The sequence below is a fragment of the Yinghuangia seranimata genome, from assembly GCF_029953285.1.
GTDB lineage: Bacteria > Actinomycetota > Actinomycetes > Streptomycetales > Streptomycetaceae > Yinghuangia > Yinghuangia seranimata.
Map to the genome: position 1 here is coordinate 1 of NZ_JASAOI010000056.1, position 56620 is coordinate 56620.

Below are 56620 nucleotides of genomic sequence, written 5' to 3' on the forward strand. Positions count from 1 at the left end.
CTCTCCTCTCTATCTCTCTCCTCTCTATCTCTCTCCTCTCTATCTCTCTCCTCTCTATCTCTCGTCGGGTCTGTTGCTCGTCGGGTTTGGGTGGGAACGCCGAAGGGGGCCCGCACGGTTGGTGCGGGCCCCCTTTGGTGGGGTGGTGCTTTGGGTCAGACGCGGCGGAAGATCAGGGCGCGCTTGACTTCCTGGATGGCCTTGGTGACCTCGATGCCGCGGGGGCAGGCGTCGGTGCAGTTGAAGGTGGTGCGGCAGCGCCACACGCCTTCCTTTTCGTTCAGGATCTCCAGCCGCTGCTCGGCGCCCTCGTCGCGGGAGTCGAAGATGAAGCGGTGGGCGTTGACGATGGCGGCCGGGCCGAAGTACTGGCCGTCGGTCCAGAAGACCGGGCAGGACGTCGTGCAGCAGGCGCACAGGATGCACTTGGTGGTGTCGTCGAACCGCTCGCGGTCCTCCGGCGACTGCAGGCGCTCGCGCGTCGGCTCGTTGCCGGACGTGATGAGGAAGGGCATCACGTCCTTGAAGGACTGGAAGAACGGGTCCATGTCGACGACGAGGTCCTTCTCGACCTCCAGGCCCTTGATCGCTTCGATCGTGATGGGCTTGGTGACGTCGAGGTCCTTGACCAGCGTCTTGCAGGCGAGCCGGTTGCGGCCGTTGATGCGCATGGCGTCCGAGCCGCAGATGCCGTGCGCGCACGAGCGGCGGAACGTCAGGGAGCCGTCCTGCTCGCCCTTGATCTTGTGCATCGCGGTGAGGATGCGCTCGGTCGGGTCCGCCTCGACCTGGAAGTCCTGCCAGAACGGGACGGCCGGCTCGCCGTTCGGGCCGACCAGGTCGGGGAGGTAGCGGCGGATGCGCAGGGTGATCACGACCGGGGTGTGGTCGCGCGCGGGCTTCGCGGCGGGCGCCGAGGGGGTTTCTTCGATAACGGCAGTCATCAGTACTTACGCTCCATCGGCTGGTAGCGGGTGACGACGACCGGCTTCCAGTCCAGCCGGATCGTGTGGTCGCCGTCCGCGTCGACCTCGCGGTACGCCATCGTGTGCTTCATGTAGTTGACGTCGTCGCGCGCCTGGAAGTCCTCGCGCGCGTGGCCGCCGCGCGACTCCTTGCGGTTGGCGGCGCCGACGACCAGGACCTCGGCGAGGTCGAGCAGGAAGCCCAGCTCGACGGCTTCGAGCAGGTCGGTGTTGAACCGCTTGCCCTTGTCCTGGACGGAGACGTTCTTGTAGCGCTTCTGCAGCGCCTTGATGTCCGCGAGGGCCTGCTTGAGGGTCTCCTCGGTGCGGTAGACGCCGGCGTTGGCGTCCATCGTCTCCTGCATCTCGGCGCGGATCTGCGCGACCCGCTCGGTGCCGTCGCTGTTGCGCAGGCGCTCGAGGAGCTCGACGACGCCGCCGGCCGGGTTCTCCGGGAGCTCGACGAACTCGGCGGTGGCGGCGTACTTGGCGGCGGCGATGCCCGCACGGCGGCCGAACACGTTGATGTCGAGCAGCGAGTTGGTGCCCAGGCGGTTGGAGCCGTGCACGGACACGCACGCGACCTCGCCCGCGGCGTACAGGCCGGGGACCACGGTCGTGTTGTCGGCCAGGACCTCGGCCTCGACGTTGGTCGGGATGCCGCCCATCGCGTAGTGCGCGGTCGGGTACACCGGGACGAGCTCGGTGGTCGGCTCGACGCCCAGGTAGGTGCGCGCGAACTCGGTGATGTCCGGCAGCTTCTCCTCGATCTGCTCCGCCGGGAGGTGGGTCAGGTCGAGGTAGACGTAGTCCTTGTTGGGGCCCGCGCCGCGGCCTTCCAGCACCTCGAGCACCATCGAGCGGGCGACGATGTCGCGCGGCGCGAGGTCCTTGATGGTGGGGGCGTAGCGCTCCATGAAGCGCTCGCCGTCGGCGTTGCGCAGGATGCCGCCCTCGCCGCGGGCGCCCTCGGTGAGGAGGATGCCGAGGCCCGCGAGGCCGGTCGGGTGGAACTGGTAGAACTCCATGTCCTCCAGCGGCAGTCCGCGGCGCCACGCGATGCCCATGCCGTCGCCGGTGAGGGTGTGCGCGTTGGAGGTGGTCTTGAAGACCTTGCCGAAGCCGCCGGTGGCGAAGATGACGGCCTTCGCCTGGAAGACGTGCACCTCGCCGCTCGCGAGCTCGTACGCGACGACGCCGGAGGTGGTCTTGTTGCCGTTCTCGTCGTCGACCAGCAGCAGGTCGAGGACGTAGAACTCGTTGTAGAACTCGACGTTCTGCTTGACGCAGTTCTGGAACAGCGTCTGGAGGATCATGTGGCCGGTGCGGTCCGCCGCGTAGCAGGACCGGCGCACGGCGGCCTTGCCGTGGTCGCGCGTGTGGCCGCCGAAGCGGCGCTGGTCGATGCGGCCCTCGGGGGTGCGGGAGAAGGGCAGGCCCATCTTCTCCAGGTCGAGGACGGCGTCGATCGCCTCCTTGCACATGATCTCGGCGGCGTCCTGGTCGGTGAGGTAGTCACCGCCCTTGACCGTGTCGAAGGTGTGCCACTCCCAGTTGTCCTCCTCGACGTTCGCGAGGGCGGCGCACATGCCGCCCTGGGCGGCGCCGGTGTGGGAGCGGGTCGGGTAGAGCTTCGTGAGAACAGCGGTGCGGCTGTTCTTGCTCGCCTCGAGGGCGGCGCGCATGCCGGCGCCGCCGGCACCGACGATGACCGTGTCGTACTTGTGGATCTGCATGACCTGTTCGTGTCCTCTTAACCGCAGCGACCGCGTCAGCGACCGCGTCGCGCGCCGACTACTGGCCGATGTTCGGGTCGAAGGTGAAGATCACCAGGGTGCCCGTGAAGAGCACGATCAGGGCCGACGCGTAGAGCAGCGTCTTGAGCCAGAACCGGCTCTGGTCGCGCTCCGCGTAGTCGTTGATGATCGTGCGCAGGCCGTTGACGCCGTGCAGCTCGGCGAGCCACAGCATGATCAGGTCCCAGGTCTGCCAGAACGGCGACGCCCAGCGGCCCGCGACGAACGCGAAGCCGATGCGGGACACACCGCCGTCGATGACCAGCTGGATGATCAGGTGGCCGAGCACCAGGACGACCAGGAGGATGCCGCTCAGCCGCATGAAGAGCCAGCTGTACAGCTCGAAGTTGGTCTTGGTGGAGCGCGGCGAGCGCTTGGAGCGGGGCGCCTCGATGGACGGCCCGCCGCCGTAGATCTTCGGGGCGTTCTCGATCGTGGACGACATCGTCATCAGCTCCCGAAGATCTGACGGAGCGTGTGCTCAAGGACCCAGTAGAAGCTGCCGAGCATCAGCACGACCCACGTGCCGCACACAGCCCAGAACATCTGCTTCTGGTAGCGGGGGCCCTTCTCCCAGAAGTCGACCGCGATGATGCGGAGACCGTTGAGGGCGTGGAAGAGGATGGCCCCGACGAGGCCGTACTCCATGATGTTGACGACCGGGTTCTTGTAGATGTCGATCGTCTGGTCGTAGGCCTCGGGCGACACGCGGACGAGCGCGGTGTCGAGGACATGGGCGAACAGGAAGAAGAAGATGAGGACGCCGGTGACTCGATGAGCCACCCAGGACCACATGCCTTCCCGGCCGCGGTAGAGCGTTCCAGCCGGCACGGAAACTACCCTCCGGATGCGGTAGACGGGGCTCGGCCGGCAAGCCGTCGGTCGGCCCGGCCGGGACCCTTCCTCCGGCCCCGGCCATGTTAGCCATGGATGCACCCGCCTCCTGCCCGGGGGCACGCGATGTGATCGATTCCGCACGCCTGAGGGGAACCAAACGGGTGACGTATGGCGTGCGGGCGGCCGCCCGTGACGCTCCGTCACGAATTCGCGGCGCGCCCGGCACCGGCGAAAAACTTGGCCGGGTCAAGGGTATTCGCGACTGATCTCACACCGAGGCCGTGTATCGCTCGCGGAGCGCTGTCCCTACGATGCGGAGCATGACGGAGGCTACTGTCGACGGCGGCACGTCTACCGGTTCCACCTTTGCTTCGCAGTTCCCGCAGCCCACGCGTGAACAGTGGCAGGGTCTGGTGGCCGGCGTGCTCCGCAAGTCGAGGGTGATCGGTGAGGACGACGCACCGGACCGCCCTGAGGATCTGCTCGCGACCACCACCTACGACGGCATCACGCTGGCGCCGCTCTACACCGCCGACGACGCCTCGCCCGAGCCCGGCGTCCCCGGACTCCCCTCTTATGTACGCGGCGCCCGTGCCACCGGCGCGACGCTCGACGGCTGGGACGTCCGGCAGCTGCACGACGACCCCGACCCGGCGCGCACCGCCGAGGCCGTGCTCGCCGACCTGGAGAACGGCGTCGCGTCGGTCTTCCTGCGGACCGGCGGGGAGTCCCTCGACCCCGCCGAACTGCCGCGCGTGCTGGCCGGCGTGCTGCTCGACCTCGCGCCGGTCGTGCTCGACCCGGGCACCGACTTCGGCCCGGCCGCCGAAGCGCTCCTCGCGGTCTTCCGCGACCGCGGCGTCCCGGCCTCCGAGGTCCGGGGCAACCTCGGCGCCGACCCGGTCACCGCCCACGCGCGCACCGGACGCGCCCCCGAAGCCGGTGCGGACCTCGCCGCCGCCGCCGACCTCGCGGTGCGCGCCCACGCCGAGTTCCCGAACCTGCGCGCGGTCGTCGCCGACGGCCAGCCGTACCACGAGGCCGGCGCCTCGGAGGGCCAGGAGCTCGGCGCGGCCACCGCCGCCGGTGTCGCCTACCTGCGCGCCCTCACAGACGCCGGGCTGGACGTCGACACCGCGCTCGGCCTGGTCGAGTTCCGCTTCGCCGCCACCGGCGACCAGTTCCTCACCATCGCCAAGCTGCGCGCCGCGCGCCGCCTGTGGGCCCGCGTCGCGCAGGCCTCCGGCGCCGCGAGCGGGGCGCAGAAGCAGCACGCGATCACGTCGTGGTCGATGGCCACCCGCCGCGACCCGTGGGTCAACATGCTCCGCACCACCGTCGCGGCGTTCGCGGCCGGTGTCGGCGGCGCCGACGCGGTCACCGTGCGCCCGTTCGACACCGCGCTGGGCCTGCCCGACGCGTTCGCCCGCCGCATCGCCCGCAACACGCAGTCGCTGCTCCTGGAGGAGTCGCACCTCGCCCAGGTCATCGACCCGGCCGGCGGCTCCTGGTTCGTGGAGAAGCTCACCGACGACCTCGCGCACACCGCGTGGGCGTTCTTCCAGGACATCGAGCGCCAGGGCGGGATCACCGCCGCGCTCGACTCGGGCTGGATCGCCGACCGCGTCGCCGAGGTCCGGGCCGCGCGGGACAAGGCGCTCGCCACCCGCAAGGACCCGCTGACCGGCGTCAGCGAGTTCCCGAACCTCACCGAGGAGCCCGTGGTCCGCGAGGCCGCCCCCGCGGTGCCCGGCGGCGGACTGCCGCGGGTGCGCTACGCCGAGGCGTACGAGGACCTGCGCGACCGCTCGGACGCCGGCCTCGCCGCCACCGGCGCCCGCCCCACGGTCTTCCTGGCCACCCTCGGCCCGGTCGCCCAGCACACCGCGCGCGCCCAGTTCAGCCGCAACCTGTTCGCGGCCGGCGGCGTCGACGCGGTCGAGGCCGGCGCCACCGCGACGGCCGACGACGTGCTCGCGGCGTACGAGGCCGCGGGCCGGCCGAAGGTCGCCGTCCTCGCGTCGTCCGACAAGCTCTACGCCGACCTCGCCGCACCGGCGGCTGCCGCGCTCAAGGCCGCGGGCGCCGAATACGTGTGGCTCGCCGGCGCGGCGAAGAAGTGGGCGGACACTGGAGCCGACGGGTATCTGTTCGCCGGCTGCGACGCACTCGACGTGCTGAGCCGCACCTACGCGATCATCGGAGCCGAACGATGAGCATCCCTGACTTCACGGGCGTCGCCCTCGGCACGCCCGAGGCCGCCGACGCCGAGGCGTGGGTCGCCGCCGTCGCCGAGGCCACCGGCAAGGACGCCGCCGCGCTGACCCGCGACACGCCGGAGAACATCCCGGTCAAGGCGCTGTACACCGACGCGGACAAGGACGGCCTGGACTTCCTGGCCACCTACCCGGGCATCACGCCGTACCTGCGCGGCCCGTACCCGACGATGTACGTCAACCAGCCGTGGACGATCCGCCAGTACGCGGGCTTCTCCACCGCCGCGGCGTCCAACGCCTTCTACCGCCGCAACCTCGCGGCCGGCCAGAAGGGCCTGTCGATCGCCTTCGACCTGGCGACGCACCGCGGCTACGACTCCGACCACCCGCGCGTGTCCGGCGACGTCGGCATGGCCGGCGTCGCGATCGACTCGATCTACGACATGCGCCAGCTGTTCGACGGCATCCCGCTCGACCAGATGTCGGTGTCGATGACGATGAACGGCGCGGTGCTGCCGATCCTCGCGCTCTACATCGTCGCGGCGGAGGAGCAGGGGGTGAAGCCGGAGCAGCTCGCGGGGACGATCCAGAACGACATCCTCAAGGAGTTCATGGTCCGGAACACCTACATCTACCCGCCCAAGCCCTCGATGCGGATCATCTCCGACATCTTCGCGTACACCTCGCAGAAGATGCCGAAGTTCAACTCGATCTCCATCTCGGGCTACCACATCCAGGAGGCCGGAGCGACGGCCGACCTGGAGCTGGCGTACACGCTCGCGGACGGCTTGGAGTACCTCAAGGCCGGCATGGAAGCGGGCATGGACGTCGACGCGTTCGCCCCGCGCCTGTCCTTCTTCTGGGCGATCGGCATGAACTTCTTCATGGAGATCGCCAAGATGCGCGCGGCCCGCCTCATCTGGGCGGACCTCGTGCAGTCCGTCGGCGCGAAGAACCCCAAGTCGCTGTCGCTGCGCACCCACTCGCAGACCTCCGGCTGGTCGCTGACCGCGCAGGACGTCTTCAACAACGTGGTGCGCACCTGCGTCGAGGCGATGGCGTCCACGCAGGGCCACACGCAGTCGCTGCACACCAACGCGCTCGACGAGGCGCTCGCGCTGCCGACCGACTTCTCCGCGCGCATCGCGCGCAACACGCAGCTGCTGCTGCAGCAGGAGTCGGGCACCTGCAACGTGATCGACCCGTGGGGCGGCAGCGCGTACGTCGAACGCCTCACCTACGACCTGGCGATGCGCGCCCGCGAGCACCTCGCCGAGATCGAGAAGGCCGGCGGCATGGCCGCCGCGATCGACGCCGGCATCCCCAAGCTGCGCATCGAGGAGGCCGCGGCCCGCACGCAGGCCCGCATCGACTCGGGCCGCCAGCCGCTGATCGGCGTCAACAAGTACCTGGTCGAGAACGACCAGCCGATCGACGTCCTCAAGGTCGACAACGCGCAGGTGCGCGCCGACCAGATCGCCAAGCTCGAACGGCTGCGCGCCGAGCGGGACTCCGCCGAGGTCGAGCGCGCGCTCGCGGCGCTGTCCGGGGCCGCCGAGGCCGACCTGGCCGGCGAGCGCCCGAACGACCTGGAGCACAACCTGCTCAAGCTCGCCGTCGACGCGGCGCGCGCGATGGCGACGGTCGGGGAGATCTCCGACGCGCTCGAGAAGGCGTACGGTCGGCACCAGGCCACGATCCGCACGCTCACCGGCGTGTACCGCGAGGAGGTGGGTGCCGCGGGCAACGTCGAGAAGGCGCGCGAACTGGTCGAGGCGTTCGAGGAGGCCGAGGGCCGGCGCCCGCGCATCCTCGTCGCGAAGATGGGCCAGGACGGCCACGACCGCGGCCAGAAGGTGGTGGCGACCGCGTTCGCCGACCTCGGCTTCGACGTCGACGTGGGCGCGCTGTTCCAGACGCCGGAGGAGGTCGCGCGGCAGGCCGTCGAGGCCGACGTCCACGTGGTCGGCGTGAACTCCCTGGCGGCCGGGCACCTCACCCTGGTCCCGGCACTCCGCGACGAGCTGGCCAAGCTCGACGCGGAGGACGTGATGATCGTCGTGGGCGGCGTCATCCCGCCCGCGGACGTCCAGCCGCTGCTCGACATGGGCGCCGCCGCGGTGTTCCCCCCGGGCACGGTCATCTCGGACGCCGCGGTCGACCTGCTGCGCCGGCTTTCCGAGCAGCTCGGGCACCAGCCGTCCGCGGAGATTGCTGAGTGACGTGGCACGTCGTGTGATCGATGTCGGCCAGTACGCGGAAGGCGTGCTGGCCGGCAACCGCACCGTCCTGGCCCGCGCCGTCACCCTCGTGGAGTCCACCCGCGCCGACCACCGCGACCTCGCGCAGGAGCTGCTGGTCAAGCTGCTCCCGCACGCGGGCGGCGCGCACCGGGTGGGCATCACCGGGGTGCCCGGCGTGGGCAAGTCGACGTTCATCGAGGCGATGGGCAGCAGGCTGACCGCCGCCGGGCACCGGGTCGCGGTGCTCGCGGTGGACCCGTCCTCGACCCGTACGGGCGGCAGCATCCTGGGCGACAAGACCCGGATGGGGAAGCTCGCGGTCGACCCCGCGGCGTTCGTGCGCCCGTCGCCGACCGCCGGAACGCTCGGCGGCGTCGCGCGCGCGACCCGTGAGTCGATCGTGCTGATGGAGGCGGCCGGCTACGACGTCGTGCTCGTCGAGACGGTCGGCGTCGGGCAGTCCGAGGTGACCGTCGCCAACATGGTCGACTGCTTCCTCTTCCTGACCCTCGCGCGCACCGGCGACCAGCTCCAGGGCATCAAGAAGGGCGTCCTGGAGATGGCCGACATCGTCGCGGTCAACAAGGCCGACGGCGAGTTCGCCGCGGCGGCCCGCGCGGCCGCCCGCGAACTGCAGGGCGCGCTGCGCCTGATGCGCCGTCCGGGTGAACCCTGGTACACGCCGGTGCTGACCTGTTCGGGGCTCAGCGGCGAGGGCCTGGACGAGTTGTGGGACACCGTTCTGAAGCACCGTCAGACGCTGGAGTCGACCGGCCGGCTCGCCGAGCTGCGGCGCCGCCAGCAGGTGGACTGGACGTGGTCCGCGGTGCACGACGCGCTGCTCGCCGACCTGCACCACAACCCGGCGGTCAAGGCGCTCGCTCCGGAGCTCGAAAGGCAGGTACGCGACGGCGAGATCACCGCTACGCTCGCGGCCGTGCGGATCCTCGAGGCGTTCCGGGGCGACGGCGAGGCGTGAAAGCCGCGCCGCGGCGCGGCGCGTGACGGCGTGACAAGTCCTGACAAGCGACGACCGGTGATCACCACAAGCCCTGACAACACGTCAGCCAAGTGGACGTAGTGGCATACCCCCACCGGCCCTGGAGCATGCGCCACGGAGGGCACTTTTTCTCACCCGAACGGGGGTAATTCGCTCTCTACCACGTCCCAGGGTGGCTTGCAACGTACCCTTGCAGGGGTGAGCGCACCCCAGCCCGAAGGTCCTGCAGGCGTGGCCTCGGCCATCGCCGCCCGCGTCGCCGCCTACGCCGACGAACTCGTGGAGATCCGCCGCGACCTCCACATGCACCCGGAGCTGGGGCGGGAGGAGTTCCGCACCACCGGGCTCATCCGCGACCGGCTGGCCAAGGCCGGTCTGACGCCCCGTCTGCTCCCGGGCACGGGACTGGTGTGCGACCTTCTTCCGGCGCGCGGCACGGGCGACGGGCGCGGCATGATCGCGTTCCGCGGCGACATCGACGCGCTGCCGGTCGACGACGTGAAGGACGTGTCCTACCGCTCGACCGTCCCGGGCCGCGCGCACGCCTGCGGGCACGACGTGCACACGACCGTCACCCTGGGCGCCGCGCTCGTGCTCGCCGACCTCGCCGAGCAGGGCCTGCTGCGGCGCCCGGTGCGGTTCGTCTTCCAGCCGGCCGAGGAGAAGCTGCCCGGCGGCGCGCTCGACGTCATCAAGGCCGGCGGGCTCGACGGCGTGGAGGAGATCCACGCCGTGCACTGCGACCCGAAGGTCGAGGTCGGCCGGGTCGCGCTGCGGGTCGGCGCGATCACCTCGGCGTGCGACCGCCTCATCATCACGCTGGGCGGCCCGGGCGGGCACACCGCGCGCCCGCACCAGTCCACCGACCTGGTGACCGCGCTGGCCAAGATGGCCGCCGAACTGCCGGCCGCGCTCGCCCGGCGGATCGACCCGCGCTCGGGCGTCAGCATCGTGTGGGGCCGGATCGCCGCGGGCTCGGCGCCGAACGTCATCCCGCAGCGCGGCGAACTCGACGGCACGCTGCGCTGCCTGGACATCGAGGCGTGGCGGCAGGCCCCCGACCTGTTGCAGGAGCTGGTCGACGCGATCGCTTCGACGTACGGCGCCAAGTGGGAGCTGGAGCACCACCGCGGCGTCCCCCCGGTGGTCAACGACGCCGACGCGGTCGCCGCGGCCCGTGCCGTCGCCGCCGGCATGCTCGGCGCGGCGAACGTGGAGACGACCGAACAGAGTCTGGGCGGCGAGGACTTTTCGTGGTACCTCGAGGACGTCCCCGGGCAGTTGACCCGGCTCGGCGTCCGCCCGGTCGGCGAGCCGGTGTACGACCTGCACCAGGGTCGCTTCGACGTCGACGAGGCGGCGATCGGCATCGGCGTGCGGCTGTTCGCCGGGCTCGCCCTGCGACCGCATCGGTAGCCTTCCGATAACGACCTGGACACGAATGAGGCCCCGCACCGTCTGGTGCGGGGCCTTGCTTTTACATGAGCGCAACAGTGGGAAACCGTGGAGCGGTGAGACGTCCCCTACGGTGCGATCAAGGGCCACCCGGTCGGCTCAGCAGATCGTGTCCAAGTGGTGATCCGACCTGTATGTCAGAGATATTGATTTTGTATGTATGCTCAGCGGCGATTCGCTGTCTACGCGCGTACACGCTGGATTCTACCCGCGTTGAGAGCCATAGGTCAGCACGTCGCCACAGAACGTCGTACCGCCAGATTCGCTGATTTCGCGCCACGTTGGCGCGCATCGGAAGGAGACACCCCGTGCGCCGGGTATCCAAGGTCGCCGTGGTCGCGGTCACCGGGGCTCTCGCCCTGACCGCCACCGCCTGCGGTAGCAAGCCGAAGGACGAAAGCAAGAGCACCCCGAGCGCGTCGCAGGGGGCCGGCGGGGGTGGCGGCACCGCCGCCAAGGTCAAGGCGTGCATGGTCACCGACACCGGCGGCATCGACGACCGCTCCTTCAACGCCTCGGCCTGGAACGGCCTGCAGCAGGCGCAGAAGCAGCTGGGCGCCGAGGTCAAGTACGTGACCTCGAAGTCGGAGAACGACTACGTGCCGAACCTGGACAGCCTCGCCAAGGAGAACTGCACCGTCATCGTGGCGGTCGGCGGTCTGATGGCGGACGCGACGACGCAGGCGGCGAAGGCCAACCCGAACCAGAAGTACGTCATCGTCGACTCGACGAGCGTCGGCGACAACATCAAGGGCCTGCAGTACAACACGGCCCAGGGCGGGTTCCTCGGCGGCTACCTCGCCGCCGCGCAGACCCAGACCGGCAAGGTCGCCACCTTCGGCGGCAAGAAGATCCCGCCGGTGACCATCTACATGGACGGCTTCGTCGAGGGCGTCAAGTACTACAACCAGCAGAAGGGCAAGAACGTCCAGGTCCTCGGCTGGGACGAGGCCAAGCAGGACGGCTCGATGGCCGAGAAGTTCGACTCGCCCGCCGACGGTGAGCGCATCGCCAACGACTTCATCGCCCAGGGCGCGGACGTCATCCACCCGGTCGCCGGCCAGACCGGCCTCGGCGCCGCCTCGGCCGCGTCGAAGAGCAACGGCAAGGCCAGCATCCTCTGGGTCGACGTCGACGGCTACGAGAGCGCGTCGAACTACAAGAGCGTGATGCTCTCCACCGTCACCAAGGCGATCTCCGACTCGGTGTTCCAGTCGGTGAAGGAGACCAGCGAGGGCAAGTACAGCACCACGCCGTACCTGGGCACGCTCCAGAACAACGGCACGGGCCTGGCGCCGTACCACGACTTCGACAGCAAGGTCTCGGCCGAGACGAAGAACGAGATCAACCAGCTGAAGCAGGACATCATCAGCGGCAAGATCCAGATCACCTCGCCGGCCCAGCCGAAGAGCTGACCCACCGGCCGGACGTGGCGGACCCCGGTGGTCCGCGGCGTCCGGCCGCGCCGCTGTCCGGCACCCCTGCGCGGGGTGCCGGCCGGCTCCTGGCCGGGCCCAGCCCGGCCGGCCCCGACTTTCGACCATCCGCGCGTCCCGTCCCCCGGGGCGTCGCGCCGCTGAGGAGGTGACCGCGCTGAAGCTGGAGCTGCGCGGGATCACGAAACGGTTCGGATCGCTGGTGGCGAACGACCACATCGATCTGACCGTCGAACCCGGAGAGATCCATTGCCTCCTCGGTGAGAACGGCGCGGGCAAGTCGACGCTGATGAACGTCCTGTACGGCTTGTACGAGCCGACCTCGGGCGAGATCGTCGTCGACGGGCAGCCGCGGACCTTCCGCACCGCGGGCGACGCCATCGACGCCGGAATCGGCATGGTGCACCAGCACTTCATGCTGGTCCCGGTGTTCACCGTGGCCGAGAACGTCATGCTCGGCGAGGAGGAGACCAAGGCGCTCGGCTGGCTGGACCGCCGCCGGGCCCGCAAGAAGGTGCTCGACCTGGTCGCCGAGTACGGCCTCGCGGTCGACCCGGACGTCATGGTCGAGGACCTGCCGGTCGGCCTCCAGCAGCGCGTGGAGATCCTCAAGGCGCTGGTCCGCGACGCCAAGGTGCTGATCCTCGACGAGCCCACCGCGGTGCTCACCCCGCAGGAGACCCAGGAGCTCTTCCGGGTCATGCGGGCGCTGCGCGCGTCGGGCCACTCGATCGTGTTCATCACCCACAAGCTCAAAGAGGTCAAGGCGGTCGCCGACCGGATCACCGTCATCCGGCGCGGCAAGGTCGTCGGCACCGCCGAGCCCTCGGCGTCCGAGACCGAGCTCGCCTCGCTCATGGTCGGCCGCCCGGTCGACCTGGTGGTGCACAAGGAGCCCGCGCGGCCCGGCGACGTCCGCTTCACGATGGACAAGGTCACCGTGGTCGACGACCTCGGCAACGTCCACGTCGACGGGGTCGACCTGGAGCTGCGCGAGGGCGAGATCCTCGGCATCGCCGGCGTGCAGGGCAACGGCCAGACCGAGCTGACCGAGGCGATCCTCGGGCTGCGCAGGCCGGCCGCGGGCAAGATCACCCTGGACGGCCGCGACCTCAGCACGCTCAGCCCGCGCAAGACGCTGGAGATGGGCGTCGGGTTCGTCCCCGAGGACCGCCAGCACGACGGCATCGTCGGCGAGTTCACGGTGGCCGAGAACCTGGTCCTGGACCTGGTGACCCGACCGCCGTTCGGCGGCGGTGTCGCGATCAACCCCAAGTCGGTGCGCGAGAACGCGTACAAGCGGGTCCGCGAGTTCGACATCCGCACACAGTCCATCGACTCCCCGGCCGGCACGCTGTCCGGCGGCAACCAGCAGAAGGTCGTCGTCGCCCGCGAGATGTCCCGCCCGCTGCGGCTGTTCATCGCGTCGCAGCCGACCCGCGGCGTCGACGTCGGCGCCATGGAGTTCATCCACCAGCGCATCGTCGCGGAGCGCGACCTCGGCACCCCGGTGATCATCGTGTCCACCGAGCTGGACGAGGTCGTCGCGCTCGCCGACCGCATCGCCGTCATGTACCGCGGCCGCATCGTGGGCATCGTCCCGCCGACCGCGAGCCGCGAGCAGCTCGGCCTGCTGATGGCCGGCGTCGACGACCCGGCGCTGCTGGCCGCCGCGGCGGGCAAGCCGGACGCCGAGGCGGACGGGACCACGGACAGCACCGACACGACCGACAGCACGAACGACGGGGAGGAGGGACAGGCATGAGCGACGAGACCCCCGCTCCCGAGACGCCCGCCACCCCGGCGAAGCCCGACGGCGGCGACCGCAAGCAGCCCTCCATGGGCAAGCAGATCGTCGACGCGATCGTCACCGGCAACTCCGTCGTGGTGACGTTCCTCGCGATCGTGCTGGGCCTGGTCGTCGGCGGGATCCTGATGGTCCTGTCCGACCAGGAGGTCCTGGACAAGTACAAGTACTTCTTCGCGGACCCGGGCGACTCGCTCTCCGCGTCGTGGACCCTCGTCAAGAACGCCTACGTCGCGCTGTTCGAGGGCTCGATCGTCGACCCGTCGACGTTCGACAGCAACTACGCGCCCTTCATTCTCGGCCCGATCTCCGAGACGATCTCGCAGGCCACCCCGCTGATCTTCGGCGGCATCGCGATCTCGATCGCCTTCCGCGCCGGCCTGTTCAACATCGGCGCGCAGGGCCAGATCATCGCGGGCGCGATCCTCGCGTCGTGGATGGGCTTCCAGTTCGACCTGCCGGTCGGCATCCACCTGATCCTGGTGATCCTCGCGGGCATCCTCGGCGGCGCCTTCTACGCCGCCATCGCCGGCGTCCTCAAGGGCCGCTTCGGCGCCCACGAGGTGATCATCACGATCATGCTCAACTACATCGCGCTGTACTTCCTGTCGTGGCTGCTCACCACGGACGCCTTCCAGCGTCCCGGCACGCAGCAGCTGATCGGCAAGTCGGCGCACTCGAACGCCACGCTGCCGCGGCTGTTCGGCGACGAGCTGCGGATCAACCTCGGCATCATCCTCGCGCTGGCCGCGCTGGTGCTGTACTGGTGGATCCTCAACCGCTCGGCCATGGGCTTCGAGCTGCGCGCCGTCGGGTCCAACCCGGAGGCTGCGCGCACCGCGGGCATGAGCGTGCCGCGCGCCCAGGTCGTGGCGATGGCGCTGTCCGGCGGTATGGCCGGACTGATCGGCGTCTCGCAGGTGATGGGCCCGTACAACCCGGCGCACAGCCTGACCACCGCGATCGACGCGGGCCTCGGCTTCACCGCGATCACCGTCGCGCTGCTCGGCCGGACCTCCCCGGTCGGCGTGCTGTTCGCGTCGCTGCTGTTCGGCGCGCTGCAGGCGGGCGGTTCGCGCATGCAGGCGTCGGCGGGTGTCTCCATCGACATCGTGATCGTCGTCCAGGCGGTGATCGTGCTCATGGTCGCGGCCCCGCCGCTGGTCCGCACGATCTTCCGGCTCAAGGGCGCGCACAGCGGCGGCGAGGGCGCGCTGGTCGCCACGGAGACCGGGGGCGTGGGGGGCGAGTCATGACGGACGAACGACGGCCCGAACCCGCGGAGAACCCGGACCAGGAAGGCGGTGCACACGTGAGCACGGTCATCGCGCCCGAGCCCGAGGCGCCGCAGGCGGCGACCGGCGCGGCGGCGAAGGCGCTGGAGCGCGCCGCGCTGCGCCGCGCCCTGGTGACCGGCATCGGCTTCATCGTGATCGGCCTCTACGCGCTGTGGGCGTTCGGCCTGGGCACGGAGTCCGGTGTGGACGCGGTGTTCGGCATGAACGTCGCCAACAACCGCGGCTCCGAGGTCTCGCCGCTGCACGTCGCGGCGCGCGGCACGGCCATCGCGATGTCCGTCCTGTGCATGGTCGCGGGCGTGCTCCGCATCGTGCTGGACAAGTCCCGGCTGGCCCGGCGGCTGAGCGTCGCCCTGTTCGTCGTCGCCTTCGTGGTGGCGTTCCTGTGCTGGGCGGTCGCGGGCAAGCAGATGTCCTTCGCGGGCGCGCTGCAGAACACGATGCTCGCCGCCACGCCGCTCATCCTGGGCGCGCTCGCGGGCGTCATCGGCGAGCGCTCCGGCGTGGTCAACATCGCGATCGAAGGCCAGTTCCTGTTCGGCGCGTTCGCCGCGGCGCTGACCGCCTCGGTCACCGGCTCGCTGACCGCGGGCCTGTTCGCCGGCGCGGCCGCGGGCGGCCTCGTCGGCCTGCTGCTCGCCGTGTTCGCGGTGCGCTACCTGGTCGAGCAGGTCGTCCTCGGTGTCGTCATCAACCTGCTGGTGTCCGGCATCACGGGCTTCCTGTACACGCAGCTGCTGCAGCCGCACAGCGACCGGTACAACAACCCGGGCGTCTTCGAGAACCACAAGATCCCGGGCCTCGGCGACATCCCGGTCATCGGCCCGGTGCTGTTCGACGTGAACGTCATCGTGTACCTGATGTACGCGCTGGTGATCGCCACGCACCTCGGCCTCTTCTACACGCGCTGGGGCCTGCGCGCCCGCGCGGTCGGCGAGCACCCGACCGCCGCGGACACCGTCGGCATCAAGGTCAACCGGACGCGCTACATCAACGTCGGCCTCGCGGGCTGCATCGCGGGCGTCGGCGGCGCGTTCCTGACCATCGGCACGGTCGGCACGTTCAGCAAGGACATGGCGTCGGGTGCGGGCTACATCGCGCTCGCCGCGGTCATCTTCGGCCGCTGGCGGCCGTTCGGCGCGGTCGCCGCGGCCCTGCTGTTCGGCTTCTCGAAGGCGCTGGCGACGTCGCTGCAGCCGCTGCACACGGCGATCCCGGCCGAGTTCCTCAACATGATCCCGTACGTCGTGACCGTGTTCGCGGTGGCCGGCCTGGTGGGCAAGGTGAGCCCGCCGGCGGCGGCCAACAAGCCCTACACGAAGGGCTGACCGGATGGCTGCGACAGCTGTGACGGCCGACCGGGTCGACTGGGCGGTGCTGCGCGGTGCCGCGCGGGAGGCGATGACCCACGCGTACGCGCCGTACTCGAACTTCCCGGTCGGCGCCGCCGCCCTGGTCGACGACGGCCGCACCGTGGTGGGCTGCAACGTGGAGAACGCGTCCTACGGCGTGACGCTGTGCGCCGAGTGCAGCCTGGTGGGCGCGCTGCACGCGGGTGGGGGCGGCCGCCTGGTCGCGTTCACCTGCTGCGACGGCGACGGCGCGGTGCTGATGCCGTGCGGGCGCTGCCGCCAACTGCTGTGGGAGCACGGCGGACCGGACCTGCTGGTGGACACCGCGCGCGGCATACGCCCGCTGAGCGAGCTGCTGCCGGACGCGTTCGGTCCGCACAACCTGGGCTGACGGCGGCGCCCACCGGGCGTCCGACGAACCCGCGCCGAACCGAACGGCACCGAGCAGAGCAGACGAGAGCAAGGAGCACGTAGAGCATGGACGTCATCTCCGTCATCCGTACGAAGCGCGACCGCGGCGAGCTGACCAACGGTCAGATCGACTGGGTGGTCGACGCGTACACGCGGGGCGACGTCGCGGACGAACAGATGTCCGCGCTGGCGATGGCGATCCTGCTCAACGGCATGACGGCGGCGGAGATCAACCGCTGGACGGACGCGATGATCGCGTCGGGCGAGCGCATGGACTTCTCGGCGCTGTCCCGCCCGACCGCCGACAAGCACTCCACGGGCGGCGTCGGCGACAAGATCACGCTGCCGCTCGCGCCGCTCGTCGCGGCGTGCGGCGTCGCGGTGCCGCAGCTGTCCGGACGCGGCCTCGGCCACACCGGCGGCACGCTCGACAAGCTGGAGTCGATCCCCGGCTGGCGCGCGCAGCTGTCGAACGACGAGATGCTCGCCGTCCTCGAGTCGGTCGGCGCGGTCATCTGCGCGGCCGGCGACGGGCTCGCGCCCGCCGACAAGAAGCTCTACGCGCTGCGCGACGTGACCGGCACCGTCGAGGCCATCCCGCTGATCGCCAGCTCGATCATGAGCAAGAAGATCGCCGAGGGCACCGGCGCGCTGGTGCTGGACGTGAAGGTCGGCACCGGCGCGTTCATGAAGGACCTCGCCGACGCGCGCGAACTGGCCCGCACCATGGTGCGGTTGGGCGTCGACCACGGGGTGAAGACGGTCGCGCTGCTCACCGACATGTCCACGCCGCTCGGCCTGACCGCCGGCAACGCGCTCGAAGTCCGGGAGTCCGTGGAGGTGTTGGCCGGCGGCGGCCCGGCCGACGTGGTCGAGCTGACGCTCGCGCTCGCGCGCGAGATGCTCGCCGCGGCGGGCGTCGCCGACAAGGACCCGGCCGACGCGCTGCGCGACGGCTCGGCGATGGACGCGTGGCGGCGCATGATCACGGCGCAGGGCGGCGACCCCGACGCGCCGCTGCCGGTCGCCCTCGACCAGCACGTCGTCACGGCGCCGGAGTCCGGTGTGCTGACCCGCCTCGACGCGTACGACGTCGGCGTCGCGGCGTGGCGCCTGGGCGCGGGCCGCGCGCGCAAGGAGGAGGAGGTCCAGGCCGGCGCGGGCGTCGAACTGCATGCCAAGCCGGGCGACCAGGTCGTCGCGGGGCAGCCGCTGATGACGCTGCACACGGACACGCCCGAGCGGTTCGCGTACGCGCTCGAGTCGGTCGAGGGATCGTTCGACATCGCTTCGGCGGACACGAAGTTCGAGGCGACGCCGATCGTGATCGACCGGATTGGCCCGACTTCCTAACAGCGAACGACCATATCTGTACCGGGATTTGGCGTACGTCTTTCAGTGGCAGCGATCACGAGCCGACATACTCGGGACGTCCTGATCCGATGGCGCAGGCCTCGGAGCTGATCGGGGCTGCGCCGAACGTTCCATGAGGTGCGTCCCCAATGTCCTCATCGTTTCGTTTTCGTCGCGCGCTCGTCCCGGTCGCCGCGGTGACCTCCGTGCTACTGCTCGCCTCCGCGTGCAACGGCGACGACAAGAAGACCGACACGAGCCCGACCTCCGCCGCGCCCGCGACGGACACCGTCGGCACCACGAGCTCGGTCCCGCTCCCGACGGCCACGCCCTTCAACTCGACCGGGGGCGGCGCTTCGGCGTCCGCCCCCGCGAGCAAGCCCGCGGGCGGCTCCGGAGGGTCGTACACCAAGGAGCAGCTCGAGAAGGTCATCCTCGGCAAGGCCGACTTCCCGGCCACCAGCAAGGTCATCCCGTACCCGGTCATGGACCCCGCGCCCAAGGCCGCGAACCCGGCCTGCGACAAGATCATCCAGGCGTTCTCGGGCTTCGTCGACCAGGGCCGGGCGAAGGCCAGCACCAGCATCCGCTACATCAACAACGGCGACGAGTCCGACGTACGAACGATCCTGCTCGCCGCGTACGCGCCCGGCGACGCGGCGAAGGTCATCGCCGAGTTGAAGGCGGGCAACGGGGACTGCGGCAACTTCCCCGCGACGCAGGCCGGCGCCACCGTGCACCTGCAGCCCATGTGGGTCACCGCCGAGGGCCAGGCCGACGAGACCTTCGCCCTCGAACTGAAGGGGACTTCGGGAAGTCAGAACCTCTCGACCATGTACGAGTTCGTGCGGGTCGGCGACATGCTCGCCGTCTTCGCCGACAAGAACCGCGCCAAGCCGTACATGTCCCTCACACCGGACGAGAAGACGGTGAACGCGCAGGTCGCCAAGATGCGCGCCGCGAAGTAGCCCGCGGCGAGCCCGTGCTCCGGATCGCCGTGGCGGCCACGGCCGCCGCGGCGCAGACCGCGAGCACGAACAGCACCGCCCCGGCCCAGCCCACGCGGTGGAAGGCCACGCCGCCGACCGGGCCGCCCAGGCTGCTGCCCAGGTAGTAGGCGGCGATGTAGAGCGCCGAGGCCTGGGCGCGGCCGGACTTCGCGCGGAGGCCGACCGCCGAGCTCGCGGTGGCGTGGCCGGCGAAGAAGCCCGCGGTGAGGACGACCAGGCCCAGGACGACCGGCACCAGGTGGTCGGGGAGCGTCAGCAGCGCGCCGGCCGCCGTGACCGCGACGGCGGCCCACAGCGTCGTGCGGTGCCCGAAGCGTCCCACCAGCCGCCCCGCGGCCGCCGAACTGAACGTGCCGGCCAGGTAGATCACGAAGATCGCGCCGACCACCGCCTCCGGCAGGCCGAACGGCGGCGCGAGCAGCCGGTAGCCCAGGTAGTTGTAGACCGTGCCGAACGCGGCCATGAACAGCATGCCGAGCAGGTACAGGCGGCGCAGCGTCGGATCGGCCAGGTGCCCGCGCAGCGTCGCCGTCATCGCGCGCGACGACAGGCCGCCGGGGCGGAAGTTGCGCGACCGCGGCACCAGGACCCGGAACGCGACCGCCGCCGACAGTGCCAGCAGCCCGACCGCGAACAGCGCGACGCGCCAGCCGCCGAGGTCGGCCGCGAAGCCCGTGACGAGTCGGCCGCCCATGCCGCCGATGCTGTTTCCGGCCACGTACAGGCCCATCGCGGCAGGCAGTGCCGGGGCCTCGATCTCCTCGGCCAGGTACGCCATCGCGGTCGCGGGCAGCCCGGCCAGCGCCACCCCCTGGAGGGTGCGCAGCGCGACCAGCGTCCCGAAGTCCGGTGCGAACGCCGCCAGCACGCCCAGCAGCGCGGCCGCGAACACCGACACCGTCATGACCCGCACGCGCCCCCAGCGCTCGGACAGCATGCTCACCGGGATGACCGCGAGCGCGAGCGCGCCGGTGGTGACCGACACCGAGACGCTGGCTTGAGCCGGCGTCAGACCGAACCGGTCGGACAGCTGGGGGAGGAGCGTCTGCGTCGTGTAGAGCATCGCGAACGTGGCGCATCCGGCGAGGAACAGCGCGAGGTTGACCCGGCGGTATCCGGACGAGCCGTGTGCGTGGCGCACCGGTGTGGCGGGGGAGGCGGTCTCGGCTTCGGAGGCGGCTTTCGGTGCGCCGCGGCCTTGGGCAGGCTCTGACGAGGGCATGCGTCGAACGTAGAACCGAACCTGTCATGCGTCCAATGCATGAAGCGGCGATGATTGATGCCATGACGTATGAGAGCAGGTCGTCCCGGGATGCGGAGCCGGAGAACGGTGTCGGCGTTCTCGCACCGAGACTCGTGCAGTTCGCCGCGGTCGCGCGCGCCGAGCACGTCACGCGGGCCGCGGAGGCGCTGGACATCCCGCAGCCGACCCTCAGCCGCACCGTCGCGCGCCTCGAACGCGAGCTCGGCGTGCCGCTCCTGGTGCGCACCGGGCGGGGCGTGCGGTTGACCCGGCAGGGGCGCACGCTGCTGGCCGCCGTCGAGCCGCTGCTCGACCGCCTGGAGGAGGCGTGCGCCGAGATCCAGGGGGAGGTGAGCGCGACGCGCGGCAAGGTCGCGTTCGGGTTCCTGCACACCATGGGCGGCGAGGCGGTGCCCGGGCTGCTGCGCGACTTCCGCGCCGACCACCCCGGCATCCGGTTCGCGCTCGTCCAGGACGCGGGGCCGACGATGCTCGTGCGGATGCGCGCCGGCGACCTGGACCTGTGCATCACGTCGCCGCTGCCCGACGACCCGAACCTGGCGGTGCACGCGCTCGACGAACAGCGGCTGTACCTGGTCGTCCCGGCCGACCACCGGCTGGCCGGGCGGCGGCGGGTCCGGCTCGCGGAGGCGGCCGGCGAGCCGTTCGTGTGCATGGGGCCGGGCTACGGTCTGCGCCGCATCACCGACGCGCTGTGCGCCGAGGCGGGCTTCGTGCCGCAGGTGGCGTTCGAGGGCGAGGAGGCCGACACGTTGCGCGGCCTGGTCGCCGCGGGGCTCGGCGTCGCGCTGCTGCCCGCGCCCGACGAGGGGGGCAGGGCCGGCACGGTGCATCTGGAGGTGACCGAGCCGCGCGCGTACCGCACCCTCGCACTGTCCTGGCCCGCGGACCGGCCGCAGACCGCGCCGGTCCGGCTGTTCCGGGACTTCGTGCTGGGGCGCACGGGGCGGCTGCTCGCGGAGTGACCCGTGCTGTGCCGCAAAGCGACGATTCGGTGAAACCTGTGCGCCATACCCCGGTTCCGGGCGCGTTTCTACGCGCGTAGGTACTAAAGTCTGTGCATGCCTAGCCACACCGCAGCTGCCCCCTCGGCCGAGCACATCCGCCGAGCCCCGAAGGTCCTCCTCCACGACCACCTCGACGGCGGCCTGCGTCCGGCCACCATCGTCGACCTGGCCGCCGAGGTGGGCTACAAGAGCCTGCCCACCACCGACCCCGAGGCCCTCGGCGTGTGGTTTCGCGAGGCCGCCGACTCCGGTTCGCTCGTGCGCTACCTCGAGACGTTCTCGCACACCTGCGCCGTCATGCAGACCCGCGAGGCGCTCGTCCGGGTCGCCGCCGAGTGCGCCGAGGACCTCGCCGCCGACGGCGTCGTCTACGCCGAGATCCGCTACGCCCCCGAGCAGCACCTCGAACGCGGTCTCACGCTCGACCAGGTCGTCGAGGCGGTCAACGAGGGCTTCCGCCTCGGTGAGCACAACGCCGCCGCCGCGGGGCACCGCATCAAGGTCGGCGCCCTGCTCACCGCGATGCGGCACGCCGCCCGCTCGCTGGAGATCGCCGAACTCGCCAACCGCTACCGCGACCACGGCGTCGTCGGCTTCGACATCGCGGGCGCCGAGGCCGGGCACCCGCCCACCCGGCACCTGGACGCGTTCGAGTACCTGCAGCGCGAGAACTTCCACTTCACCATCCACGCCGGCGAGGCGTTCGGCCTGCCGTCCATCTGGGAGGCCGTGCAGTGGTGCGGCGCCGACCGGCTCGGCCACGGCGTGCGCATCATCGACGACATCACGGTCAAGGACGACGGCAGCGTCGAACTCGGCCGCCTGGCGGCGTACGTGCGCGACAAGCGCATCCCGCTGGAGATGTGCCCCACCTCCAACCTGCAGACCGGCGCCGCCGACTCGTACGGCGAGCACCCGATCGGCCTGCTGCGCCGGCTCTACTTCCGCGTCACCGTCAACACCGACAACCGGCTGATGAGCGGGACGTCGATGACCCGCGAGTTCGAGCACCTGGTCGAGGCGTTCGACTACGACCTCGACGACCTTCAGTGGTTCACCGTGAACGCGATGAAGTCCGCGTTCCTGCCGTTCGACGAGCGCCTCGCGATGATCAACGAGGTCATCAAGCCGGGCTACGGCGCGCTGCGTTCGGAGTGGCTCTTCGCGCGCGGCTGAACCGCCGCCCGGCACGCGCACGGGCCCGGCCGACTCCCTGCTGGAGGCGGCCGGGCCCGTCGCGTTTTGCGCTCGCCGTCCCGCGTTCGCTACCTTTCGTGGTCATGTCGTCACGTGGCGTGGCAGTGCCGCGCCCCGGAACCTGAGGATGCTCATGCGATCGGTAACGCGTAAGGCGGCCGTTACGGCCGGACTCGGTGCGGCGATTGTGGCCGCGGCTGCGGGTCCGGCGATGGCCGTGACCGGTGGGAACGCCGGTGTGCTCAACCCGCAGGCCCCCGGCGTCCCCAAGGTGGCCCAGGAGAACGCCGGAACCGTCGGCCCGTTCTCGCTCAACCAGGTCGCCGACAAGCTGCCGACCAACCAGGTCGCCAGCGGCCTGGAGTCGGCGACCCAGCAGGCCAAGGGGGTTCTCCCGGTGGGCTCCCTGCCCGCTCTGCCGGCCGTGCCCGGAGTGCCCGCGCTCTGAGTCACCCGGCGATCCGCCCACCGCGGATGCGGATCCGCACGCCGGGCCGTGCCCTTCCCTCATGGGCGCGGCCCGGCCGCGGGTCAGAAGCGTCTGTACAACTCCTGCGCCACGTCGCCGAGATAGGGCCCGGTCATCGTCTTGGCCGTGGTCATCGATATGCCCAGCGAGACGTTGCTGACGAGGTAGCGCTTGCCCTGCACCTCGGCGAACCAGCCGCCGCCGCTGGAGCCGCCGGTCATCGTGCAGCCCATCCACAGCATGTCCGGCTTGGGCCAGCCGGAGTTGCGGAAGTCGCTGGTCGGCGACGCGCACGTGTACATGGTCTTGCCGTCGAAGGGGTCCTCGCCCGGGTAGCCGTACGACTCGACGTCCAGGTGCCGCGGCGCGTTCCACAGGATCTCGGCGCTCGTCCCCAGCGTCGCCTCGAGCGACCTGCCGCTCGGCGGCTGCACGACGAACGCGCCGAAGTCGAACGGCGAGGCGATGCTGTCCCGCTCCGGGTCGGCGTCCTTCACCCACTGGTCGCTGACCTGCACCCGCTTGGCCGGCCAACGGCCGTACGGCTCACGGTCCTTGCGGCTCTGGGCGGTGCCGTCGTAGCCCGGGATGAACGTCACGTTGCCGTAGAAGTCGCCGCCCTTGCCGCCGTGCAGGCAGTGCGCCGCCGTCCACACCATGTTGCCGGACGCGCTGTGCACCACCGTGCCGCTGCACTCGCCGATGCCCCCCGGCACCTCGAACACGATCTTCCCGCGTATCGCCTTGTCCGGGTCCTTGTACGGGCCGTCCACCAGCTTGGCCTGCTGCGTGCGCGGCGGCTGGTAGTTCGGCGCCTGCTGCTGGTCCGGGGTCATCTGCGGGCCGACGGGCTTGGCGCCGCCGACCTTGCCCTCGTCGTCCCAGAACCGGTTGTTGTCCTGGATCTCCTGGTCGGAGTACCGCTTTTCGGACATCGCCTTGGCCTTGCCGGCCTCGATGGCGAGCGTGCCGCTGACGAACAGCCCCAGCAGTGTCATCACCACGCCGCCGATCACCGACAGCGTGATGATCCGGTTCTTCTGGTGCGTCGGCCCCACCGGGCCTCCCCCCTCGCGTACACCCCGTCCGACCCCTGTTCGGATGATAGGCGTACCGCACCGCCGCCCGTTCGGCGCGGGGTCAGCGCTCCTTCGGGATGATGATCCACATCGCGACGTACAGCAGGAACTGCGGGCCCGGCAGCAGGCACGACAGGACGAACGCGATACGCACGGTCTTCGGGCTCCAGCCGAACCGGTGGGCCAGCGCGGCGCACACGCCCGCGATCATCCGGCCGTACCGGGGTCGGACCAACGCACCGCCGCGCATTGCCGTGGACATGAGTGGCTCCTCCTTCGCGCGGTGCGCCGTTCGCACCGACACCTCGAAGGTATGTCGGCGTGACGGCCGCGAAATCGTCCGCGAGGACCGCCCGACCCTGATGCGCGGAGCCTCAGGGGCCTCCTCCCCGAGACGTAGGGGACGCCTCAGGGTGGCCTCAGGGGCGAGCCCCGGAACCCTCCCCGGAGCCCGTCCGTCGCATCGTCAACGGGTAGGCGGCATCGGGGACTTCCCGACGCCGGGCACCGGCCCGGCCAGGAAGTCCCCGCAGCGCATCGGCTTGCCCAGGCCCAACCGCCCGGCGAGTGGCACCACTTCAGCATGCGAGGCGTGCTGGAGCGTGCACACGACCTGCCCCAGTCCGAGCGGGCTGAGCGACGACGGTTCGACGTCCAGGCGCACCAGGTCCGCCGGATCACCCGGCTGCGGCTCGGCCGGACCCACCCCGCCGGACGGCAGCGCGGTCGTCCAGCCCTGCGCGCGCTCGTCGGCGCTCGGGCCCTTCACCAGCTCGCGGAGCAGCCGGTCGATCTGCGACATGCGCTGCGGATCGTCCGGCACCGGGACCTTCGTCGAACCCGGCTGCGGGATCTGGATGTCGACGGGGTCGCCGCGCAGCACCGGCTGCGGCCGACCGTCGCGCACCAGGTAGATCTGGTGCCGGCCGACGACCCCGCTCGGCGTCGTGCCCTGCGGCGACGGACGCTTCGCGGGCTCGCCCGCGTTCACCGGGCCCTCGGTCGCGCGGATCCCGCAGCCGGCCACCAGCGCGGCCGTGCTGACGGCCAGCAGCAGCGCGCGCGTCACGTGCCGCCTCCCGGTACGCCGCCGTTCGTGCCGAAGCGCGCTCATCGCGGCCCCCCGGCGGACGACGGGGTATCCCGGTCGCTCCCGGCGGACGAGGCGCCCGGCGGGGCGGCACGCTCGTCGGCGGCGCCCGCGCCGCGCGTCTCCGGCGCGTCGTCGGTGCCGTCCTCGGCCTCCGCCGCGTCCTCGGCGCCCGGCGACTCGACGTCAGGCGACTCGGCGTCGCGCGCTTCCGGGGCACGGGTCTCCGCGTCCTCGGCGCCGGCCTCGTCGCCGCTGCCGGCCACCGGCTCGTTCGGCGGGTCGTCGAACGACCGGTCGTCGTACGCCGTCTCGTCCCAGTCGTCGTCCCACACGCCCTCGTCGGGGTCGTGCAGCAGCGGGTCGCTGTCGTCGACCGGCGGCACCAGAGGCAGCCGCAGGCTGAACATCGCGCCGCCGCCCGGGACGTTCGCGGCGGACGCGGTGCCGCCGTGGATACGGGCGTTCTCCATCACGATCGACAGACCCAGACCGCTGCCCTCCGAGCGGGCACGCGAGCTGTCCGCCTTGTAGAACCGGTCGAACACGTGCGGGAGCACGTCCTCGGGGATGCCCGGGCCGGTGTCGGACACGTCGATGACGAGGTCCTCGGCACCCGGTTCGCCCGGGCCGACGCGTGGTTCGCGGCGGATCTCCACGGTCACCGGGGAGCCGCCGTGCCGCAGCGCGTTGCCGACCAGGTTGGACACCATCACGTCGAGCCGCCGCGCGTCGACGCGGGCCAGGATGCCGCGCGGCGCCCGCAGGTCGACCGCGTCCATCCACGCCCGCGCGTCCAGGCACGCGGTGACCAGGTCGGCGATGTCCACGTCGTCGACGACGAGCGACGCGGTGCCCGCGTCGAAGCGGGACACCTCCATCAGGTCCTCGACCAGGGTGGCGAGCCGGTCGATCTCGGCGACCACCAGGCGGGCCGCGGGCGCGCCCTGTTCGCCGAGGCTGTCGGCCTCCTCCTCGAGCAGCTCGCTGACCGCCGTCATCGCGGCGAGCGGCGTGCGCAGCTCGTGGCTGACGTCGGCGACGAACCGGCGCGACGACGCCTCGAGCGCCCGTAGTTCGCTGACGCTGCGTTCCAGTTTCTCCGCCGCGTCGTTGAACGTTCGTGCCAGGTCCGCGAGTTCGTCCGAGCCGCGGACCTCGAGCCGGGTGTCGAGCTTGCCCGCGCCGAGCTGCCGCGCGGCGTCGCCGAGGCGGCGCACCGGGCGCAGCACGTGGCGTGCTCCGACCAGCGCGAGGATCGCGGCGGCGCCGAGCGCCAGCACCGCGCCCGTGGTCAGGTAGCGGGCGAGCGACGTCAGGTCGGTCTGCTCCGCGCGCAGCGACTGGAACATGTAGCCGGTCGGGCCGTCGGGCACCCCGGGTGTCTTGGAGACGACCTTGGTGCCGGCGATCAGGAACGGCTCGCCGTCGATGTTCACGCGCTGGAAGTACATGTGGTAATCGCCCTGCGAGTCCGGCGTGGTGACCGCCTTGCGGAGGTCGGCCGGAACCGCGTTCAGCGTGAACTTGCCGGTGTCCGGCATCGACTTGCCGCCGTCGCCCTCGGCGACCAGCACGACGTTGTACCCGAAGCTGGTGCTGCGCAGCTGCCCGACGCCGACCTCCAGCTCCTCGGGGCCGGCGTCCGCCGGCAGGTTGACCGACACGCGGCCGAGCCCGTCGCGGAACTCCTTGATGACCGAGTCCTGGGCGCGCTGCAGCACCGCGTTGCGGGTCAGCACGTAGGCGATCCCCGATGCGGCGACCGCGGAGATCAGCGCGACGATCGCGAACGCCGCGAGGATGCGCACGCGCAGCGAACTCAGCCGCATCGCGTGCCCGATCCGGGCGAGCACCGGGCGGCGGGTGCGCGTGCGGCCGGGCTTCCGGGTCTTGGTGGCCGCCCCGGTCACGGCGGGTCGAGGCGGTAACCGACGCCGCGGACGGTACGGATCAACGTCGGCGCCGACGGCACCAACTCGACCTTGGCGCGCAGCCGCTGGACGCACGCGTCCACGAGCCGCGAGTCACCGAGGTAGTCGTGCTCCCACACCAGGCGGAGCAGCTGCTGCCGCGACAGCGCCTGGCCGGGGCGGCGGCTCAGCTCGACGAGCAGCCGCAGCTCGGTGGGCGTGAGCGACAGCTCCTCACCGCCCTTGGTGACGATCATCGCGTTGCGGTCGACCACCAGGTCGCCGAACACCGACGCGTCCGACACCTCGCGCTCGCCGCGCCGCAGCACGGCACGGATACGGGCGTCCAGCACACGCGGCTGGACGGGCTTGACGACGTAGTCGTCCGCCCCGGACTCGAGCCCGACGACGACGTCGATGTCGTCGTTGCGGGCGGTCAACAGGATGATCGGCAGCGAGTCCGTGCGGCGGATCCGCCGGCACACCTCGAATCCGTCGATGCCGGGCAGCATCACGTCCAGCACGATCAGGTCCGGGCGCTGCTCACGCCATCGCTCCAGTCCGAGCTCGCCGGTGGCGGCGGTCACCACACGGTGACCTTGGCGGCCCAGCGCGAGCTCGAGGCCGGTGCGTACGGCCTCGTCATCCTCGATCAGCAACAGGTAGGGCACGCGAGCCATTGTGTCTGACGTCACGGGTGGGAAGAACACGGGTCCGGCATCCACGGTTCTGCGGCCTCTGGCTCTGTTGCATGGCTGTGACACGAGGCGGACGGTCCGATGATGCCCTCCCGGCAGGCTGGTGCCTGTGAACGAAGCTCGCGTTGGAGCAGGGTTTGGGGGAGGAACCATGCAGACTCAGATCGACCGCCACGAAGGTGCCGCCGACAGCCGCCTGGACAACCGTCGCACGGTCGTCGCGCTGGCCGTCGTGCCGAGCGCCGGCACCGCCGCATCGCGCGCCGCCGCCGCGTCCGTGTCCGTGCAGGACACCGGCTGCGTCGACGACGACTTCACGGCGTACGTCCGCGAGCGCCGCTCGGCGCTGTTCGCCACCGCGTACCACCTGACGGGCGACCGCAACGAGGCCGAGGACCTGCTGCAGAGCGCCCTGATGAGCACCTACCAGGCGTGGGGCCGCATCCAGGACAAGGCCGCGCTCGGCGGTTACCTGCGGCGCACCATGACCAACCTGCACATATCGGCATGGCGGCGCCGCCGGATCGGCGAGTACCCCACCGAGGAGATGCCCGAGCGCCCCGACGGCTCGGACTCGATGGGCGACACCGAGCTGCGCGCCGTGCTGTGGTCCGCGCTCGCGAAGCTGCCCGAGCCGCAGCGCACGATGCTCGTCCTGCGCTACTACGAGGGCCGCACCGACCCCGAGGTCGCCGAGGTGCTCGGCGTCAGCGTCGGCACGGTGAAGAGCAGCATCTGGCGCGCGCTTCGCCGGCTGCGCGAGGACGAGGCGCTCAGCTTCGGCGCGGACGAGGCGTTCGCGGAGCTGGTCGCCTGACACCGCGGCCGCTCGGCTGCTGCGACGGAGAGAGTTCACACGGGTCCGGGGGGGCTTGGTGGGGACCTTGTCCCGGGATCGGTCCGCGAGGACCGGCCCGGGGCTTCGTCGTTCCGGGGCGGGTTTTGTCGTTACGGCGGCAAGGACGGCGGTGCGCGGGATTCGGTTCCAGGGTTGTCGCAAAGTCGCCGCGCGGGTGTCACGTTGCCCCGGCGTTCGTCTTTTCGCTACCTTCCGTGATGGCCCGGACACTTTGGGTGTCGCGGCATCGAAACGGAAGGACTGACATGGCTTCGGCACTCCGCACCGTCATGGCCGCGTCGATCGGCGCCGCGGTGGCCCTGGGCATCGGCGCGCCCGCGGCGACCGCCTCCCCGTTGAAGCCGAGCCCCACGCGGCTCGACCCGGCGCTGGACGCCGCACTGCCGGCGGTCGCCGGCCCCGTCCAGCACGCCGCGCTCAACCCGCTGGCGGGCACCGGCTTCAACCCCGTCGACAACGCGGTCGCCACCGAGGTCGGCGACCTGCCGCTCAGCACCGCGATGCTCACCGGGCAGTTCGCCCACGGCACCGACCTGGAGACGCTGCTCGCCACCACGGGCGGCCTCCCGGTCCCGTCGCTCGGCTGAGGGGGCACGGCATGGCATCCGCACTGCGCGGCACCGTGGCCGCGGCGCTCGGCGCCGCGGTGGCCCTCGGCATCGCCGCACCGGCCGCCCACGCGGCGGAGAACCCGCCCCAGGAGCGGAGCGAGCTCGACATGGCCTTGGACACGGCCGCCCCGTCGGCGACGCGGCACCTCGGCGACGCCAAGCTCAACCCGATGGCGGGCACCGGCGCCGACTCGCTCCCGATGAGCGACGTCCTCGCGCCGGTCGCGGGCACGCTGGCGGACTGAGGCCGGTCCCGGGCCCCGCGGTGCGCGGGGCCCGGCCGGCCGGGCCCGCCGACCCGGTCGAAAACGTTCCCTGCCGGTCCGCTTTCCGACGCTCCTCGTCCATCCCGCCGTTCGCGCCGTACGGTAGGCGCCGTAGTGCGTTCGGCGGGGAGGAAGCACGGATGGGTGCGGAGACGAAGCGGCTGCGTGAGCCGGCGGCCTGGGGCCTGATCGGTTACGTGGCGGTCGGCCTGGGTGTGACGGCGACACGGGTGTTCTTCGGGGCGGGCACGTCGGTCAGCGGATACCGCGCGCGGTCGTACGCGGCGCAGGCCGACCTGCTGCACGTCATGACGCCGTTCCTGCTGGTCGCGGCGGTGCTGCTGGCCACGCACGCGGGGCGGCCGATCGACCGCGCGCGGGCGGTGACGCGCGCCGCGCTGGGCGTGCTCGCGGCGCAGGCGCTGGTCGGGGTGACGGCGGCGCTGTCCGCGCTGGCGTACCACGGCAACGCGTACACGCCGGTGCCGTCGTCGGCGCGCGTGCAGCAGACGATCCTGAACGTGGTCGTGCTGTGCCTGTTCGCGCTGGCCGCGTATTTCTTCCTGATGACGCTGTCGGTGCCGAACCCGCCGACGGTCACGCGCGGCCGCGTCCCGGACACCGTCGTGCCGCCGCAGGGCGTCCAGCAGCCTCAGCCGCACATGACGGCACAGACGGCCGCCGCGCCGGCGCCCGCGCCCACGCCGGCGTCGCCTCCGCCGCCCACGGGTCCGCCGCTCGCGACGACCGTGCCGCCGCACCCGAACGCGGTCCCGACCCGCCGCGCCTGACGCGCGAACGCGAAGGCCGGGGCGTACCCGTGCGGGTACGCCCCGGCCTTCGGGGTCTCGGCGCCGGTCGGCCGCCGCTCAGCGGCGGCTCAGTTGCCGGTCGGGTGCCACACGGTGCGCGCCTCGGTGAAGGCCAGCATGCGGCCGACGCCCGGGTCGGCGGTCCAGTCCGGCTCCTTCGCCTCGGGGCGCAGCACGCGCTTGAGGTTGTCCGCGGCCGCGATCTCCAGGTCGCGCACCGAGGCGACGCCCGCGGTGTGCGACGCGCCGGCCAGGTCGATCGCGTTGACGTCCTGGTGCGCCGCGAGCCACGGCGCGACCTCGGCGAGCGGGCCGCTGAGCAGGTTCACGACACCGCCCGGAACGTCGGACACCGCGAGCACCTCGGCGAACGCGAGCGCGGGCAGCGGGGCCTGCTCGGACGCCAGCACGACCGCGGTGTTGCCGGTCGCGACGACCGGCGCCAGCACCGAGGTCAGGCCGAGCAGCGACGACTTGCGCGGCGCCAGCACGGCGACGACACCGGTCGCCTCGGGCGTCGTCCAGTTCGCGTACGGGCCGGCGACCGGGTTGGCGCCGCCCGCGACCTGGGCGAGCTTGTCGGTCCACCCGGCGTACCAGACCCAGCGGTCGACCGCGGCGTCGACGGACGCGAGCGCCTTGTTGCGGCCGACGCCCTCGGCGGCGGACACCTCGTCGGCGAACTGCTCGCGGCGGCCCTCCAGCATCTCGGCGACGCGGTACAGCACCTGGCCGCGGTTGAACGCGGTCGCGCCGGACCAGCCGGGGTACGCCTTGCGGGCCGCGACCACCGCGTCACGCGCGTCCTTGCGGGTGCCGCGCGGCGCGTTCGCCAGAGGCCGGTCCTTCGTGTCGGTCACGGCGTACACCCGCCCGCTCTCGGAACGGGGGAACGCGCCCCCGATGTACAGCTTGTAGGTCTTGTTGACCGCCAGTCGGGTCTCAGACATTCAGGTACGCCTCCAGACCGTGGCGGCCGCCCTCACGGCCGAACCCGGACTCCTTGAACCCGCCGAACGGCGACGCCGGGTCGAACCGGTTGAACGTGTTGGTCCACACGACGCCGGCCCGCAGCCGCTGCGCGGTCCACAGCGCCTTGGCGCCCTTCTCGGTCCACACGCCCGCGGACAGGCCGTACGGCGTGTTGTTGGCCTTCTCCACCGCCTCGGCGGGCGTACGGAAGGTCAGCACCGACAGCACAGGCCCGAAGATCTCCTCGCGCGCGATGCGGTGCGCCTGCGTGACGCCGGTGAACACCGTCGGCGGGAACCAGAACCCCTTCGCGGGGATCTCGCACGGCGCCGTCCAGCGCTCGGCGCCCTCGTCGTCGCCGGAGGCTACCAGCCGCGTGATGCGGTCGAGCTGTGCCGCGGAGTTGATCGCGCCGACGTCGGTGTTCTTGTCGAGCGGGTCGCCGAGCCGCAGCGTGCCGAGGCGCCGGGTGAGCATGTGCAGCACCTCGTCCGCGACGGACTCCTGCACGAGCAGCCGCGAGCCGGCGCAGCACACCTGGCCCTGGTTGAAGAAGATGCCGTTGACGATGCCCTCGACCGCGGAGTCGAGCGCGGCGTCGTCGTAGACGATGTTCGCGGCCTTGCCGCCGAGTTCGAGGGTCAGCTTCTTGCCGGTGCCCGCAGTGGTCCGGAGGATCTCCTTGCCGACCGCGGTCGAGCCGGTGAACGCGACCTTGTCCACGTCGGGGTGCGCGACGACCGAGCGGCCGGTCTCGCCGGCGCCGGTGACGATGTTGACGACACCGGCCGGCAGCCCGGCCTCGACGCAGATCTCGGCGAACCGCAGCGCGGTCAGCGGCGTGGTCTCCGCGGGCTTGAGCACCACCGTGTTGCCCGCGGCGAGCGCCGGGGCGATCTTCCACGCGAGCATCAGCATCGGGAAGTTCCACGGGATGACCTGGCCGGCCACGCCGAGCGGCTTCGGGTCCGGGCCGAAGCCGGCGTGCGCGAGCTTGTCCGCCCAGCCCGCGTAGTGGAAGAAGTGCGCGGCGACCAGCGGGATGTCGACGTCGCGCGACTCGCGGATCGGCTTGCCGTTGTCGAGCGTCTCCAACACGGCCAGCTCGCGGCCGTGCTCCTGGATCAGCCGGGCGATGCGGAACAGGTACTTGGCGCGCTCGCTGCCGGGCAGCGCGGACCATGTGCGGAACGCCTTGCGGGCGGCCTTCACGGCGCGGTCCACGTCGGCCTCGCCGCCGACCGCGACCTCGGCCAGGACCTCTTCGGTGGCCGGGTTGACGGTCTTGAGCGTGGCGCCGTCGGCGGCCTCGGCGAACTTGCCGTCGATGAACAGGCCGTAGGAGCTCGCGATGTCGACGGCGGACCGGGACTCGGGGGCGGGGGCGTACTCGAACGCCTTGCCGGGGGTGCTGATGGTGTTGCTCACGTCAGTCCACCGTCACGTAGTCGGGGCCGGAGTAGCGGCCGGTCGCCAGCTTGTGGCGCTGCATCAGCAGGTCGTTGAGCAGGCTGGAGGCACCGAGCCGGAACCAGTCCGGGGTCAGCCAGTCCTGGCCGGCGGTCTCGTTGACCAGGACCAGGTACTTCATGGCGTCCTTGGTGGTGCGGATGCCGCCGGCGGGCTTGACGCCGATCTGGCGGCCGGTCGCGGCGCGGAAGTCGCGCACGGCCTCCAGCATCACCAGGGTCACCGGGAGCGTCGCGTTGGTGCCGACCTTGCCTGTGGAGGTCTTGATGAAGTCGGCGCCCGCGAGCATCGCCAGCCACGAGGCGCGGCGCACGTTGTCGTACGTCGACAGCTCGCCCGTCTCGAGGATGACCTTCAGGTGCGCGGCCTCGCCGTCGGGCCGGGCGCAGGCCGCCTTGACCGCGACGATCTCGTCGAACACCTGCCGGTAGCGGCCGGACAGGAACGCGCCACGGTCGATGACCATGTCGATCTCGTCCGCCCCGGCGGCGACCGCGGAGGCGACGTCGGCCAGCTTGATGTCCAGCGCAGCGCGGCCCGAGGGGAACGCGGTGGCGACGGACGCCACGTTGACCGGCGCGGCGCCGAGCGCGCGCTTGGCCTCGGCGACCAGGTCGGGATAGACGCAGATCGCGGCCGGGCGCGGGGTGCCCGGTTCGCTCGGGTCGGGGTGCAGCGCCTTGGCGCACAGCGACCGGACCTTGCCGGGGGTGTCGGCACCCTCGAGCGTCGTGAGGTCGATCATGGAGATGGCGAGGTCGATCGCGAAGGCCTTGGCGTCCTTCTTGATCGAGCGCGTCCCGAGCATCGCGGCGCGGGACTCGGCCCCCACCTTGTCGATACCGGGAAGCCCGTGGAGGAACCGGGTCAGGGCCGCCTCGGAGGACGTCACCTCGACCGGGTCGGCGGGGAAGGCAGACAGCATGGTCACCACATGAGCATATCTACACGCGTAGCGCCGTGCCAGGTAGCCCTCCCTTTCGACGGGGAGGGCTCCGGCACGTGCGTCTACCGCTCCGGTTGAGGCACAATCACCGGTCTTGACCTGACCCCGCTGTGAGACGGGATGAATCGCGGTTACCCGCAACGTTTCCTGCTTCATCGCCAACCGCCCCGATCAGGGTCTTACGCCAGCTCCACAGGCCGACACCGCCGGCCCGGCGGCCAGTGCAAAATCTAGGGGCACCACCAATCGTAGGCACTCCCCCGAATGGGTGAACGATGAAGCGTGACGAGGGCGTCACCGTCTACCGATCCAAGCCCGCGGTCTTCACCGGCGTGATCCTGCTGGCGGTCGGCGGGTGGCTGGCCCTGGACGGCGCGCTGCGCGGCACCACGCGCAGCGCCGTCACCGTGCTCGGCGTCGTGCTGGTCCTCGGATCCGTCGTGGTCGCGCTGACCCTGCGCGCGGCCGTGTTCGCGGGGCCCGAGCGGCTCGTGATCCGGAACCCGTTCCGGACCATCGAGATCCCGTGGAACCGGGTCGAGGACGTCCGCGCCGAGTACTCGGTCGAGGTCCGCACCGGCCCTGACACCAAGTTCCACATCTGGTCGATCCCCGTCTCCCTGCGCGAGCGCAAGCGCGCCATGCGGGTCAACGCCCGCAACACCGCCGAGGACCCGTTCAACCGGCTCGGCCACCAGCACGTTCCGCAGGCCGCGATGGCCGACCACGCCGTCGCCGACCTGCGCGGGATGGCCGAGCAGTTCGGGAAGGACTCGACCGGCGACGTCGTGGTCCGCTGGTTCGTGCCGCTGTTCGTCGTGATGGCCGTCGGCGCGGCCCTGGTCGTGGCGGCGCAGACCGCGCTCTGACGGAACGGGCCGCCGGCCGTCCGGAGTCGCTCAGCCGGTCGGACAGGTCACCCGCAGAGAGCGGAAGGTCGCGCTGAAGTTCTTCGCGCCGGTGCCCGTCGGGGTGTTGAGCACGCTCATCCGGGCACTCGCCTCGTTGCCCGCGAGCGACGCCTTCTCGTCGGTGACGTTCTCCCACGGCTTCGCGTCGTCCGCCCGCCACTGGGCGGACACGAAGCCGCCCTTGCGCTCCAGGCGCAGCGACACCGTGTGCACGGAGGAGTCGACGGGGAGCTTGGGTTCCGGCTCGGTGATGAACGGTGTGGTCAGCTTGTGGTGCTGGTCCTGCGCGTAGTACTCGAACGCGATCGCGTTGTGGTCGCCCAACCCGCGTTCCAGGCGCACGTAGTTGCTGCCGTCGACGTACAGCAGCAGCCCCGCGGCCTGGTAGCCGGTGTTCGGGTTCACGGTCACCCGGGTCTCCACGGTGAAGTCGCCGGTGACCGGCACCCCGGCCGAGACCGCGGTCACCTTCCCCTGGAAGTCCGTGCGCACGTCGCTGCCCGGCGGGGCGGTCAGGGTCAGGCCCTGGGGGCCGTACTTGGGCGGGGCGGAGGCGGTGACGCCGGTGAACCCGCTCAACGGGCTCGTCGACGCGTTCACGGTGGTGAAGTCCAGGCTGGTCGCGCCGCACGCCGTCGGTGAGGGCGACGGCGACGCGGCCGACGGGGTACCGGGGCTGCTCGCGCCGCTTCCGCTCGCGTGGTTGCCGTCCGAGCCCCCGTCCGTCAGCCGGGGCACGACGAGGATCGCCGCGGTCGCGAGCACCGCGACGGCGACGGCCGCGCCGATGATCCGGCGCCACCGCGCACCGTCGTCGTGCGCCCGGTCGCGGCGGTCCGGCTCGTCGGGCGGGACGGTCGGCGGCACGCTGCCTGGGCCGGTCGGAGGAGTGTCCCCGGTGTGCCCGCGGTAGGCGCCGCCAGGCCCGATCGTCGTCGAGCCGAGTGTGAACGAGCCGGAAGGCGGCGGCGGTTGGACCCGCCGCTCCGGAACCGGCCGACCGCCCGACGAGGTGGTCGGCGGGGCGTCCCCCCGCACCTCGAAATCCGCGCCGAGCGGATCATCGGACAGCAGCGCCGCCGAGCGGGCGAGCACCAGTTCGGTGAGCGGGCGAGGCAACCAGGCCCCGCTGCGGGTGGCGTCCGGGAACCCGGCCAGCCGTTCCAGCACGTCGCGCGGCGAAGGCCGGAGGCCGGGATCCTTCTCCAGCATGTCCCGCACGAGGCCGGCGAAGCGCGGCGGGACGCCGGACAGGTCGGGGTCGCCGTGCAGCACCTTGAACAGCAGTTCGGTGAGCGCCCCTTCGCCGAACGGGCCGCGTCCGGTCGCCGCGTACGTCAGCACCGATCCGAGCGCGAAGACGTCGGTGGCCGGCCCGATCGGCCCGGTCCCGGCCTGCTCCGGCGCGAGGAACCCGGGCGAACCGACGAGCAGCCCGGTGCCGGTGATGGTGCCGCCTTCGAGCGCCCGCGCGATGCCGAAGTCGATGAGCCGGGGACCGTCGGCCGCCAGCATGACGTTCCCGGGCTTGAGGTCGCGGTGCACGAGCCCCGCGCCGTGCACGGCGACCAGCGCTTCGGCGAGGCCGCCGGCGAGGGTGCCGAGCGCGTCGGGCAGCGGCCCGAACCGGGCGACGGCGTCGTTGAGCGCGACGCCCGCGACGTACCCGGTGGCCAGCCACGGAGGGTCGCCCTGCGGGTCGGCGTCCAGCACCGGCGCGGTGAACACGCCGCTGACCGCCCGCGCGGCGGCCACTTCGCGCGCGAACCGCACCCGGAAGTCGGGGTCGTCGGCGAAGTCCGCCCGGATGACCTTGAACGCGACCGGCCGCCCGCCGGGCGACCGCGCCAGATAGACCCGCCCCATGCCGCCCGCGCCGAGCCGCGCGAGCATGCGGTAGCCGGCGACGACTGACGGATCCTCAGCACGCAGTGCTTCCACGGTGATGTCCCTCCCCGGCACCACGGTAGGGAAACGGGCGCGGTTCAGCGCGACTGTGGACGCTCTGTGACACGCGGTGGTTCACACGGTGGTTCACACGGTGTGGAACGACGAGGGCGGCGCGCCGTTCTCCGGCGTGCCGCCCTCGTCGACGTGTCTCCGCTACATCCCCAGCGCCGCCGCCAGGTCCTTCTTCAGGGCCGCCAGTGTCGCCGCCGCGACCGTGCGGGCCTCGGCCACCTGGGTGTGCACCGGCACCACGACCTGGAGGTAGCCCTTCAGCTTCGGCTCGGTGCCGCTGGGCCGCACGACGATGCGGGCCGAGGCGACCTCGTCCGCTCCCGCGAGCGTGTAGCGCAGGCCGTCGGTCGGCGGCAGATCAGCCGTCCCCTCGGCCAGGTCGTCGACGCGCTCGACGCGCAGCCCGCCGAGGTAGGACGGCGGCGTCGCGCGCAGCCGGGCCATGCCCTCGGCGATCTTCTCCAGCTGGTCGACCCGCACCGAGTACTGGTCGGTCGCGTGCAGCCCGTACTCGAGCGCGATGGCGTCCAACAGGTCGAGCAGCGTGCGGCCGTCGCGCTTCGCGGCCGCGGCGAGCTCGGCGATCATCAGGGCGGCGCTCACGCCGTCCTTGTCGCGCACCCCGTCGGGGTCGACGCAGTAGCCCAGTGCCTCCTCGTACGCGAAGGTCAGCCCCGGCACGCGCGCGAGCCACTTGAACCCGGTCAGCGTCTCGACGTACGTCAGCCCGTGCCGCTCAGCGACCGGCCCCAGCAGCGACGACGACACGATCGTCGTCGCGAGCACGCCGTTGCCGTCCGCCCGCCGGGCGATCTCGGTACCCAGCAGGGCGCCGACCTCGTCGCCCCGCAGCATGCGCCAGCCACCGGGCGCCGACGGGTCGGGGACGGCGACCGCGCACCGGTCGGCGTCCGGGTCGTTCGCGACGACCAGGTCGGCGTTCGCCGCCGCGGCGGTGGCGAACGCGAGGTCCATCGCGCCGGGCTCCTCCGGGTTGGGGAACGCGACGGTCGGGAAGTCGGGGTCGGGCTCGGCCTGTTCGCCGACCACCGTGGGCGCGGGGAACCCGGCGCGCTCGAAGGCGCCGAGCATCACCGCGCCGCCGACACCGTGCATCGCGGTGTGCACGAGCCGCAGGTCGCGCGGCCCCCCGGCGCGGACGACACCGACCGCGCGGTCGAGGTACGCGTCGAGCAGCGTCTCGCCGAGCACCTCCCACCCGCCGTCGGCCATCGGCACGTCGGCGAGCGAGCCGACGGCGTCGATCTGCGCGGCGATCTCGGCGTCGGCGGGCGGCACGATCTGCGAGCCGTCGCCGAGGTAGACCTTGTAGCCGTTGTCGCGCGGCGGGTTGTGGCTCGCGGTGACCATGACGCCGGCGACGCAGCCGAGGTGGCGGATCGCGAACGCCAGCACCGGGGTCGGCAGGGGCCGGGGCAGCAGGAGCGCGTGCAGTCCGGCGGCCTCCATGACGGCCGCGGTGTCGCGCGCGAAGACGTCGGACTTGTGCCGCGCGTCGAAGCCGATGACGACCGTGCCGGAGGCGTCCGGGGTCCGGTTCGCGTTCAGGTACGCGGCGAGCCCGGCAGCGGCGCGGATCACCACGGCGCGGTTCATCCGGTTGGGGCCGGCGCCCAGTTCGCCGCGCAGCCCCGCGGTGCCGAACTGCAGCAGGCCGGCGAACCGGTCCTCGAGCGCCGCGCGGTCGTCCGCGTCGAGCAGGGCCTGCAGTTCCGCGCGGGTGTCCGGGTCGGGGTCCTCGGCCAACCACGCGCGGGCGGACTCGACGACGTCGCTCAAGACGGTCTCCTTTTGTACCGGTCTCCGGACCCGGGTGCGGGCCCGGCGTCGGGGATGCGGAGGAGGCGCCCGCGGTGGCGGGCGCCGGTCCTCAGATCCGCGGCAGCACCTCGGTGAGCAGGCGGCCCATGCGGACGGCGGACGCGCGGCCCGCCTCCAGGACCTCCTCGTGGTTGAGCGGTTCGCCGGTCATGCCGGCCGCGAGGTTGGTGACCAGCGAGATGCCGAGCACCTCGGCGCCGGCCTCGCGTGCCGCGATGGCCTCGAGCGTGGTGGACATGCCCACCAGGTGCCCGCCGATCGCGCGCACCATGCCGATCTCGGCGGGGGTCTCGTAGTGCGGGCCGGGGAACTGGACGTAGACGCCCTCCTCCAGCTCCGGCTCGACCTCGCGGCACAGCTGGCGCAGGCGCGGCGAGTACAGGTCCGTCAGGTCCACGAAGTTGGCGCCGAGGATCGGCGAGGTCGCGGTCAGGTTGATGTGGTCCGAGATGAGGACCGGCTGACCGGGCGCGAACGACGGGCGCAGGCCGCCGCAGCCGTTGGTGAGGACGACGGTCTTGCAGCCGGCGGCGACGGCGGTGCGGACCCCGTGCACGACGGCGGCGACGCCGCGGCCCTCGTACAGGTGGGTGCGGCCGAGGAACACGAGCGCGCGGCGGTTGCCGACGGTGATCGAGCGGATGGTGCCGGCGTGGCCCGCGACGGCGGGCGGCGGGAACCCGGGCAGCTCGGTGACGGGGAACTCGTGGTCGGGGGCGCCGAGCATGTCGGCGGCGGGCACCCAGCCGGAGCCCATCACGAGGGCGATGTCGTGGGTCGCGGCGCCGGTGATCTCCTGCAGGCGGCGCGCGGCGGCGGCCGCCGCGGCGGTCGGGTCGTTGCTGACGGAAGCGTTCACAACGCGAGCGTAAAGCGTGGGGTGCCGATCAGCGCGCTTGGGGTCTATGCGCGTAGAGATCGTGTCGCAATCGATGCCGAAAGGCCCGTGGGCCGGGGTGTGGGTTACCGACAGGTAAGGCCTGTCGGCCGTGCTGCGGGTTACCGACAGGTAGGGCGGCGGGTCACGGCCCGACCGACAGGCACGGCCGGATGCGCAGCTCCTTGACGTAGTCGTCCGGCGCGCCCGCGGACTCCGCGGCGTCGGCGACCATGCCCAGGTAGCGGGCGGACGGCAGGCCGCCCTCGTAGTCGTTCAGCACGTAGAGCCACGCGAGCTCCTCGCCGAACAGCGTCTCGACGCGCACCTTGACCTTGCGGTAGAGGCCGAGGGACTCGCCCTCCCAGCGGTCGAGCGCCGCCTCGTCGGCTTCGGTCAGGTCGTACAGCGCGACGAAGACCTGGGAGACGTCGTCCTCGACCACGGTGGCAAGGGAGCCCTCCCAGCCCAACTGCTCGCCGCCGAACGTCAGGCGCCAGCCGGACAACCAGCCGGTCACGCGGAGCGGGGAGTGGGGAGCGCGCCGTGCCATCTGCCGCGCGTCGAGGTTGCTGGCGTACGCGGCGTAAAGGGGCATGGGACCGCATCCTACGCGGCGCTCGGGGATGCGGAAGAATGACACCCGTGACTCGCATTGTGATCGTTGGTGGCGGCCCCGGTGGGTATGAATCGGCGCTTGTCGCCGCGCAGCTCGGGGCCGAGGTGACCGTCGTCGAGCGCGACGGTGTCGGCGGTGCCGCGGTCCTGACGGACTGCGTGCCGTCCAAGACGCTCATCGCGACCGCCGAGGTCATGACGAGCTTCGCCGACTCGCACCACGAGCTCGGGATCTATGTCGACGACGGCACGCCGGGCACGTTGGACCGCCCGATCGTCGGCGTCGACCTCAACGTCGTGAACAAGCGGGTGCTCGAGCTCGCGCAGGCCCAGTCGGTCGACATCGCCAACGGGCTGCGCCGCGCCGGCGTCACGCTGCTGAGCGGCACCGGCCGGCTCGACGGCCCGCGGCGCGTCGTGGCCACGCTGGACGACGGCACCGAGCAGACGCTCGAGGCCGACGCGATCCTCGTGTCCACCGGCGCGACCCCGCGCGTGCTGCCGGGCGCCGAGCCGGACGGCGAGCGCGTCCTCGACTGGAAGCAGGTGTACGGGCTCACCGAGCTGCCCCGCGAGCTGATCGTGGTCGGCTCGGGCGTCACCGGCGCCGAGTTCGCCGGCGCGTACCAGGCGCTCGGCTCCAAGGTGACCCTGGTGTCCAGCCGCGACCGCGTGCTGCCCGGCGAGGACCCGGACGCGGCCGAGGTGCTCGAGGGCGTGTTCAAGCGGCGCGGCATGCGCGTCATGAGCCGGTCCCGCGCGCAGAGCGTCGAGCGCTGCGGCGACAGCGTCATCGTGCGGCTCGCGGACGGGCAGACGCTGGAGGGCAGCCACTGCCTGATGGCGGTCGGCGCGGTGCCGAACACCTCGGGCATGGGCCTGGAGGAGGCGGGCGTCTTCCTGAAGGAGTCCGGGCACATCCGCGTGGACCGCGTGTCGCGCACGACGGCGAACGGCGTGTACGCGGCGGGCGACTGCACCGGCGTGTTCGCGCTGGCGTCGGTCGCGGCCATGCAGGGCCGCATCGCGATGTACCACATGCTGGGCGACGCGGTCTCGCCGCTCGACCTGAAGGCCGTCGCGTCGAACGTCTTCACCGACCCGGAGATCGCCACCTGCGGCTACTCGCAGGCCGCGATCGAGGCCGGCGAGATCGACGCGCACACCGTGAAGCTGCCGCTGTCGCGCAACCCGCGCGCGAAGATGCAGGGCATCCACGACGGCTTCGTGAAGCTGTTCTGCCGGCCCGGCACCGGCATCGTGGTGGGCGGCGTGGTGGTCGCGCCGCGCGCGAGCGAGCTGATCCACGCGGTGTCGCTGGCCGTCGACCTGCACCTGACGGTCGACCAGGTGGCCAGCGCGTTCACGGTGTACCCGTCGCTGTCCGGTTCGCTGGCGGAGGCCGCGCGGCGGCTGCACCGCCGCGACCGGGTGTGACGCGGGAAATCCCCGAAGCGCGCCGACGGCCGTGATTCCCGATCCGGGAATCACGGCCGTCGCCGTTTCCGCACCGGTTTCCGCGCGCATTACCCGGGGCGTACGCAGGGCCCCTCGATCGAGTGGCTTTCCTGGAACCGCCGCGACCGTGCACGCCAAGCGCGCATACTCGTCTCCGAGCGGTCAGGTGTCGCGCAGGGATGGGCACGACGTGACCCGCACGCTGTCCGACGGCTGCGTTGACGGCGGGTCAGATCCCGTGCCTCCGCGCGGAATACGCGGCGGCCACCGGCGGTGTTCACCGGACCATCCGGCCACCGCGGTCTTTCCATGCCCTAAATGCCCCGGCTGTTCATCAGATTGGTGAACAAGTTTGGGTAAGACCTGCATCCGGCTGAAAAGAGGTGGTCGGTCGCGTTACCTTCGTCACGTGTTCGCTGCAGAGCGTCGTCAGTTGATTCTGGAAATGGTGCGGGCCAACGGAGCGGTCTCCCTGAGGGAGCTCGCCCGGGTGGTCCAGACGTCCGAGGTGACAGTCCGCCGGGACGTGCGTGCGTTGGAGGCCGAAGGGCTTCTCGACCGCAGGCACGGAGGAGCGGTGCTGCCCGGTGGACTGGCGCGAGAGCCCAGCTACTCGCAGAAGACCCATCTCGCCGCCGCCGAGAAGGCCGCGATCGCCGACCTCGCCGTGTCGCTGGTCGACGAGGGCGACGCGATCGTCGTCGGCGCGGGAACCACGACACAGGAGCTGGCCAGGCGGCTGGCCCGGATCCCCGGCCTCACCGTCGTGACCAACTCGCTGCTGGTCGCGCAGGTCCTCGCGCACGCCAACCGGGTCGAGGTCGTCATGACCGGCGGGACCTTGCGCGGTTCGTCGTACGCGCTGGTCGGCAGCGGCGCCGAACAGGCGCTGTCCGGGCTCCGCGTGCGTCGCGCGTTCGTGTCCGGCAACGGGCTGACCGCGGACCGCGGCCTGTCCACCCCCAACATGCTGTCCGCGAGCGTGGACCGCGCGCTCGTGCAGGCCGCGCACGAGGTGGTCGTCATGGTCGACCACACCAAGATGGGCGTCGACACGATGTTCCAGACCGTCGCCGCCGAGCGCATCACGCACCTGGTGACCGACGAGGACGCCCCGTCCGCCGAACTGTCCGCGCTCGCCGAGCTCGGCGCCCAGATCCACGTCGCGCAGCTGCCGCAGCGCGCGGTGCCGGGCGCGCGTTCGGAGATCAACGGCGACCGGCTGCTGGGCGTCGACCATGCCACCGCGGGGCAGGACAGCCGCGACCGCAGGGTCTGACTCGGTCCGCCTCGGTCCGACTCGGTCCGCCGCAGTCTGACGTGACGTCAGGACCGGTGCCCGCGGCGGCGCGTGCGGTGCTCGCCGCGCTGCACGCGGGCCGCGAGGTCGGGGCGGAACGCCCCGAACCCCGTCGCGGCCCACACCGAATGCGCGGTGTCCACCGCGTAGTACGGCACGACGCGGCCGTCGGGCGCGCGGTCGACCAACGCCTCGGGCGCGTCGCCGCGCCGCACCGCCTTCCGGCAGCGGGGGCACGCCGGCACGCGGAGCGTGGTCTTGTAGCCGGTGCGCCACACGGCAGTGCGGTCCGAGCGGCCGTGCAGCGGGTTGAAGAAGCACGGGCGGGGCAGCGGCGGCACGGCCTCGCGCCGGTGGTGCGCGGCGGCGACCACGAGTGCGGCGCGTGCGTCGCCCGCGAGGACGACGACGCCGGCGAGCTCGACGACGTCGGCGACGTCGTCCACGAGCCGGGCGGCGGCGTCGTACGAGTCCAACGCCCGGGCCAGCGCGTCGCTGACGCCCGGCGCCGGGTCGCTGGGGAACTCGACGACGGCGAGCAGTTCGCCGACCTCGGTCACCTCGGTGCGCACCGCGGCCAGCATGTGCGCCAACGCGGCCTGCGCGGCCGCGATCGTGGCCCGCTCCTCCGGCGTGGGCCCGGTGCGCACCGGCCCGCCGGGCCGCAGCCATTGATGGACGGGCAGCGGCAGGCGCACCGCGGCGAGGAGACGACGCCATGTCGGCATGCGCGAACGGTACTCCGCCGCCAACCGGCCGCCCTGCCCGGCCCGTTCAAGCGCTGCACAAGCCCACGCCAAAACGCGGCCCGGCGGGTTCGCCCTCCGCGGGCGCGGCACCCCGGCCCCACAACGGCAGCGGCCCCCGTCCCTTCACGGGACGGGGGCCACGGATGCCTTACGCGGTACGCACCAGGGCGAGGACCGGTACGTCTGCCTGCGTCAGGTCAGTCCTTGATCTCGCACAGCACGGCGCCGCTGGTGACCGTCGCGCCGACCTCGGCGGACAGGCCCTTGACGGTGCCGGCACGGTGCGCGTTCAGCGGCTGCTCCATCTTCATCGCCTCGAGGACGACGATCAGGTCGCCTTCGTTGACCTGCTGCCCCTCCTCGACCGCGACCTTGACGATGGTGCCCTGCATCGGGCTGGTCAGCGCGTCGCCGCCGGCGGCCGCGCCGGCCTTCTTCGCGCCCGCGCGCTTGGGGGCCTTCTTCACCGGGCCCGCGGCCGCGGCACCCGAGGCGCCCAGGCCGGCCGGGAGGGTGACCTCCACGCGCTTGCCGTTGACCTCGACGACGACGGTCTCGCGCTCGGCGGGCTCGTCGCCCTCGGCCGCGCCGCCCGTGAACGGGGCGATCGTGTTGTCGAACTCGGTCTCGATCCACCGGGTGTGGACGGAGAACGGCGCGTCGCTGCCGTGGTTCTCCGGCGTGAAGGCCGGGTCGGACATGACCGCGCGGTGGAACGTCAGCGCGGTGGCCATGCCGTCGACCTCGAACTCGGCGAGCGCGCGCACGGAGCGCTGGATCGCCTGCTGCCGGGTCGCGCCCGTGACGATGAGCTTCGCGAGCAGCGAGTCGAACGCCTGGCCGATGACCGAGCCCTGCTCGACGCCGGAGTCCAGGCGCACGCCCGGCCCCGTCGGGGGACGCCACACCGTCACCGCGCCCGGCGCGGGGAGGAAGTTGCGGCCCGGGTCCTCGCCGTTGATGCGGAACTCGAACGAGTGGCCGCGCAGCGGCGGGTCGTCGTAGCCGAGCTCCTCGCCGTCCGCGATGCGGAACATCTCGCGGACCAGGTCGATGCCGGTGACCTCCTCGGTGACCGGGTGCTCGACCTGGAGGCGGGTGTTGACCTCGAGGAACGAGATGGTGCCGTCCTGGCCCACGAGGAACTCGCAGGTGCCGGCGCCGACGTAGCCGGCCTCCTTGAGGATGGCCTTGGAGGCGCGGTACAGCTCGGCGTTCTGCTCGTCCGAGAGGAACGGCGCGGGCGCCTCCTCGACGAGCTTCTGGTGGCGGCGCTGCAGCGAGCAGTCGCGGGTCGACACGACCACGACGTTGCCGTGCTGGTCGGCGAGGCACTGCGTCTCGACGTGCCGCGGCTTGTCGAGGTAGCGCTCGACGAAGCACTCGCCGCGGCCGAACGCGGTGACCGCCTCGCGGACCGCGGAGTCGTACAGCTCGGGGATCTCCTCGAGCGTGCGGGCGACCTTCAGGCCGCGGCCGCCGCCGCCGAAGGCGGCCTTGATCGCGATCGGCAGGCCGTTCGCCTTGGCGAACTCCACGACCTCGTCGGAGCCGGACACCGGGTCGGGCGTGCCGGCCACCAGCGGGGCGCCGGCGCGCTGCGCGATGTGCCGGGCGGCGACCTTGTCGCCGAGGTCGCGGATGGCCTGCGGCGGCGGGCCGATCCAGATCAGCCCGGCGTCCAGCACGGCCTGGGCGAACTCGGCGTTCTCCGACAGGAACCCGTAGCCGGGGTGCACGGCGTCGGCACCCGAGTCGGCGGCGGCCTGGAGTACCTTGGCGACGTCCAGGTAGCTCTCCGCCGGGGTGTTGCCGCCGAGCGCGTGCGCCTCGTCGGCGACCCGCACGTGCACGGCGTCGCGGTCCGGGTCCGCGTAGACGGCGACACTGGCGATGCCGGCGTCCTTACAGGCACGGGCGACGCGGACGGCGATCTCCCCGCGGTTGGCGATCAGCACCTTGCGCACGATCTGGCTCCCTCCTAGAACTGGGCAGAGTCTAGGGAGTGGCACGCGGAGACGCAGTGCCGCCCCACCCCGTCACAGGTCGGCGTCCCGGTCGACCTGACTGGTGACGGGACTTCGGCGGCGCTGCCGATGGGCCCAAGGTACTCCGGGCCGTTGGGGTGCCGTCACCTGGGGCGTCGGTCCTGCTCCGAACGGCTGGTGCCGCGACCTCGCCGGGCCGGGAACGCACGCATGATCGTCCAGCGTTAGCGTGGAGAACGAAATCACCCATAAGGGGAAGTTCATGGTGAGCACGCTGGTCGCCCCGAAGATGGTCGACATCATCCGCCGTTCGCTGCCCGAGGGACTGCGGGCGGACTTCGACGCCGACGTACGGCGTACGGAGACGCCGAGACTGCAGACCGTGCTGCGTCTGTGGCGCGCCCGCGGCGCGGCGCGGAACGACCCGGACCGCATCCGCAGGCTGCAGAGCGCCGTACGCACCGACCCCGACTCCGGGGCGGTCACCTGGACCGCGGACCCGGACGAGCCGGCCCGCTGAGCGCGGGGCCGACCCGCCCGGTGGCCGGGCGGGAGGCTCAGCGGAAGACGCCCGTGTGGCCCAGCGAGTACCGCCCGGGCTGCGGGTAGACCGCGAGGCCGTGCGGCCCGTGGCCGACCTTGATGCGCGCGAGCAGGTGCCCGTCGGTCGTGTCGATCGCGTACACCTCGGCGTCGTAGCGCCCCGACAGCCACAGCACCTTGCCGTCGGCGGAGACCCCGCCCATGTCCGGGCTGCCTCCGTCGGGCAGGTGCCACTTGGTGGCGATGTGCCCGCCGTTCTCCTGCCCCGGCGCGAACTCCCACAGGGTGATCGAGCCCTCGCCGCGGTTCGAGATGTACATGTACTTCGAGTCACGGCTCACGTAGAGGCCGTGCGCGCCCTTGCCGGTGGGGACCAGCTTCGGCGTGGTGAAGTTGTCGCCGTCGAGCACCCACACGCCGTGGCTCATCATGTCGGCGATGTACCAGGTCCTGCCGTCGGGCGAGATCTTCACGTCCTGCGGCATGGCGTGGTGCTTCGCGGGCAGCTTCTGCCGCCCGATGATCTCCATCTTCTCGGTGTCGACCTTGAGCAGTGAGCCGTCGAACTCGCACGAGACGATGAAGTAGCGGCCGTCGGGGGAGAAGTCGGCGTGGTTGACGCCGTCGCAGCCGACGGGCAGCGCCTTGACGGTCTCCATCGTGTGCGCGTCGCGGAACACCAGCTGGTGGTCGGCGGACGCCATGACGACGGAGTACTTGCCGTCGGGCGTGAAGTAGAGGTTGTACGGGTCGTGCACGTCGACCGTCGGACCGGTCTTGCCGGTCGCCGGGTCGATCTCGGTCAGCGTGTTGCCCAGGTCGTTGTTGACCCACAGCGTCTTCATGTCCCACGACGGGACGACGTGCTGCGGCTGGCGGCCGACCTTGATGGTGTCGATGACCTGGAACGTGGCCGGGTCGATCACCGACACGGTGTCCGACTCGGTGTTCGGGACGTACACCCGGGACGGGAAGTTCTTGACGGTGTCCGACAGCGCGTTCGGGCGGTCGGCCGCGTACAGGTCGTTCGGGTCGAGCAGCGGGGGCATGCCCGGCAGTCCGGTCGGCGCCTGCGGCTTCACCTCGCCGCCGCCGTGCGGCAGCGCGGGCTGCACGTCCGCGGGACCGGGCGAGTGGGAGCTCGCGTGGGCTTGGGGCTTTCCGGAGTCCGAGCCCGAGCAGGCGGTGAAGGTCAGGAGCCCGCCCAGCGTGAAGACGAGCGTACCGGCGGTGGTCAGGGAGACGGCGAGGCGCGACAGCGGCGTAGAGGTCCGAGACACCGGCTCAGCCTAGGTCGCGCAACAGGGTTTCCCTGGGTGTGATCACCCGAAAGTGGGCGGCGTGTCCCGGTTCGGCGTGCTCGGTTGCGCCGTCTTGGCTACCGGATGAACCCGAAGTTGTCACGGGGGGCACCGGTCCGGGTTCCGCGTCCCTATCATCCGAACCATCAACTGCCGCGCGGGGGCGGAACATTCAGGACGATCCACCATGGGGTTGGGGGAAACGGCGATGGCCGTGGCGGGCGGGTTGCTGCGCAGAACGTACGAAACCGGGGCGACGGTGGCCGAGCGCACCGCGCGCCGCGCCGAGCCGTGGGGTGCCCGCGCCGCGGAGTGGATACCCGGCGTCCTGCTGGTCGTCGTCGCCGCGACGTCGGCGCTCATCCTCCTGCGCACCGGCGCGTCGCTCGGCGGGCCGAGCGCGGCCGCCGCGCCCGACGCGACCGGCTACGCGCCGCCCGCGCCGGCCGACGGCGGCGGGGGACTGCTGCACGGCTGGACCATCTGGGACCTGACCGCGGTGCTGCTGCCGTGGTCGATCCCGCTGGTCATCGGCGGGGTCGGGCTCACCGACACGGCGTACGTGCACCGCCGCGGCGCGGTCGCCGGCGTCCTGCTGGTCGGCCTCGGCGGTGCCGCGCTGACCTCGCTGTTCGACCTGATCGGGCACAGCGGCGACCCCACCGATCCGCCGCGCTGGCTCGGCGTGATCTACCTGCTGCGGTTCGGCTTCGCGGTGCAGATCCTCGTCGGGGTCGTGCTGTGGATCCACCTCGCGCCGCCGCGGCACCGCACCGCGCTCAACGCCGCCCTCGCCGCGACGCTCGCCGCCGCGCTGCCGCTGCTGTTCGCGATCGTCGGCGTCGACCTGCTCGACCCGCTGTGGCAGGGCGACGCGGTGTGGCAGACCGCGCTGCCGCTCGTGGCGTTCGTCCTCGTGCTGTTGCTGCTGCCGACCGGGCGCGTACTGGTGCGGCCCGGGCAGGGCTGGCCGGTGGCGTCGCGCGGCGCGTTCCGCTCCGTCGTGCTGCTCGGCCTCGTCGGGGCGGCGGTGGCCGTGTGGGCGCTGGTCGACCAGGAGGACGTGCCGAAGGCGATCTCGCTGTGGCCGGTCGTCGCGCTCGCCGGCTGCCTGGTCGCCGCCGCGCTGACGTACCGCGTCGACGGCGTCCGCTCGGTCGCGGGCGCGCTGCTCGCGATGGCGGTCGGTCTGGCCGCGGTGCCGGCCGCGCTGTTCGGGTTCGACCGGACGTCGTTCAACCCGGGGCTCGGCTTCGACGGGCCGAGCGAGTCCGTGCCGTGGATCGCCGGGCTGCTGGTCGCGGGCGTCGCGGGCGCGGTGCTCGCGCGGGTGCTCGGCGCGTGGTCGATCGGGCTGGCCGCGCTGGTCCTGGTGGTCGGCGAGGCGGCCGGCCCCGACAGCGGCTCCACGCACGTCCTGCTGGTGCGCTGCGCGGGCGCCCTCGCCCTCGGCGTCGTGATCGGCGGCCTGCGGCCCGAGCCCGCGCTCGCGTCCCTCGGCCTCACCGCCACGTGCGGGCCGGTGTGGCCCGACCTGCAGAGCGCGGCGCAGGACTACGGCTGGGTCGAGAAGCTCACCGAACGGCCCGGCGGAGTGCCCGTCCCGCTGCTGATCCTGGCCGGGCTCGCGATCCCGCTCTCCGTGTGGGCGGGGCTGCGGCAGCCCCGCAGCGGCCCGAACCCGGACCCGGCGGCCGTCGGCGCGTGGCCGCACGGGCCGGCGCCGGTCCCCGCCCAGGCCTCCGCGGCCGCGCCGTTCCCGACCGGGCCCGACCCGTACGGACCCGGTCCGTACCCGCAGGGCGCGGCCCCGGGCGCCAACCCCGGTCCCGACCCGTACGCGGCGGGCGCCGCCGGCTATCCGCCGCCGCCTCCCGCCGACAACCGCAACTTCGGCGGCTTCGGCCTGGGCCCGGGCCCGCGCCGGGGCGACCTGGGCAACAACCCGCAGGGCCCCGACGAACGTCCCTGACGCCCCGTCAGACGGGCTCGGGGCGCTTCCGGAGGGTCAGACCCACAGGTCGGTGATTGCGACGCCCAGGTCGGCCAGCAGGCGGCGCAGCAGCGGCAGCGACAGGCCGATCACGTTGCCCGGGTCGCCGTCGATGCCGTCGACGAACGGTGCGGAGCGGCCGTCGAGGGTGAAGGCGCCCGCGACGTGCAGCGGTTCGCCGCTCGCCACGTATGCGGCGACCTCGGCGTCCGTCGGGTTCCCGAACCGCACCGTCGTCGACGCGGTCGCGGACGCCTCGCGCCCGGTCGCCGTGTCGACGACGCAGTGCCCGGTCCGCAGCACGCCCGACCGGCCCCGCATCGCACGCCAGCGCGCGGTGGCCTCCTCGGGCGAGGCGGGCTTGCCGAGCGCCTGGCCGTCGAGTTCGAGGACGGAGTCGCAGCCGATGACCAGCTCCCCGCCGCCGCACAGCGCGGCGACGGTCCGGGCCTTGGCCTCGGCCAGCACGAGTGCGAGCTCGCCCGGGGTGGCGGCGGTGAGGGCGTCCTCGTCCACGCCGCTGACGCGGACCTTGGGGTCGAGCCCCGCGGCGCGCAACAGCCCGAGCCGGGCCGGCGAGGCGGACGCGAGGACGACGGGGCGGGAGGCGGCACGCTCGGACATGCCGACCAACGTAGCCGAGTTCTCGGCCCGGACGTCGGTCGGGCTCACAGCGCCAGCAGCGCCAGGACGAGCACGACGAACACCGGCAGAAGCATCACGACGCGCCGCAGATGGGCCGCGGCGCGTCGTAGTTCCTCCGGCGGCTCTTCACGGATACGGCGCATGCCGTACATCGTCCGCTCGGCGGTGCGTCACCTTCTTGAGTACCGGTACTCAATTAGCCCCCGGTGCCCCTGGTGCCGCAGGTGTGCGTGCTGCTCAGCGGGCCCAGCCGCTGGCCCGCCACGCGCCCGCTCCGGGGCGCAGCGGCCGGCGTATCCGGCGGGCCGGCGCGTTCCACTCGGACGGCGCGGCGGCCGGTGCCTCGGCGCCGCCGCCCGCGGCCTTCGCGGCTATGACGGTGACGATCGCGGCGAGCTCCTCGGGGGTGGGCTCACCCCGGACGATCCTGATCATGAAGGCTCCCAGGTCCCAGGTGCGCTGCGGTCTGCGGGACACCGCGGCCCGGGCCCGGCCGCGCCCCCGAGGAGGACGACCGGACCCGAAGCCGTGCGGTGCGGCTTCGGCCGCGGATGACCGCGGACGACAGCGAGGATTACAGCGGGATGTTGCCGTGCTTCTTCGGCGGCAGCGTCTCGCGCTTGCCGCGCAGCGCCCGCAGCGCCTTCACCACGTGCGCGCGCGTCGACGACGGCATGATGACCGCGTCCACGTACCCGCGTTCGGCGGCGATATACGGGTTGCAGAGCGTGTCCTCGTACTCCTGGATCAGCTCCGCGCGGCGGGCGTCCGGGTCCTCCGAGGCGGCGAGCTCCTTGCGGTACACGATGTTCGCCGCGCCCTGCGCGCCCATGACCGCGATCTGCGCGGTCGGCCACGCCAGGTTGACGTCGGCGCCCAGGTGCTTGGAGCCCATGACGTCGTACGCGCCGCCGTACGCCTTGCGGGTGATGATCGTGACCAGCGGCACCGTCGCCTCGGCGTACGCGTAGATCAGCTTCGCGCCGCGGCGGATGATGCCCGTCCACTCCTGGTCGGTGCCCGGCAGGAAGCCCGGCACGTCGACCAGCGTGAGCACCGGGATGTTGAACGCGTCGCAGGTGCGCACGAAGCGCGCGGCCTTCTCCGACGCGTCGATGTCCAGCGTGCCGGCGAACTGCATCGGCTGGTTCGCGACGATGCCGACGCTGTGGCCCTCGACGCGGCCGAAGCCCACGACGATGTTCGGCGCGAACAGCGGCTGCACTTCCTGGAACTCGGCGTCGTCGACGATGTGCTCGATGACCTTGTGCATGTCGTACGGCTGGTTCGCCGAGTCCGGGATCAGCGTGTCGAGCTCGCGGTCCCAGTCGCTCGTCTCGAGGTCGGCGGTCTCCGGGTAGGCCGGCGCCTCTTCGAGGTTGTTGCTCGGCAGGTACGAGAGCAGCCCCTTGACGTAGTCGAGGGCGTCCTTCTCGTCGCCGCCCATGTAGTGGGCGTTGCCGGACTTCGTGTTGTGGGTGCGCGCGCCGCCGAGGTCCTCCATCGAGACGTCCTCGCCGGTGACCGTCTTGATGACGTCGGGGCCGGTGATGAACATCTGCGACGTCTGGTCGACCATCACGATGAAGTCGGTCAGCGCGGGCGAGTACACGTGGCCGCCGGCCGCGGCGCCCATGATCAGCGAGATCTGCGGGATGACACCCGACGCGATCACGTTGCGGCGGAAGATCTCGCCGTACAGGCCGAGCGAGACGACACCCTCCTGGATGCGCGCGCCGCCGCCCTCGTTGATGCCGATGATCGGGCAGCCGGTCTTGATCGCCAGGTCGAGGACCTTGACGATCTTCTCGCCGTAGACCTCGCCGAGCGAACCGCCGAAGATCGTGACGTCCTGCGAGAACACGCACACCTGGCGGCCCTCGACCGTGCCGTAGCCGGTGACGACGCCGTCGCCGTACGGGCGGTTCTTCTCCAGCCCGAAGTTCGTCGACCGGTGCCGGGCGAACTCGTCGAGCTCGACGAACGAGCCCTCGTCGAGCAGGTACTCGATGCGCTCGCGCGCGGTCATCTTGCCTTTGGCGTGCTGCTTCTCGACCGCGCGGGCCGAACCCGCGTGCACGGCCTCTTCGATGCGGCGCGTCAGGTCGGCGAGCTTGCCGGCGGTGGTGTGGATGTCGGGATCGCCCTGTACCGGGTCCATTGAGCGGGCTCCTGTCAAGTCGAACAGCGGCGAACCGTAGCGTAGCCGCGCCCCAAAACACGTTCTCACCGCCCCGGCCCAAGGCGCCATTCGCCCTAGTCTGTCGGCATGACCGGAGCCTCCCACCCGCCCCAGCCGCCCCACGAGCCCACCGGCACCCCGCCGGCCGGCGGGTCGCCGTGGACCGACCTCGAACGGCCCCCGCTGCGCGGCCGCGAACTCGACCACGCGCTCACCGGCCACGGCGGGCTCTGGCGCGAGATCGACGTCGTCGCCGAGACCGGGTCCACCAACGCCGACCTCGCCGCGCGGGCCGCCGAACCCGAGGGACTGGTCCGCGTCGCCGAGTACCAGTCGGCGGGCCGCGGGCGCCTCGACCGGGCGTGGACGGCCCCGCCGCGCTCCGGGCTGTTCCTGTCCGTGCTGCTGCGGCCGACCGAGGTCCCGGTCGCCCAGTGGGGCTGGCTGCCGCTGCTGGTCGGCGTGGCCGCGGCCGAGTCGACGAGCCGCGTGGCGGGCCTGGACGTCCGCCTGAAATGGCCCAACGACCTGCTGATCGGCGACCGCAAGCTGGCCGGCATCCTCGCCGAACGCGCGGGCGACGGCGTGGTCGTCGGCATCGGGCTCAACGTGACCCTCGCCGCCGACGAACTCCCGGTCCCCACCGCCACGTCGCTCGGCCTCGAGAACTCGATCACCACCGACCGCGACCCCCTCCTCCGGGCCCTGCTGCGCGACCTGGAGGCCTGGTACACCCGGTGGCGCGAGGCGGGCGGCGACGCCCGGTCCAGTGGCCTGCACTCGGCCTACACCGCGGCCTGCGCCACCCTCGGCCGCCGCGTCCGCGTCGAACTCCCGGCCGGCCGCACCCTCATCGGAACCGCGACCGCCATCGACAACGACGGCCGCGTCGTGGTCGAGGGAACGCACGGCCCCGAAGCGGTGGGCGCCGGCGACGTGATCCACGTCCGACCGGCGGACGACGTCCAAATGTGACGCGAGGCCCCCGGTGCGACCCTGGAAGAGGGGCCTGGAGGTCGCCATGGGCTTCTACGCCGACAACGTGCTGCCCCGCCTGCTCGACTTCGCCTGCGGAGTGAAGTCCGCCCGACCGCTCCGCGAACGGGTCTGCGCGGGGCTCACCGGCGAGATCGTCGAGATCGGCTTCGGCAGCGGCCACAACGTGCCCTTCTACCCGCCGGAGGTCACCGGTGTGGCCGCCGTCGAACCCTCCGACCTCGCCTGGCGCCTCGCCGCCGACTGCGTCGCCGCCTCCCGAACCCCGATCCGCCGGGCGGGCCTCGACGGCCAGTCCCTCCCCTTCCCCGACGCCACCTTCGACGCCGCCCTGAGCACCTGGACCCTCTGCACCATCCCCGACCCCACCGCCGCCCTCCGTGAACTCCGCCGCGTCCTGAAACCGGGCGCCCCCCTGCATTTCCTCGAACACGGCCTCGCCTCGGAACACGACCCCAACATCCGCCGCTGGCAACACCGCCTGGAACCCATAAACAAGGCCGTCCTCGGCGGCTGCCACCTGACCCGCCCGATGGCCGAGTTGATCACCACCGCCGGCTTCCACCTCACCCGAAACGCCACCTTCTACGACGAGTCCGCCCCCAAACCCATGAGCTACATGACCCTGGGCACCGCAGTAGCCACCTGACCCACCCCCGCCCCACGGCCGCGTCCAACCAGCTGATGTCGCCCGGACCGCGCTCCGCCCCCGACGCCCGCGCGGCGCGGTTCGCGGCACCATCGCGGGCGACGGCCTACTGCGACCGCACGTGCGCGGCGGCATTCGCGACGTGTATGCCTACCTATCCACAGGCGCGAGGGCGGTGCGGCGGCGCCGCATCTCCGCGACGGCGTTCGCCACCCAACCGTGCCTCGCTCCCCACTGGTCCGGCCCCTTGCGCGGGCGCTCCCACTTCGCGGCACGGCGGTGGGTGTGGGTGGCCGGGGTGCTGCGGCTGCGTGTGCACGGTGGGGGTTCGCGACCCGGGGGCGGGTTTCCGTATCTGTCTCGTCCTGCGCGGGGCTGTGGTTGGGGGCGCCTGACAGTCGCGCTGCGACCGCACGTGCGCGGCGGCACTCGCGGCCTGAGCGCGCCTGCCCCTCCGTGGTCTCCTCCCGCCGGAGGAGGGGACCACGTCCGAGCGGGACACCGACAGTCACCCGCCTCGCCCCCTGCGTGGGGTACACCAACCTCGCGGGAGGGGTGGCCGGTGCGCTGCGGCTGCACGTGCGCGGCGGTGCTCTCGACCCGGTCGCGCCCGGCCTCGCCTTTCCGGCCCACGCGCGGAGCGCGACGCGTGGGGCGTCTTGCTGAGGCCGCTGGATCGGTCGCGCGGGGCGTGGCGTCGTAGTGGGCGACGGCATGTGCGTGCCAGCCTCTCTGCGGATTTGCGGAGCGTCGGCCATGTCCGAGCAGGACACCCGACGCCCGCGCGGCCTGCCCCTCTCCGCGGAGCGCGCCCGCTGCGCGGGATGGATGGGCACGAGGGCGGAGTGCGGTGGCCGCACCTGCGCGACGGGGTTCGCGCGCCACCACGCCTGGCTCACCGCCGGTCCGGCCCCCTGCACGGGGTGCTCCCGCTTCGCGGCGCTGTGGGGCTGATGTGCTGCGGCTGCATGTGCGTGGCGGCGGTCGCGACCCGAACGCCCCGCTATCCGCAGGTCCGGTCCTTCGCGCGGAGCGCGCCACCCAGGCCTGGCCGGGCGGCCCTCACCGTGGTCCCCCTCAGGCGGAGCGCGGTGCGGTGGTGGGTGTGCTGGGGCGGCGCGTGTACGTCGGGGCTCGCGAGCCGAGCGTGCGTACCTCTTCGCCTCTATCGCCCCCGCGCGGGAGCGCGCTCGCTTCGGGTGCGTGGGGGCGTTCGTGACCTGGCCGGGTGTGGTGCTCGGGTCGTTGCGTTCCTCGTGCGGGGTGTGGCCGGTCGGGCGTCGGGGGCCGGGATCTCGGTGGGGGTGCCGCGTGGCGGCGGGCGGGGGTGGGGTGGGGGGCGGACAATTCACTCTGTCGGACTTGCGCGCGCGGTCGGAGGTTGGGCGTGGCGGCATTGGGCGGGCCACCTGAAGCGGAGCTGATACTGCGCCAGCACTGGCGGGTGTTGGTTCGGCCGGTCGGGGTGTTGTTCGTCGTGGTCGGGGCGGCGGCGTTTTTGGCGGCGGTGGCTCCGCGGGGTGGGGGCCGGGACTGGGCGCGGATCGCGGTCGGGGTGCTGGCGGTGGCGGCGATAGCGCGGTGGTCGGTGGTGCCGTGGCTGCGGTGGTTGACGAACCGGCAGATGGTCGTCGAGGGGCGGCTGGTGGTGCGGACCGGGGTGTTGCGGCAGGAGGGGCGGGCGGTGCCGTTGACCCGGGTGGCGGATGTGACGTTCGCTCAGGACACGCTGGTCGAGCGGGTGCTGGGCAGCGGGACGTTGGTCGTGGTGTTGGAGGACGGGCGGGAGCCCGTCGAGCTGCCGGGCCTGCCGCGGGTCGCCGAGTTGCAGGCGCGGTTGTTGCGGATGGTCGATCTGGCGCGCGACGAGGCGTGGCACGCGGGGCGTCTCACGGACCGGGGGGCCGCCGCCGCCCCGTTCACCGCCGGCCCGGAGGGCGGTGAGCACGACGGCGCGCCCCCTGGTGCTCCTGTGCGCGACCCTGCGGGCTGACCGGTGTGACGCCGGACACGTATGGTGGGCCTGACGAGACACCCGGACCCACGGTGGAGCGCATGCCCGACGAGCGGACCCAGGATGGGCACCGGATCGACGGCCGGAGGACCCCGGCCGGCGATTCGAAGGACCATCACATAGCGCTGCCCGACCTCGACGACGCCGAGGCCGTCCAGCACTCGATCGCCGACATGGAGGAGATCGTCCTCGGCGCGCCCCGGCGTTATACGTCGGGCCAGGTCGCGCACATGGTCGGCGTGCCGTTGGAGGAGGCCCGCCGGTTGTGGCGGGCGCTTGGTTTCGCCGACTTCGGCCCGGCCCGCGCGTTCACCGACGCGGACGTCGAGGCGCTGCGGCACCTGCTGGACCTGATCGGGTCGGGCCTGCTGCCCGAGCCGGTGGCGGCGCAGTTCGTGCGGTCGGTCGGCCAGACGATGGCCCGGTTCGCCGAGTGGCAGACCGAGGCGTGGCTCGAGTACATCGGCGGCGAGCTGACCGGTGAGCGCTCCGAGCAGGTCGTCGGCGGCGCGGGCGACGTGATGCCGGAGCTGGAACCCCTCGTCCTGTACGCCTGGCGGCGGCACTTGGCGGCGGCGACGACGCGGGTGATGGAGTCGCTGACGGACCACAACACGGTGGGGCAGCGCCTCGCCGTCGGGTTCGCGGACCTGGTCGGGTTCACCCGTATGTCGCGGAACCTGTCGGAGGCCGAACTCGGGCGGCTCGTCCAGACGTTCGAGGACGCCGCGACGGACGTCATCATGGCGATGGGCGGCCG

At 72.2% G+C, this 56620-nt stretch carries 52 protein-coding genes (1 of these 52 cut by a window edge); 28 read left to right on the forward strand and 24 right to left on the reverse strand.

Translation table 11 applies throughout. The features are described from left to right. Positions 1 to 155: 155 nt before the first annotated feature. The 4 genes from QI554_RS32870 to sdhC are packed head-to-tail and all read right to left on the reverse strand — an operon-like array spanning position 156 to position 3592. Entirely contained in the window at positions 156 to 944 is a 789-nt protein-coding gene (locus QI554_RS32870) for a succinate dehydrogenase iron-sulfur subunit (RefSeq protein ID WP_281475325.1), read from the reverse strand. Next, positions 944 to 2701, reverse strand: a complete 1758-nt coding sequence (gene sdhA / locus QI554_RS32875; RefSeq protein WP_281475326.1) for a succinate dehydrogenase flavoprotein subunit — start codon at positions 2699 to 2701, stop codon at positions 944 to 946. Before sdhA ends, QI554_RS32870 begins: the two co-directional genes overlap by 1 nt. Before the next feature lie 58 nt (positions 2702 to 2759). After that, positions 2760 to 3206, reverse strand: a complete 447-nt coding sequence (locus QI554_RS32880; protein ID WP_281475486.1) for a succinate dehydrogenase hydrophobic membrane anchor subunit — start codon at positions 3204 to 3206, stop codon at positions 2760 to 2762. 5 nt (positions 3207 to 3211) lie between these two features. Continuing rightward, a complete protein-coding gene (gene sdhC, locus QI554_RS32885) occupies positions 3212 to 3592 on the reverse strand; it encodes a succinate dehydrogenase, cytochrome b556 subunit (RefSeq protein WP_281475327.1) in 381 nt (126 codons plus the stop codon). A gap of 326 nt (positions 3593 to 3918) precedes the next feature. Between sdhC and QI554_RS32890 the strand changes: the two genes are divergently transcribed. The 11 genes from QI554_RS32890 to QI554_RS32940 all read left to right on the forward strand — a co-directional run bounded on the left by QI554_RS32890 (position 3919) and on the right by QI554_RS32940 (position 19137). Beyond that, positions 3919 to 5814, forward strand: coding sequence for a methylmalonyl-CoA mutase family protein (locus tag QI554_RS32890; RefSeq protein WP_281475329.1), 1896 nt, complete (start codon positions 3919 to 3921; stop codon positions 5812 to 5814). After that, on the forward strand, positions 5811 to 8036 hold the full coding sequence (gene scpA, locus QI554_RS32895) for a methylmalonyl-CoA mutase (RefSeq protein WP_281475331.1): 2226 nt from the start codon (positions 5811 to 5813) through the stop codon (positions 8034 to 8036). Before QI554_RS32890 ends, scpA begins: the two co-directional genes overlap by 4 nt. A 1-nt stretch (position 8037) precedes the next feature. Further along, entirely contained in the window at positions 8038 to 9036 is a 999-nt protein-coding gene (gene meaB, locus QI554_RS32900) for a methylmalonyl Co-A mutase-associated GTPase MeaB (RefSeq protein WP_281475333.1), read from the forward strand. A 219-nt stretch (positions 9037 to 9255) separates the two neighbouring features. Then, complete coding sequence (locus QI554_RS32905; RefSeq protein ID WP_425528090.1) at positions 9256 to 10473, forward strand: amidohydrolase; 1218 nt, start codon at positions 9256 to 9258, stop codon at positions 10471 to 10473. Positions 10474 to 10820: 347 nt separating this feature from the next. Further along, a complete protein-coding gene (locus QI554_RS32910) occupies positions 10821 to 11927 on the forward strand; it encodes a BMP family lipoprotein (RefSeq protein WP_281475335.1) in 1107 nt (368 codons plus the stop codon). Positions 11928 to 12096: 169 nt separating this feature from the next. Next, a complete protein-coding gene (locus QI554_RS32915) occupies positions 12097 to 13713 on the forward strand; it encodes an ABC transporter ATP-binding protein (RefSeq protein WP_281475337.1) in 1617 nt (538 codons plus the stop codon). Beyond that, positions 13710 to 15011 (forward strand): ABC transporter permease, encoded by a 1302-nt coding sequence (locus QI554_RS32920; protein ID WP_281475338.1) that lies wholly within the window; start codon positions 13710 to 13712, stop codon positions 15009 to 15011. Before QI554_RS32915 ends, QI554_RS32920 begins: the two co-directional genes overlap by 4 nt. Then, positions 15008 to 16381 carry an ABC transporter permease gene (locus tag QI554_RS32925; protein ID WP_281475339.1) on the forward strand — a complete coding sequence of 458 codons (1374 nt, stop codon included), beginning with the start codon at positions 15008 to 15010 and terminating at the stop codon, positions 16379 to 16381. The genes QI554_RS32920 and QI554_RS32925 overlap by 4 nt, the downstream gene beginning before the upstream one ends. Before the next feature lie 4 nt (positions 16382 to 16385). Then, positions 16386 to 16796 carry a cytidine deaminase gene (locus tag QI554_RS32930; protein WP_281475341.1) on the forward strand — a complete coding sequence of 137 codons (411 nt, stop codon included), beginning with the start codon at positions 16386 to 16388 and terminating at the stop codon, positions 16794 to 16796. Between the two features lie 86 nt (positions 16797 to 16882). Further along, positions 16883 to 18169: a thymidine phosphorylase gene (locus QI554_RS32935; RefSeq protein ID WP_281475342.1), complete on the forward strand. Its 1287-nt coding sequence runs from the start codon at positions 16883 to 16885 to the stop codon at positions 18167 to 18169. 197 nt (positions 18170 to 18366) lie between these two features. Continuing rightward, the gene (locus QI554_RS32940) at positions 18367 to 19137 is read left to right on the forward strand and encodes a hypothetical protein (RefSeq protein WP_281475344.1); all 771 of its coding nucleotides are present in this window, start codon (positions 18367 to 18369) and stop codon (positions 19135 to 19137) included. On the opposite strand, the gene QI554_RS32945 is transcribed toward QI554_RS32940, so the two are convergent. Next, positions 19079 to 20401 carry an MFS transporter gene (locus QI554_RS32945; RefSeq protein WP_281475346.1) on the reverse strand — a complete coding sequence of 441 codons (1323 nt, stop codon included), beginning with the start codon at positions 20399 to 20401 and terminating at the stop codon, positions 19079 to 19081. The genes QI554_RS32940 and QI554_RS32945 overlap by 59 nt on opposite strands. 62 nt (positions 20402 to 20463) lie before the next feature. Between QI554_RS32945 and QI554_RS32950 the strand changes: the two genes are divergently transcribed. From QI554_RS32950 to QI554_RS32960, 3 genes are all read left to right on the forward strand, one after another. Further along, a complete protein-coding gene (locus QI554_RS32950; RefSeq protein WP_281475348.1) occupies positions 20464 to 21408 on the forward strand; it encodes a LysR family transcriptional regulator in 945 nt (314 codons plus the stop codon). 96 nt (positions 21409 to 21504) lie between these two features. Further along, positions 21505 to 22626: an adenosine deaminase gene (locus QI554_RS32955; RefSeq protein ID WP_281475350.1), complete on the forward strand. Its 1122-nt coding sequence runs from the start codon at positions 21505 to 21507 to the stop codon at positions 22624 to 22626. A gap of 154 nt (positions 22627 to 22780) precedes the next feature. Beyond that, positions 22781 to 23095, forward strand: a complete 315-nt coding sequence (locus tag QI554_RS32960) for a hypothetical protein (RefSeq protein WP_281475351.1) — start codon at positions 22781 to 22783, stop codon at positions 23093 to 23095. A gap of 83 nt (positions 23096 to 23178) precedes the next feature. Here QI554_RS32960 and QI554_RS32965 read toward each other — a convergent pair whose 3' ends face one another. The 5 genes from QI554_RS32965 to QI554_RS32985 form a co-directional block, all read right to left on the reverse strand. After that, positions 23179 to 24174, reverse strand: a complete 996-nt coding sequence (locus QI554_RS32965; protein ID WP_281475353.1) for a trypsin-like serine peptidase — start codon at positions 24172 to 24174, stop codon at positions 23179 to 23181. 82 nt (positions 24175 to 24256) lie between these two features. Beyond that, complete coding sequence (locus QI554_RS32970; protein WP_281475355.1) at positions 24257 to 24457, reverse strand: PspC domain-containing protein; 201 nt, start codon at positions 24455 to 24457, stop codon at positions 24257 to 24259. A 204-nt stretch (positions 24458 to 24661) separates the two neighbouring features. Then, positions 24662 to 25264 carry a hypothetical protein gene (locus tag QI554_RS32975; RefSeq protein ID WP_281475357.1) on the reverse strand — a complete coding sequence of 201 codons (603 nt, stop codon included), beginning with the start codon at positions 25262 to 25264 and terminating at the stop codon, positions 24662 to 24664. A gap of 41 nt (positions 25265 to 25305) precedes the next feature. Then, on the reverse strand, positions 25306 to 27117 hold the full coding sequence (locus QI554_RS32980) for an ATP-binding protein (RefSeq protein WP_425528098.1): 1812 nt from the start codon (positions 27115 to 27117) through the stop codon (positions 25306 to 25308). 77 nt (positions 27118 to 27194) lie between these two features. Beyond that, the gene (locus tag QI554_RS32985) at positions 27195 to 27869 is read right to left on the reverse strand and encodes a response regulator transcription factor (RefSeq protein ID WP_281475360.1); all 675 of its coding nucleotides are present in this window, start codon (positions 27867 to 27869) and stop codon (positions 27195 to 27197) included. 178 nt (positions 27870 to 28047) lie between these two features. Between QI554_RS32985 and QI554_RS32990 the strand changes: the two genes are divergently transcribed. The 4 genes from QI554_RS32990 to QI554_RS33005 all read left to right on the forward strand — a co-directional run bounded on the left by QI554_RS32990 (position 28048) and on the right by QI554_RS33005 (position 30423). Then, positions 28048 to 28713 (forward strand): SigE family RNA polymerase sigma factor, encoded by a 666-nt coding sequence (locus QI554_RS32990; RefSeq protein WP_281475363.1) that lies wholly within the window; start codon positions 28048 to 28050, stop codon positions 28711 to 28713. Between the two features lie 287 nt (positions 28714 to 29000). Continuing rightward, positions 29001 to 29342 carry a hypothetical protein gene (locus QI554_RS32995; RefSeq protein WP_281475365.1) on the forward strand — a complete coding sequence of 114 codons (342 nt, stop codon included), beginning with the start codon at positions 29001 to 29003 and terminating at the stop codon, positions 29340 to 29342. An 11-nt stretch (positions 29343 to 29353) separates the two neighbouring features. Beyond that, positions 29354 to 29611: a hypothetical protein gene (locus QI554_RS33000; RefSeq protein ID WP_281475367.1), complete on the forward strand. Its 258-nt coding sequence runs from the start codon at positions 29354 to 29356 to the stop codon at positions 29609 to 29611. A 161-nt stretch (positions 29612 to 29772) separates the two neighbouring features. Next, a complete protein-coding gene (locus tag QI554_RS33005) occupies positions 29773 to 30423 on the forward strand; it encodes a hypothetical protein (protein ID WP_281475369.1) in 651 nt (216 codons plus the stop codon). Between the two features lie 89 nt (positions 30424 to 30512). Here QI554_RS33005 and QI554_RS33010 read toward each other — a convergent pair whose 3' ends face one another. Genes QI554_RS33010 through deoC form a run of 3 tightly spaced genes read right to left on the reverse strand, consistent with a single transcriptional unit; the run spans position 30513 to position 33811 of the window. Next, on the reverse strand, positions 30513 to 31394 hold the full coding sequence (locus QI554_RS33010) for an aldehyde dehydrogenase family protein (protein WP_281475371.1): 882 nt from the start codon (positions 31392 to 31394) through the stop codon (positions 30513 to 30515). Then, positions 31387 to 32844, reverse strand: coding sequence for an aldehyde dehydrogenase family protein (locus tag QI554_RS33015; protein WP_425528091.1), 1458 nt, complete (start codon positions 32842 to 32844; stop codon positions 31387 to 31389). Before QI554_RS33015 ends, QI554_RS33010 begins: the two co-directional genes overlap by 8 nt. A 1-nt stretch (position 32845) precedes the next feature. Next, entirely contained in the window at positions 32846 to 33811 is a 966-nt protein-coding gene (deoC, locus tag QI554_RS33020; protein ID WP_281475491.1) for a deoxyribose-phosphate aldolase, read from the reverse strand. 296 nt (positions 33812 to 34107) lie between these two features. Here deoC and QI554_RS33025 point away from each other — a divergent pair, with 296 nt between their 5' ends. Next, positions 34108 to 34701: a PH domain-containing protein gene (locus QI554_RS33025; RefSeq protein ID WP_281475373.1), complete on the forward strand. Its 594-nt coding sequence runs from the start codon at positions 34108 to 34110 to the stop codon at positions 34699 to 34701. A gap of 30 nt (positions 34702 to 34731) precedes the next feature. Here the strand turns inward: QI554_RS33025 and QI554_RS33030 are convergent, their stop codons facing one another. The 4 genes from QI554_RS33030 to QI554_RS33045 form a co-directional block, all read right to left on the reverse strand. Next, positions 34732 to 36684, reverse strand: a complete 1953-nt coding sequence (locus QI554_RS33030) for a protein kinase domain-containing protein (protein ID WP_281475374.1) — start codon at positions 36682 to 36684, stop codon at positions 34732 to 34734. 162 nt (positions 36685 to 36846) lie between these two features. Next, the gene (locus QI554_RS33035) at positions 36847 to 38505 is read right to left on the reverse strand and encodes a phospho-sugar mutase (protein ID WP_281475376.1); all 1659 of its coding nucleotides are present in this window, start codon (positions 38503 to 38505) and stop codon (positions 36847 to 36849) included. A gap of 91 nt (positions 38506 to 38596) precedes the next feature. Further along, positions 38597 to 39406 (reverse strand): purine-nucleoside phosphorylase, encoded by an 810-nt coding sequence (locus tag QI554_RS33040; RefSeq protein WP_281475378.1) that lies wholly within the window; start codon positions 39404 to 39406, stop codon positions 38597 to 38599. A 163-nt stretch (positions 39407 to 39569) separates the two neighbouring features. Continuing rightward, on the reverse strand, positions 39570 to 40022 hold the full coding sequence (locus QI554_RS33045) for a gamma-glutamylcyclotransferase family protein (protein WP_281475380.1): 453 nt from the start codon (positions 40020 to 40022) through the stop codon (positions 39570 to 39572). Positions 40023 to 40060: 38 nt separating this feature from the next. Between QI554_RS33045 and QI554_RS33050 the strand changes: the two genes are divergently transcribed. Both QI554_RS33050 and QI554_RS33055 read left to right on the forward strand, forming a co-directional pair. Next, entirely contained in the window at positions 40061 to 41479 is a 1419-nt protein-coding gene (locus QI554_RS33050) for an NAD(P)H-quinone dehydrogenase (protein WP_281475382.1), read from the forward strand. 466 nt (positions 41480 to 41945) lie between these two features. Then, positions 41946 to 42779 (forward strand): DeoR/GlpR family DNA-binding transcription regulator, encoded by an 834-nt coding sequence (locus QI554_RS33055; RefSeq protein WP_281475493.1) that lies wholly within the window; start codon positions 41946 to 41948, stop codon positions 42777 to 42779. A gap of 47 nt (positions 42780 to 42826) precedes the next feature. On the opposite strand, the gene QI554_RS33060 is transcribed toward QI554_RS33055, so the two are convergent. Continuing rightward, the gene (locus QI554_RS33060; protein ID WP_281475384.1) at positions 42827 to 43528 is read right to left on the reverse strand and encodes a hypothetical protein; all 702 of its coding nucleotides are present in this window, start codon (positions 43526 to 43528) and stop codon (positions 42827 to 42829) included. Between the two features lie 218 nt (positions 43529 to 43746). Further along, positions 43747 to 45516, reverse strand: coding sequence for an acetyl/propionyl/methylcrotonyl-CoA carboxylase subunit alpha (locus QI554_RS33065; RefSeq protein WP_281475386.1), 1770 nt, complete (start codon positions 45514 to 45516; stop codon positions 43747 to 43749). Between the two features lie 283 nt (positions 45517 to 45799). Between QI554_RS33065 and QI554_RS33070 the strand changes: the two genes are divergently transcribed. Next, positions 45800 to 46057 (forward strand): hypothetical protein, encoded by a 258-nt coding sequence (locus tag QI554_RS33070; protein ID WP_281475387.1) that lies wholly within the window; start codon positions 45800 to 45802, stop codon positions 46055 to 46057. 37 nt (positions 46058 to 46094) lie between these two features. Here the strand turns inward: QI554_RS33070 and QI554_RS33075 are convergent, their stop codons facing one another. Then, on the reverse strand, positions 46095 to 47360 hold the full coding sequence (locus QI554_RS33075; protein ID WP_281475388.1) for a YncE family protein: 1266 nt from the start codon (positions 47358 to 47360) through the stop codon (positions 46095 to 46097). Between the two features lie 208 nt (positions 47361 to 47568). Here QI554_RS33075 and QI554_RS33080 point away from each other — a divergent pair, with 208 nt between their 5' ends. Then, positions 47569 to 49353, forward strand: a complete 1785-nt coding sequence (locus QI554_RS33080; protein WP_281475390.1) for a hypothetical protein — start codon at positions 47569 to 47571, stop codon at positions 49351 to 49353. Between the two features lie 36 nt (positions 49354 to 49389). Here the strand turns inward: QI554_RS33080 and QI554_RS33085 are convergent, their stop codons facing one another. The 4 genes from QI554_RS33085 to QI554_RS33095 all read right to left on the reverse strand — a co-directional run bounded on the left by QI554_RS33085 (position 49390) and on the right by QI554_RS33095 (position 52180). After that, positions 49390 to 49998 (reverse strand): nucleoside triphosphate pyrophosphatase, encoded by a 609-nt coding sequence (locus QI554_RS33085; RefSeq protein ID WP_281475392.1) that lies wholly within the window; start codon positions 49996 to 49998, stop codon positions 49390 to 49392. Positions 49999 to 50042: 44 nt separating this feature from the next. Continuing rightward, complete coding sequence (gene mmpB, locus QI554_RS43635) at positions 50043 to 50162, reverse strand: morphogenic membrane protein MmpB (RefSeq protein WP_425528092.1); 120 nt, start codon at positions 50160 to 50162, stop codon at positions 50043 to 50045. A 94-nt stretch (positions 50163 to 50256) separates the two neighbouring features. After that, positions 50257 to 50454 (reverse strand): acyl-CoA carboxylase subunit epsilon, encoded by a 198-nt coding sequence (locus QI554_RS33090; RefSeq protein ID WP_281475394.1) that lies wholly within the window; start codon positions 50452 to 50454, stop codon positions 50257 to 50259. 139 nt (positions 50455 to 50593) lie between these two features. Then, on the reverse strand, positions 50594 to 52180 hold the full coding sequence (locus QI554_RS33095; RefSeq protein WP_281475396.1) for an acyl-CoA carboxylase subunit beta: 1587 nt from the start codon (positions 52178 to 52180) through the stop codon (positions 50594 to 50596). Between the two features lie 108 nt (positions 52181 to 52288). Here QI554_RS33095 and QI554_RS33100 point away from each other — a divergent pair, with 108 nt between their 5' ends. From QI554_RS33100 to QI554_RS33120, 5 genes are all read left to right on the forward strand, one after another. Then, entirely contained in the window at positions 52289 to 53176 is an 888-nt protein-coding gene (locus QI554_RS33100) for a biotin--[acetyl-CoA-carboxylase] ligase (protein WP_281475398.1), read from the forward strand. A 46-nt stretch (positions 53177 to 53222) separates the two neighbouring features. Continuing rightward, on the forward strand, positions 53223 to 53846 hold the full coding sequence (locus QI554_RS33105) for a class I SAM-dependent methyltransferase (protein WP_281475400.1): 624 nt from the start codon (positions 53223 to 53225) through the stop codon (positions 53844 to 53846). 756 nt (positions 53847 to 54602) lie between these two features. Beyond that, complete coding sequence (locus QI554_RS33110; protein WP_281475401.1) at positions 54603 to 54800, forward strand: hypothetical protein; 198 nt, start codon at positions 54603 to 54605, stop codon at positions 54798 to 54800. 433 nt (positions 54801 to 55233) lie between these two features. Next, positions 55234 to 55839, forward strand: a complete 606-nt coding sequence (locus QI554_RS33115; protein ID WP_281475402.1) for a PH domain-containing protein — start codon at positions 55234 to 55236, stop codon at positions 55837 to 55839. Between the two features lie 62 nt (positions 55840 to 55901). Further along, positions 55902 to 56620, forward strand: the 5' portion of a protein-coding gene (locus QI554_RS33120; protein ID WP_281475404.1) for an adenylate/guanylate cyclase domain-containing protein. 433 nt of this gene lie beyond the right edge of the window; only the first 719 of its 1152 coding nucleotides appear in the window; its start codon is at positions 55902 to 55904; the stop codon falls past the right edge of the window.

What these genes read in the sequence shown, in the direction of transcription:
- QI554_RS32945 (WP_281475346.1), bottom strand. Translation starts at nt 20,401, where the DNA reads ATGCCCTCGTCAGAGCCTGCCCAAGGCCGCGGCGCACCGAAAGCCGCC.
- scpA (WP_281475331.1), top strand. Translation starts at nt 5,811, where the DNA reads ATGAGCATCCCTGACTTCACGGGCGTCGCCCTCGGCACGCCCGAGGCC.
- QI554_RS32880 (WP_281475486.1), bottom strand. Translation starts at nt 3,206, where the DNA reads ATGTCGTCCACGATCGAGAACGCCCCGAAGATCTACGGCGGCGGGCCG.
- QI554_RS32970 (WP_281475355.1), bottom strand. Translation starts at nt 24,457, where the DNA reads ATGTCCACGGCAATGCGCGGCGGTGCGTTGGTCCGACCCCGGTACGGC.
- QI554_RS33005 (WP_281475369.1), top strand. Translation starts at nt 29,773, where the DNA reads ATGGGTGCGGAGACGAAGCGGCTGCGTGAGCCGGCGGCCTGGGGCCTG.
- QI554_RS32955 (WP_281475350.1), top strand. Translation starts at nt 21,505, where the DNA reads ATGCCTAGCCACACCGCAGCTGCCCCCTCGGCCGAGCACATCCGCCGA.
- deoC (WP_281475491.1), bottom strand. Translation starts at nt 33,811, where the DNA reads ATGCTGTCTGCCTTCCCCGCCGACCCGGTCGAGGTGACGTCCTCCGAG.
- QI554_RS32950 (WP_281475348.1), top strand. Translation starts at nt 20,464, where the DNA reads ATGACGTATGAGAGCAGGTCGTCCCGGGATGCGGAGCCGGAGAACGGT.
- QI554_RS32960 (WP_281475351.1), top strand. Translation starts at nt 22,781, where the DNA reads ATGCGATCGGTAACGCGTAAGGCGGCCGTTACGGCCGGACTCGGTGCG.
- QI554_RS32870 (WP_281475325.1), bottom strand. Translation starts at nt 944, where the DNA reads ATGACTGCCGTTATCGAAGAAACCCCCTCGGCGCCCGCCGCGAAGCCC.
- QI554_RS32930 (WP_281475341.1), top strand. Translation starts at nt 16,386, where the DNA reads ATGGCTGCGACAGCTGTGACGGCCGACCGGGTCGACTGGGCGGTGCTG.
- sdhA (WP_281475326.1), bottom strand. Translation starts at nt 2,701, where the DNA reads ATGCAGATCCACAAGTACGACACGGTCATCGTCGGTGCCGGCGGCGCC.
- QI554_RS33100 (WP_281475398.1), top strand. Translation starts at nt 52,289, where the DNA reads ATGACCGGAGCCTCCCACCCGCCCCAGCCGCCCCACGAGCCCACCGGC.
- QI554_RS33080 (WP_281475390.1), top strand. Translation starts at nt 47,569, where the DNA reads ATGGGGTTGGGGGAAACGGCGATGGCCGTGGCGGGCGGGTTGCTGCGC.
- QI554_RS33095 (WP_281475396.1), bottom strand. Translation starts at nt 52,180, where the DNA reads ATGGACCCGGTACAGGGCGATCCCGACATCCACACCACCGCCGGCAAG.
- QI554_RS33050 (WP_281475382.1), top strand. Translation starts at nt 40,061, where the DNA reads ATGACACCCGTGACTCGCATTGTGATCGTTGGTGGCGGCCCCGGTGGG.
- QI554_RS32920 (WP_281475338.1), top strand. Translation starts at nt 13,710, where the DNA reads ATGAGCGACGAGACCCCCGCTCCCGAGACGCCCGCCACCCCGGCGAAG.
- QI554_RS33000 (WP_281475367.1), top strand. Translation starts at nt 29,354, where the DNA reads ATGGCATCCGCACTGCGCGGCACCGTGGCCGCGGCGCTCGGCGCCGCG.
- QI554_RS33045 (WP_281475380.1), bottom strand. Translation starts at nt 40,022, where the DNA reads ATGCCCCTTTACGCCGCGTACGCCAGCAACCTCGACGCGCGGCAGATG.
- QI554_RS33055 (WP_281475493.1), top strand. Translation starts at nt 41,946, where the DNA reads ATGGTGCGGGCCAACGGAGCGGTCTCCCTGAGGGAGCTCGCCCGGGTG.
- mmpB (WP_425528092.1), bottom strand. Translation starts at nt 50,162, where the DNA reads ATGCGCCGTATCCGTGAAGAGCCGCCGGAGGAACTACGACGCGCCGCG.
- QI554_RS33105 (WP_281475400.1), top strand. Translation starts at nt 53,223, where the DNA reads ATGGGCTTCTACGCCGACAACGTGCTGCCCCGCCTGCTCGACTTCGCC.
- QI554_RS32990 (WP_281475363.1), top strand. Translation starts at nt 28,048, where the DNA reads ATGCAGACTCAGATCGACCGCCACGAAGGTGCCGCCGACAGCCGCCTG.
- QI554_RS33085 (WP_281475392.1), bottom strand. Translation starts at nt 49,998, where the DNA reads ATGTCCGAGCGTGCCGCCTCCCGCCCCGTCGTCCTCGCGTCCGCCTCG.
- QI554_RS33090 (WP_281475394.1), bottom strand. Translation starts at nt 50,454, where the DNA reads ATGATCAGGATCGTCCGGGGTGAGCCCACCCCCGAGGAGCTCGCCGCG.
- QI554_RS33110 (WP_281475401.1), top strand. Translation starts at nt 54,603, where the DNA reads ATGTCCGAGCAGGACACCCGACGCCCGCGCGGCCTGCCCCTCTCCGCG.
- QI554_RS32890 (WP_281475329.1), top strand. Translation starts at nt 3,919, where the DNA reads ATGACGGAGGCTACTGTCGACGGCGGCACGTCTACCGGTTCCACCTTT.
- QI554_RS32935 (WP_281475342.1), top strand. Translation starts at nt 16,883, where the DNA reads ATGGACGTCATCTCCGTCATCCGTACGAAGCGCGACCGCGGCGAGCTG.
- QI554_RS33070 (WP_281475387.1), top strand. Translation starts at nt 45,800, where the DNA reads ATGGTGAGCACGCTGGTCGCCCCGAAGATGGTCGACATCATCCGCCGT.
- QI554_RS32980 (WP_425528098.1), bottom strand. Translation starts at nt 27,117, where the DNA reads ATGCGGCTGAGTTCGCTGCGCGTGCGCATCCTCGCGGCGTTCGCGATC.
- QI554_RS33025 (WP_281475373.1), top strand. Translation starts at nt 34,108, where the DNA reads ATGAAGCGTGACGAGGGCGTCACCGTCTACCGATCCAAGCCCGCGGTC.
- QI554_RS33060 (WP_281475384.1), bottom strand. Translation starts at nt 43,528, where the DNA reads ATGCCGACATGGCGTCGTCTCCTCGCCGCGGTGCGCCTGCCGCTGCCC.
- QI554_RS32995 (WP_281475365.1), top strand. Translation starts at nt 29,001, where the DNA reads ATGGCTTCGGCACTCCGCACCGTCATGGCCGCGTCGATCGGCGCCGCG.
- QI554_RS33010 (WP_281475371.1), bottom strand. Translation starts at nt 31,394, where the DNA reads ATGTCTGAGACCCGACTGGCGGTCAACAAGACCTACAAGCTGTACATC.
- QI554_RS32925 (WP_281475339.1), top strand. Translation starts at nt 15,008, where the DNA reads ATGACGGACGAACGACGGCCCGAACCCGCGGAGAACCCGGACCAGGAA.